Annotated in this window: 37 protein-coding genes and 1 tRNA gene; all 38 read left to right on the forward strand. The window is 51.9% G+C overall.

The window, feature by feature from the left end; all coding sequences use genetic code 11:
- The coding region (locus JW814_05285; protein MBN2070852.1) for a V-type ATP synthase subunit A at positions 1-549 on the forward strand (549 nt) is incomplete at its 5' end.
- Between the two features lie 52 nt (positions 550-601).
- Positions 602-2,068 (forward strand): V-type ATP synthase subunit B, encoded by a 1,467-nt coding sequence (locus JW814_05290; GenBank protein MBN2070853.1) that lies wholly within the window; start codon positions 602-604, stop codon positions 2,066-2,068.
- Positions 2,065-2,697 (forward strand): V-type ATP synthase subunit D, encoded by a 633-nt coding sequence (locus tag JW814_05295; GenBank protein MBN2070854.1) that lies wholly within the window; start codon positions 2,065-2,067, stop codon positions 2,695-2,697. Before JW814_05290 ends, JW814_05295 begins: the two co-directional genes overlap by 4 nt.
- Before the next feature lie 344 nt (positions 2,698-3,041).
- Positions 3,042-6,152: a carboxypeptidase regulatory-like domain-containing protein gene (locus JW814_05300; protein MBN2070855.1), complete on the forward strand. Its 3,111-nt coding sequence runs from the start codon at positions 3,042-3,044 to the stop codon at positions 6,150-6,152.
- A gap of 33 nt (positions 6,153-6,185) precedes the next feature.
- Positions 6,186-8,675, forward strand: coding sequence for a hypothetical protein (locus tag JW814_05305; GenBank protein MBN2070856.1), 2,490 nt, complete (start codon positions 6,186-6,188; stop codon positions 8,673-8,675).
- A gap of 32 nt (positions 8,676-8,707) precedes the next feature.
- Entirely contained in the window at positions 8,708-9,649 is a 942-nt protein-coding gene (locus JW814_05310; GenBank protein ID MBN2070857.1) for a PorV/PorQ family protein, read from the forward strand.
- A gap of 38 nt (positions 9,650-9,687) precedes the next feature.
- Complete coding sequence (locus tag JW814_05315; GenBank protein ID MBN2070858.1) at positions 9,688-11,202, forward strand: GWxTD domain-containing protein; 1,515 nt, start codon at positions 9,688-9,690, stop codon at positions 11,200-11,202.
- 171 nt (positions 11,203-11,373) lie between these two features.
- Positions 11,374-12,240, forward strand: a complete 867-nt coding sequence (locus JW814_05320) for a MotA/TolQ/ExbB proton channel family protein (GenBank protein MBN2070859.1) — start codon at positions 11,374-11,376, stop codon at positions 12,238-12,240.
- 18 nt (positions 12,241-12,258) lie between these two features.
- Positions 12,259-12,669, forward strand: a complete 411-nt coding sequence (locus JW814_05325; protein ID MBN2070860.1) for a biopolymer transporter ExbD — start codon at positions 12,259-12,261, stop codon at positions 12,667-12,669.
- A gap of 12 nt (positions 12,670-12,681) precedes the next feature.
- The gene (locus JW814_05330; GenBank protein ID MBN2070861.1) at positions 12,682-13,086 is read left to right on the forward strand and encodes a biopolymer transporter ExbD; all 405 of its coding nucleotides are present in this window, start codon (positions 12,682-12,684) and stop codon (positions 13,084-13,086) included.
- Positions 13,087-13,110: 24 nt separating this feature from the next.
- Positions 13,111-13,743: an energy transducer TonB gene (locus tag JW814_05335; GenBank protein ID MBN2070862.1), complete on the forward strand. Its 633-nt coding sequence runs from the start codon at positions 13,111-13,113 to the stop codon at positions 13,741-13,743.
- Between the two features lie 171 nt (positions 13,744-13,914).
- The gene (locus tag JW814_05340) at positions 13,915-15,276 is read left to right on the forward strand and encodes a TolC family protein (protein ID MBN2070863.1); all 1,362 of its coding nucleotides are present in this window, start codon (positions 13,915-13,917) and stop codon (positions 15,274-15,276) included.
- 42 nt (positions 15,277-15,318) lie between these two features.
- Positions 15,319-16,002: an ABC transporter ATP-binding protein gene (locus tag JW814_05345; protein ID MBN2070864.1), complete on the forward strand. Its 684-nt coding sequence runs from the start codon at positions 15,319-15,321 to the stop codon at positions 16,000-16,002.
- Positions 16,003-16,037: 35 nt separating this feature from the next.
- Entirely contained in the window at positions 16,038-17,255 is a 1,218-nt protein-coding gene (locus JW814_05350; protein MBN2070865.1) for an efflux RND transporter periplasmic adaptor subunit, read from the forward strand.
- 47 nt (positions 17,256-17,302) lie between these two features.
- Positions 17,303-18,532 carry an ABC transporter permease gene (locus JW814_05355; GenBank protein MBN2070866.1) on the forward strand — a complete coding sequence of 410 codons (1,230 nt, stop codon included), beginning with the start codon at positions 17,303-17,305 and terminating at the stop codon, positions 18,530-18,532.
- 25 nt (positions 18,533-18,557) lie between these two features.
- Complete coding sequence (locus JW814_05360) at positions 18,558-19,835, forward strand: ABC transporter permease (protein ID MBN2070867.1); 1,278 nt, start codon at positions 18,558-18,560, stop codon at positions 19,833-19,835.
- 151 nt (positions 19,836-19,986) lie between these two features.
- The gene (locus tag JW814_05365; GenBank protein ID MBN2070868.1) at positions 19,987-21,336 is read left to right on the forward strand and encodes a GWxTD domain-containing protein; all 1,350 of its coding nucleotides are present in this window, start codon (positions 19,987-19,989) and stop codon (positions 21,334-21,336) included.
- The gene (locus JW814_05370; GenBank protein MBN2070869.1) at positions 21,317-22,894 is read left to right on the forward strand and encodes an ABC transporter substrate-binding protein; all 1,578 of its coding nucleotides are present in this window, start codon (positions 21,317-21,319) and stop codon (positions 22,892-22,894) included. The genes JW814_05365 and JW814_05370 overlap by 20 nt, the downstream gene beginning before the upstream one ends.
- A 9-nt stretch (positions 22,895-22,903) precedes the next feature.
- Positions 22,904-23,839, forward strand: a complete 936-nt coding sequence (locus JW814_05375; protein MBN2070870.1) for an ABC transporter permease — start codon at positions 22,904-22,906, stop codon at positions 23,837-23,839.
- On the forward strand, positions 23,839-24,741 hold the full coding sequence (locus JW814_05380; protein ID MBN2070871.1) for an ABC transporter permease: 903 nt from the start codon (positions 23,839-23,841) through the stop codon (positions 24,739-24,741). The genes JW814_05375 and JW814_05380 overlap by 1 nt, the downstream gene beginning before the upstream one ends.
- A complete protein-coding gene (locus tag JW814_05385) occupies positions 24,713-25,840 on the forward strand; it encodes a C40 family peptidase (protein MBN2070872.1) in 1,128 nt (375 codons plus the stop codon). The genes JW814_05380 and JW814_05385 overlap by 29 nt, the downstream gene beginning before the upstream one ends.
- Before the next feature lie 426 nt (positions 25,841-26,266).
- Positions 26,267-27,550 (forward strand): hypothetical protein, encoded by a 1,284-nt coding sequence (locus JW814_05390; GenBank protein MBN2070873.1) that lies wholly within the window; start codon positions 26,267-26,269, stop codon positions 27,548-27,550.
- A 153-nt stretch (positions 27,551-27,703) separates the two neighbouring features.
- Positions 27,704-28,960, forward strand: coding sequence for a rhomboid family intramembrane serine protease (locus JW814_05395; protein ID MBN2070874.1), 1,257 nt, complete (start codon positions 27,704-27,706; stop codon positions 28,958-28,960).
- 89 nt (positions 28,961-29,049) lie between these two features.
- Positions 29,050-29,730: a DNA repair protein RadC gene (gene radC, locus JW814_05400; GenBank protein ID MBN2070875.1), complete on the forward strand. Its 681-nt coding sequence runs from the start codon at positions 29,050-29,052 to the stop codon at positions 29,728-29,730.
- A 9-nt stretch (positions 29,731-29,739) separates the two neighbouring features.
- Positions 29,740-30,780: a rod shape-determining protein gene (locus tag JW814_05405; GenBank protein ID MBN2070876.1), complete on the forward strand. Its 1,041-nt coding sequence runs from the start codon at positions 29,740-29,742 to the stop codon at positions 30,778-30,780.
- A gap of 1 nt (position 30,781) precedes the next feature.
- Positions 30,782-31,636 carry a rod shape-determining protein MreC gene (mreC, locus tag JW814_05410; GenBank protein MBN2070877.1) on the forward strand — a complete coding sequence of 285 codons (855 nt, stop codon included), beginning with the start codon at positions 30,782-30,784 and terminating at the stop codon, positions 31,634-31,636.
- Between the two features lie 3 nt (positions 31,637-31,639).
- Positions 31,640-32,137, forward strand: coding sequence for a rod shape-determining protein MreD (gene mreD, locus JW814_05415; protein MBN2070878.1), 498 nt, complete (start codon positions 31,640-31,642; stop codon positions 32,135-32,137).
- Positions 32,124-34,052, forward strand: a complete 1,929-nt coding sequence (gene mrdA / locus JW814_05420; protein ID MBN2070879.1) for a penicillin-binding protein 2 — start codon at positions 32,124-32,126, stop codon at positions 34,050-34,052. Before mreD ends, mrdA begins: the two co-directional genes overlap by 14 nt.
- A gap of 3 nt (positions 34,053-34,055) precedes the next feature.
- Entirely contained in the window at positions 34,056-35,324 is a 1,269-nt protein-coding gene (rodA, locus tag JW814_05425) for a rod shape-determining protein RodA (protein MBN2070880.1), read from the forward strand.
- A 31-nt stretch (positions 35,325-35,355) separates the two neighbouring features.
- Positions 35,356-36,684: a TldD/PmbA family protein gene (locus tag JW814_05430; protein MBN2070881.1), complete on the forward strand. Its 1,329-nt coding sequence runs from the start codon at positions 35,356-35,358 to the stop codon at positions 36,682-36,684.
- 52 nt (positions 36,685-36,736) lie between these two features.
- On the forward strand, positions 36,737-37,516 hold the full coding sequence (gene lgt / locus JW814_05435; protein MBN2070882.1) for a prolipoprotein diacylglyceryl transferase: 780 nt from the start codon (positions 36,737-36,739) through the stop codon (positions 37,514-37,516).
- A 163-nt stretch (positions 37,517-37,679) separates the two neighbouring features.
- Complete coding sequence (locus JW814_05440; GenBank protein MBN2070883.1) at positions 37,680-38,423, forward strand: ComF family protein; 744 nt, start codon at positions 37,680-37,682, stop codon at positions 38,421-38,423.
- Between the two features lie 113 nt (positions 38,424-38,536).
- On the forward strand, positions 38,537-39,436 hold the full coding sequence (gene fba / locus JW814_05445) for a class II fructose-1,6-bisphosphate aldolase (GenBank protein ID MBN2070884.1): 900 nt from the start codon (positions 38,537-38,539) through the stop codon (positions 39,434-39,436).
- A gap of 37 nt (positions 39,437-39,473) precedes the next feature.
- Positions 39,474-40,478, forward strand: a complete 1,005-nt coding sequence (gap, locus tag JW814_05450) for a type I glyceraldehyde-3-phosphate dehydrogenase (protein MBN2070885.1) — start codon at positions 39,474-39,476, stop codon at positions 40,476-40,478.
- A 34-nt stretch (positions 40,479-40,512) separates the two neighbouring features.
- Positions 40,513-41,760 (forward strand): phosphoglycerate kinase, encoded by a 1,248-nt coding sequence (locus JW814_05455; protein ID MBN2070886.1) that lies wholly within the window; start codon positions 40,513-40,515, stop codon positions 41,758-41,760.
- Positions 41,753-42,505, forward strand: coding sequence for a triose-phosphate isomerase (locus JW814_05460; protein ID MBN2070887.1), 753 nt, complete (start codon positions 41,753-41,755; stop codon positions 42,503-42,505). The genes JW814_05455 and JW814_05460 overlap by 8 nt, the downstream gene beginning before the upstream one ends.
- Positions 42,506-42,693: 188 nt before the next feature.
- Positions 42,694-43,107 carry a preprotein translocase subunit SecG gene (gene secG / locus JW814_05465; protein MBN2070888.1) on the forward strand — a complete coding sequence of 138 codons (414 nt, stop codon included), beginning with the start codon at positions 42,694-42,696 and terminating at the stop codon, positions 43,105-43,107.
- A 16-nt stretch (positions 43,108-43,123) separates the two neighbouring features.
- Positions 43,124-43,207 (forward strand) — tRNA-Leu (locus JW814_05470).

Genomic DNA, 43,207 nt, shown 5'->3' on the forward strand with positions numbered 1-43,207 from the left:
AAGGTCTTCTGGGCGCTCGAGGACCAGCTTGCTTTCGAAAGGCATTTCCCTGCCATCGGCTGGTTGACCAGCTATTCATTATATCATGACAATCTTGCCGATTACATGAGGAACGAGGTCTCGCACCAGTGGGCCGAGACGAGGGTCGCCGCGATGGGGATCCTCCAGAAAGAGGAAGAACTCAAGGAACTTGTGCGCCTGGTAGGACTCGATTCGCTCTCGGACAATGACAGGGTCGTCCTCGAGACGGCGAAGCATATAAGGGAGGATTTCCTGCACCAGTCAGCGTTCGACGCGGTCGACGCGTATACGAGGATGGGCAAGCAGTTCAGGATGCTCGATACGATAATAAGGCTTCACGGGGCTTGCGAGAGAGCGATCGAGAAGAAGGTCCCCCTGAGAAGGCTTCTTGAACTCAACGTCAGGGAGAGCATAGCAAGAATGAGGAGTATCCCGGAGGACGATATCGGGGGATTTGACGCGATACAGGAAGAGATAGAAAAACAGATTGCCGAATCTTCGGCTGAAAGCAGGCATATCGAAGCGTGACAGGGCGCGCTGCCCCTGGAATGTTTACAGGAAGATGAAAGAAGGGATCTGAATGGTAACCGAATATACTACAATAGGAGAGATAGCCGGGCCGCTCGTGCTTTTGACTGATGTCGAACATGCCTCTTATGAAGAACTTGTGGAAGTCGAACTGCCGTCCGGGGAACAGAGGAGGGGCAAGGTCCTCGAGGTGAACCGCGACAGGGTCCTCGTACAGATCTTTGAAGGGACCAGGGGCGTGGATATAGCGAAGACAAAAGTCCGTTTTCTCGGTAAGAGCCTGGAACTGGCCGTATCTCCCGATATTCTTGGAAGGATCTTCAACGGGCTCGGACGCCCGATAGACGATGGTCCGAAGATAATCCCCGAGATGATGCTCGATATCAACGGAAACCCGATCAATCCGTATGCCCGGATCTATCCGCAGGAATTCATTCAGACGGGGATATCCTCGATCGACGGCCTGAACACCCTGGTAAGAGGGCAAAAACTCCCGATATTCTCGGGATTCGGTCTTCCGCATTCAGAACTGGCCGCCCAGATCGCCAGGCAGGCATCGGTTCCAGGTTCCGAATCGCCGTTTGCCATAGTCTTCGCCGCGATGGGCATCACCTTCGAGGAAGCTAATTATTTCATTCGCGATTTCCAGGAGACCGGAGCGATGGAGAGGGTCGTTCTCTTCATTAACCTGGCGAACGACCCGACGATCGAACGGATCGCCACGCCGAGAGCGGCTCTTACCGCCGCGGAATATCTCGCCTTTGAACGGGGCATGCATGTGCTGGTGATCCTGACAGACTTGACGAATTATTGCGAGGCGCTGCGGGAAGTATCCGTCGCTAGAAAGGAGATCCCTGGACGCCGCGGATATCCGGGATATCTATACACAGATCTTTCGACCATCTATGAACGCGCAGGCCTGCTGAAGGGAGACAAGGAAGGAGAGGTAAGGGAAGGTTCGATAACTCAGATCCCCGTACTGTCGATGCCGGACGACGACAAGACCCATCCGATCCCCGATCTCACCGGGTATATCACGGAAGGACAGATAATCCTGGACAGGTCGCTTCACAGGAAAGGTATCTATCCACCGGTCAATGTATTGCCAAGCCTGTCGCGACTTCGCGACAAGGGTATCGGCAAGGGAAGGACGAGGGAGGATCACTCCAACCTGGCCAACCAGCTCTTCTCTTCCTACGCCAAGAGCAAGGAAGTCGAGGAACTTGCCGTCGTTCTGGGCGAGGCGGCGCTGACAGATACCGACAGGGCGTATATGGCTTTCGGTCAAGAGTTCGAGGATAGATTTGTCCGCCAGGCTCTCGACGAGAACAGGACTATCACCGAGACGCTTTCGATAGGATGGGATCTGCTGGCAAAGATACCCCGATCGGAGATCAAACGGATCAGCGATGAATATATCGACAGGTATCTGCCGGTGAAAAAGAACGATGATGCTGAGGATGAAAAAGGCGAAGAGGGCGCGGCGCTTCAAGGCGCCGGCGCGGAGGATGAGAATTGAAGCGGAAGGTAAATCCGAACAGGATGATGTTGCTGCGCCTGAAAAGGCGGCTTGAACTGGCGCAGAGAGGGCACAAGCTCCTGAAGAACAAGCAGGAGAAACTGATGCAGAATTTCTTCTCCCTCGTGCGCGAGACGACAGCGATGAGGAAGGATGTCGAAAGGACCTTCATTGATATCGGGATGGATTATCTTTCAGGAAGAGCCGGCACCGGTCCGCAGGCTCTCGAGGACGCCCTCTCCCTCACTACCACTTCAGGCGAGTTGAAGATCAAAAGCCGCTACGAGATGAGCATAGAGATACCGGAATTCGAATTCGTGATTCCCGAAAGAGAACCGGCCTACAGGCTCGATTCCACTTCGGTCGAGCTTGACGCGGCCTTTGAAAAACTTTTTGAACATTTCCCCGCCCTTATGAAGCTGGCCGGGATGGAAAACGCTCTCTTCAAGATGGCCGAGGAACTTGAAAAGACAAGACGACGCGTAAACGCGCTCGAATATGTCCTGATCCCCGATCTCTCGGAAGCGATTAAAAATATCGAGAGCAAGCTCAGCGAGGCTGAAAGAGGAACGCAGACCAGGTTGATGAAGATCAAGGATATGGTCCAGGCGAGAGAGGCGGGGGTCTGATCCGGCAACTTCATCGGATTCAGGTATTTTCCCTCTCTCCTGCTTGACAAACCCCTCGGGGATATATATATTTTTATTGAGCCCGCTTCAAAGGCTCGACTGGAGACCCCACCAGGTTTTTTACCCAGGTTTAAATTCAGAGAGAATCGCGTCTTTGTCATTTTTTGCCGCCTGGCGGGCAAATTGTTTGACACGAAAAGAGATGGTAATTATATTTACGGCGAGGAGTAACGGAGAGTCTATAAGATACGAAAATTTGAATTTATCTACTGATGCGTTGTCGGTATCGACCGAAAAGCAGATTGCTGTATTTGACTTACATGGATCTGGCAAGGAGTGGTGAGATGAAAAGCCTTTCGGGAAAAGTTTTGCTTTTGTTGGTTCTGGTGCCGGTCCTTATCCTGATGACGGGTGTTTCCGATCTCTATGCCCAATCGGGAAGAGTCCAGGGCAAAGTCACTGTCGCCAAGACCGGTGTGCCCCTGCCTTATGCCAATGTCATCCTCGTAGGCACGGTCATGGGCGGAATGACGATGACCGATGGTTCTTTTCTGATCACCGGCGTCCCTGTCGGCACTTATACGGTCAAGGTGATGATGATGGGGTATAAGGTAATGGAGAAACCGAATGTAAGGGTCGATGCGGGCCAGACATCGATGGTCGAATTCCAGCTTACCGAAGAGATCGTAGGGCAGACGCAGGAGATCGTCGTCGAAGCCGAGATGAAAATGGTCGAAGTCAAAGACAGCGACGTAAAGCATACCGTGACGAGTGACGAACTTGAAGACCTGCCGGTCGACGATGTCGTGGAAGCTCTCGCTCTTAAGGGCGGTATTATCAAGACCGGAGACGACCTTCACGTAAGAGGCGGACGTTCAGGCGAGGTCCAGTTCCAGATAGACGGAGTGCCGGTGGATGATCCCCTCAGCGGAGGCCAGATCTCGGTAGGTCTGCTCGGAACTGCTGACAGCGAAGTGATCACCGGCGGTATGGATGCCGAATATGGAAACGCCCAGTCGGCGGTAGTACAGCTCAGGACCCGCGAAGGCGGCAAGACTTTCGAGGGCCAGATAAGGTATATGACTGATGATTTTGGACGCAAGGACAAGACATACACGAACTATGACAGGTTGAGCGCCGGATTCGGCGGACCGACGCCGCTCAACGGGCTGACCTTCTATCTTTCGGGAGAAGTATCGTTCACAGACGGTGAAAACTGGATGATTAACGACAGGCAGGAACATTCCTTCCTCAACGACTTCTTCAAATTCTCCGATCGCGCGAACCACAGCTATAACCTTCAGGGAAAACTCGCCTACACGCTCAAACCGGGAATGAAACTGATAGGAGAGGCGATCTATGGACATACGATAAACAGGGGGTATTCGCACAACTGGAATCTCCAGGGATATGTACAGAAGATCTATCGCTTCATGACTCTCAGGGCAAGCCGCGAATCGCTCGCTCCAGACGCGAGAGCTTTCGGACAGTACGTAAGTTTCTATCACGGCGACTGGATCAACAACGAACTCCCAAGGGTCTCTTACTACCCCGGCACGCTCGCCGGAAGACGCAAGGTGATCTATCCGATCGTCATCTTCTCGAAGGTCAGGGATCCGAACAGGCCTGAAGCGGGAGCATTCGTGATTCGTTACGACGAGTTCTACGCGAGGCTCGCGACCAATATCTACGGTCAGGAAGTAGAGATCATCTGGGATGAAGCTATCAAGAATGAATCTGGCGATGTAGAGAGGTATGAATCGAAGCTCCTCTTCGAGGGCTTCCAGAATCCCGACAGCAAATTCAGCCACTTCAGGGACGATACGATGTATGTTCCATTCAACTCGGCGAACAATATCACGACGAATGAATCGGACAACCTGCAGATGAAAATTGCCCTTAATCACAATATTACCGAAGATGTCCTCTATTCGATAAATTTCAGCCGGATCCAGTTCAGTTCCTTTACCTCTGTTGACGGAAAGGACCCGGATGAATACAACACCGCAGGCCAGCCTGTCATCCTTCCCAGCGGAGGATACCAGTTTACCGGCGTGAGCAACCAGGTCTACTATACCGACCCCGAATATCCTTACTTCCTCACCTGCTACGATATGCCTTTTTATGGAGACAGGGTCAGCACGACTTATATTATGAAGAGCGATATCACCTCGCAGCAGTGGAAGAACCACAGGTTCAAGACAGGTGTCCAGTTCGTGTACAACGATCTGGACAATGAGACTATCAACTCTCCGGGAAACCTCAGGAGGCTGGAAGACGGAATCACGTTCAAACAGGGCACCAGTGATAATATCTTCCACAACTACAATCCTGAAGCTTCATTCTATGTCCAGGACAAGTGGGAATATGAAGGGATGGTCGTAAACGGCGGGGTCAGGGTCGATTATTTCTCTCCCGGTAACAATAATACTATAGAGATCCAGAGTACCGAGATCAATCCCAACGTCGAACAGCACAAGTTCCAGATCAGTCCCCGACTCGGGTTCGCTTTCCCGATCACCGACAAGGACAAGTTCCATTTCCATTACGGACGATTCACCCAGTGGCCGGCGAGGACCTTCCTCTTCCAGTCCCAGGAACTTATCGGTGGGGCAGGGATACTTGGCAACCCCGATCTCGACGAGGAGCTGACAGTCTCTTACCAGGCGGGTATCTCCCATCAGTTCACGGAGAATGTCGCCGGCAACTTTGTCGTGTTCAACAAGGATATTTACGGACTGATCTCATCGACGCGTGTTACCGACGAGGATCTTGGCGTGACAGGGTTCCGCTATATCAACAGGACGTACGCCAGTTCCCGTGGTTTCGAGCTCTCCCTGAGCAAGCGGCTGAGCCACTATATAGGAGGAGAGATCTCGTATACTCTTTCATACGCCGACGGTGTGGCGTCCAACGCCAACTTCGGCATTTCGGCGGAAGGGTTGACCCATCTTCCGACTCAGGAGATGCCTCTTGACTGGGATCAGCGCCATACGCTCAACGTGACTCTCAGGCTGCAGGATCAAAACGACTGGGGAGCGACTATCGTATACAGTTACGGCAGCGGGCTTCCATGGACTCCATGGGACCGTTTCGCGCGCCGTCAGGATCCGCTCGATGAGAACTCGCTTCGTCTTGAGCAGACGCATATAATCAATCTTCAGGGCAGAAAGAAATTCAATATATACGGACAGGAACTTACACTGTTCTTCGAGGGAAGGAACCTTCTTGATGAAGACGTTCTTCTTCCCGGTGGTACTGCTCCAGGGGTATTCCCCAACATGAGAAACGCGCGGATGGACAACGGATCGTATCTTACCGAGACGGGGCAGTTCGGAGGCGCGTATCTTCAGGACCTGGACGAGGATGGACTTGACGATTTTACACCTGTAAATGATCCGACGATCTGGTCAGGCCACAGGCAGTGGAGGATCGGGTTTGGATTTGAATTCTAGGCACAAGGGACGAACGGAGTGGAGGTTCTTGATATGATAAAAAAAGGCAGTCTGTTGTTGCTGATCATCCCACTTGCTGTTTCCCTGTTCTGTTCTCCGGCCCGGGCAAGGGATGATCTCGGAGAATGGTCAGATAAACTCAAGAATATGGATCAGATATGGGTCTTCGATGGATCGGGCATCCACAATGTGGGGAACCTGCAGATGCATGTCTGTAACTGGGGATGTTTCGGATCTTATCCCGCCTCGAACTGGCCGACCGCCGAATATCCTTCGGCCCAGTGGCCGGCAAACTCCAGTACGGAATATCTCTATATCGCCGGTCTCTGGATAGGGGCGAAAAAGGGAGGTATTCCCGTAGTATCCACCGCGGCATACGATATCGAGTTCCGTCCTCCCGGGACGGAAAATCCCGACGCGAAGATATACAGGGCGTTCGAGGGGGTCCCCGGCGGATCGAGGCTGCCGAGCCCGCCCGATGACGACAAGGACGGAAGAGCCGATGAGGACTGGCTCAATGGCGTCGATGACGACGGGGACGGAAAGATCGACGAGGATTTCGGCGCTATCGGGAAACAGATGTTTACCTGCTGGTTCACCGACGACCACCCGCAGTCGGTTATCTCGAACCCCGAGCATACTCCCCTGCACCTTTTTGTCGAGCAGGAGAGCTACCAGTGGGAAGAAGAGCAGTTTTACGATTTTGTCGGTGTCGAATACAATGTCAAGAATTACGGTACTGATATTATCGAAGATATATATGTAGGGTTCTTTGCCGATGGCGATGCCGGCAAGAGAGACCGCGAGCAGTACTGGACAGATGACTGTACCGGACTCTGGAAGGGGATCAGGTGCGCCAGGAGAGGCGACAACGAAGTCCCGATAAGATTGAGTGTCGCGTATTTCTATGACAAGGATGGCGATGAGGGGGAATGTCTCGGTTATTTCGGGATCATTTTCCTCGGCCATGACACCGATCCCCTTGGGGAAGATGCTCCCCAGAAGGTCGGTCTGACTTCATATCAGAACTTTTCAGGCGATCAGCCTTATGAGAACGGTGGAGACCCCACCAACGATTTCCAGCGCTATGAATTGATGAGCAAGGGCCTGGAAGACAAGAACGCGGAAGTGCCGAGGGATTACCGTATGATGATGGCGACGGGGCCGTTCAGGGAACTTCTTCCCGACAGCTCGATGGTCCTTCAGGTAGCATTCGTCTGCGGCCTCGGGCTTGAAGGCATGCTCAAGGCGGCGGCGAGCGCGGCGATGGCTTTCCAGGGTAACTGGTTCGATATCGACGGTAACCCGCAGACTGGTATCGACGGCCGTGAGACTCCCGTATACGGACCGGCGAGCGGTGTAGTCGCCGATTCCTGCGCGGTCGACATGGAGATCCTTTCCGCCGTCAGGGGCGAGATCATCTGGATAAATAATGACTGCCGTGAGGAACTCGAGCTCTGGGAAGACACGAGATGTTCCAAGGGAGACGCGACATTTGCCGATTATCAGACAGGCGTGGGGGGCAAGGAAAGACAGATCAACTGGCTTGTCGGGTCCGCGCCGCCACCTCCGACGATGAGGAGCATCCCCGGCAACAACAAGGTCGTCCTCCTCTGGGATAACTTCAGCGAGGTCACCCCGGACGTCAGTACTCTCGCTCTCGATTTTGAGGGTTACAGGATATGGAGAGCCGACGGATGGGAAAGGCCACTTGGAACATCGATCCTCAGTGGCCCTTCGAGAGAGCTCTGGCAGCTTCTCGTTGAAAGAGACCTGATCAACGGAGTCAGCCCCGATCTCGGTTTCAAGACGCCGGTGGAAGAGGGAGGATGGCAGTATGAGCCTCTTTCCGAACTTTCCAGCGCCGATAAAGACGCGATCATGGGCCTGTTCGAGGAAAGCGTCTGGTATTTTCCCCTCGATACGGTCCCATGTCCTCCGGGTCTGACCGATCTCCAGTGCGACACCCTGGAGGCGCTGGCCCGGTACAACCTCGGTTTCGAAGGCGGACTGCAGTATTATAAATTTATTGATACCAGCGTGCATAACGGAATGCACTATTTCTACAGCGTGACGGCCTTCGATCACCTGATAAGCGGAGGAGTGCCGATCAGGCCGAACAAGTATGGAGATCCTTCGTCGAACTTCCTTTATACGAGGCCTGTGTCGAATGAGCAGGAAGAGGATGAGTATAAAAGCGAGAAAGTCTATGTTGTTCCCAACCCGGCGACTGCCGAGACGATGGCTCCATGGCAGCTCGAACCTAACATGGATGATCCTACCGGCATAAAGGTCGAATTCAGAAATCTCCCCGAGGGAGAGTGTACGGTAAGGATATTCACCCTTTCAGGAGACCTGGTGGAGGAACTTTATCATAACAGCGGTGACAGTGGTGGTACTCTCGTCTGGGATCTTGTTTCCAGGAACGGGCAGAACGTGACGAGCGGCGTATACCTGTTCGCCGTTGAAAGCAGAAACAGCAGTATTGACAGGACAATAGGAAAATTTGTAATAATCAGGTAATTTTATCGCGTTTACTCCCAGGAGGTCTGGTGATGAAGAGTAAGGTTTTGATCGGGTTTATGGTCTTGATGGTCGTGCCTGTAATGCTTTTGGGGTCGACTAAACCGTTCGAAAAGGTAGGGACATACGCAGCTCCATTTCTCAAGATCGGTCCTTCGGCGAGAGCTGCCGGTATGGGAAACGCCTTCACGGCTATAGCCGACGACGCGACAGCGATCTACTGGAACCCGGCGGGAATGGTTGAGATCAACCGTACTCAGGTAACCTTGAACTCTACTCTTTGGCCGGCTGATATCGATGTCTATTTCGTGGGGGCGGTCTTTACCACTCCCTACCTTCCCGGAACGTTCGGGATAAGCGCGAGGGCGCTGGTCATGGATCCCCAGGTCGAGAGAACGATATATATGCCGGAAGGGACAAAACGTTTCTTCGATGCCGGTGATATGTCATTCGGACTCTCGTACGCGACCTATTTTACCGACAAGTTCTCTGCCGGTTTTACCGGGCATTTCATTCATATGGGACTTGCCGACAAGAGCGTGGAGACGATGGCGTTCGATTTCGGGCTTATCTACAGGATAGGGATACAGGGGATGAGACTTGGTATGATGATCCAGTCTCTTGGCGGTGAAGTCGATTTCGACGACCGCTCGTCGAAGATGCCGACACTGTTCAAAGTCGGTTTGAGCATGGATGCCTACAGAAGGGGTATGCATGCTGTCCTCGCGGCCGGTGAGTTTTCCCATCCTTCCGATAACAAGGAACGGATGAATGTCGGTATGGAGTATGTCTTCAACCAGTTCTTCTATCTGAGATCGGGATATAATATCAATTATGATACTTCGAAACTGGGCTGGGGTGTCGGATTCAGAGTCGATACAAGTCAGACCTCCGATCTTGGATTCGATTATGCCTGGGAGGATCTTGATTACCTTGGATCGACCCACCGTGTGACACTGAACTTCAGTTACTAGGGGGGTGGATACGGGGGGTATGAAGACCTCCTGTCGATATGAGAAGAAATATTGCTCTTGCTGTGGTCCTACTGTTGATCCTGGGGTTGAACTCCGGTCTTTCCAATGGAGGATCACTGAGAGGCGAAGGTGATTTCGAGTTCTATCTCGATGCCGGTTCGCTTCCTCTCAAGGGCGAGAAGGTACTTGAGATATTTCAGATAGCAGTTCCTACGAAAGAAATAAAATATGAGAAGAAAGACGACGGCTTTGAGGCTGTCGTCTCTGTTTATCTGGCGATCGGTCGCGACGGCGAAAAGATCTATGAAAAACAACTGATGATCCGCGATTCCAGGGTTGTGGAGCCTTCATCTGCCGACCTGGCGGGATTTCTTTATATTTCCGATTCATGCAGCGTTGATCCGGGTATATATCACCTGACCGTTCGGTTGGAGGACCGGAGCAGGAGAAAGAAGACCCTGCTCGGTGCTTTGCGGAACAAACACTTTTATTCGCTTATAGAGAACGAATTGCTCGATATAAGATCGTTTGATCATACCAGGATCGTCATGAGTGATCCATTCCTTCTCTGGGGCCGCGACAGTGATGGCAGATTCATTCCCAATCCGATGAGTGTCTACGGCCTGAAGAACGATACCCTTACCGTCTTTACGCAGGCCAGGTTGCCGGACGGCGTCGACAGGCCTGAAATCGAGATATATATGACGATTCTCAACGACAGGGGAATGGTAGTCGACTCCCTTGGTTTTAACGCTCGGGTCAGAGGCGGGAGAGCGGCGATCCTTGGACGTTTCGATGTCAATAAATGGGAGGCTGGCGGGTACAGGGTGAATATATCGGCATCGTCCCGGCCGAGCCTCTTTGCGATGACAGGGAAGGATTTCAATATCGCGTGGGAACTTCTAAACTGGCAGAGGCCGCGAAGGGATGTCCTCGGTGAAGCAAGGATCATATTCAACGATTTCGAATTTGATGAATTCAAAAGCGTCGGTATTGGACAGCAGGAATCGATCCTTAACGAATTCTGGAAGAAGCTCGATCCTACTCCCCATACGGCGGTCAACGAGAATTACGAGATATTCACCGACAGGGTAAGGTACGCCGATTCCCACTTCAGCGATCATCGGAAAGGATCGCTGACGGACAGGGGGCAGATATACGTAAGGTTCGGTCCACCCGAAGATATACTGGAGGAAAGCGTTCCGTTCAACAGGACCGATCTCGATGAAGTCATCGACAAGCTCGATGACCAGTACAAGGTAGTGATCCATAATACGTACAAAGGCTTCGGGACGGAAGCAGTGAACATATATGACATGACGACAGATCGCGCGAAGTTGTACCGGGGCGGTGGCATGGATACCGGTGCTTACCAGCTCTGGCTCTATTCCCTGAAGGGGCGTCCGCTTTTCGAGAGGGACGACCTGATGTCGATAAACTCCGGATTGAGGTTTCTCTTTATCGACAAGGATGGCGTCGGCGCCTATGTCCTGGTCGGGACTTCCGATGATTTCAAGGATGAATCGCGTGGTTCAAGTTCGATCATGGAATAGATTCGGGCGGTTTGAAGAGGCAGGGAATTTTTGGTTGACAATGATAATAGTATCAAGTATTTTACAGCCGTTAAGAGAGATTGGATTTACTTGTTTGTAATCAATTGAGGTCCGTATTCCAACGGATGTTGTTATCATTCTAATCCGTTTTCCGTAGAAGGAGCGCGTCGTATGGTAGAGAGAAGGTACACGGTAAGGGCTGTTATTGTTGGTTTCATTCTTTGTCTAGTCGCTGCCTCACCCGTAGTTCTTCTGGCTCAGGAAGCTATAGAAGAAGCGTCAGCCCCTGAAATGACATTGCAGTCGGCTCAGGATTCAATTGGAACAGCCAGGAATGATTCGATGGTTGTCGCTAATGATGTCGCTGATATGGCCGAGAGAAAGAGACTCGGTGTAGTGCTCTACAACCTTAAGCACAGCGGGATCGGCGAGAAGTATGTAGATGGTGGAAACTTCATGCATGCTCTCCTTTTAGCGTCGATCGTCGGAGTCGTCTTTATCATAGAAAGACTTGTTACTCTCGCCCGTGCGCGCGTCAACGTGAGAAAGCTCATGGGGGAAGTCCTCGGAGCTATCAAATCTGAGGGAATCGACGGAGCGATGCGCGTATGTGAACGCACAAGAGGTCCGATCGCGGCCGTTCTTCACTCGGGGCTTCTAAGGTCGGGGCGTGGTCCGGAGGCGGTAAAGGAAGCTATCGAGACCGCCGGATCGATCGAGACTTCGTTTCTCGAGCGCGGCCTCGTGGCGATCGCCACAGTGGCGCAGGTAGCCCCGCTTCTCGGGTTCCTTGGTACGGTATCGGGTATGATCAGCGCGTTTGCCGCTATCGCTTCGGCGGAGCAGGTAAGCGCCAAGGTAGTAGCCTCCGGTATCGAGGAAGCTCTTATCACGACGGCTACAGGTCTTATAATCGCTATTCCGGCAAGCATAGGGCACTCGTTCTTCGTGTCCCAGATCGACCGTTTCGTCCTCGAGATGGAGGAAGCATCGGCCGAACTGGTAAATGAGCTTATCGAACTGAATATTTCCAAGTAGCGGTATGGAGCTGAACAAATGATCAAGAAAAGCTCAAAAGTCTCATCTGAATTCAGTACTTCATCGATGTCGGATATCAACTTCCTGCTGCTCATCTTCTTTCTGGTGACGACGATGTTCGCTGTTGAAAAGGGGCTGCCGATGGCGTTGCCGGGGCAGGAGTCGAAATCCGTGAAGTTGAAGAAGGACAACGTCGTCGTTCTTCAGGCGTACGCGAACGGATCGATCGTCGTCAGGGGATCGGGGCCGGTAAGGCTGGAAGATCTCAAACTTTTCGTCGAGAACAAACTGATTCAGAACAGCAAAGCTGTTATCGTAATCGAGACGCATCCTGACGCCGATTATGGTCTTATGATAGATATTCTCGATGAGCTGCGCCTGGCAAATGCCGAGCGCATATCGTTGAGGACTATGAAATCAGGCGCGTAGAGGAGAATAGTTTTGAAGATAAGCAAGACTCAGGGTGTCGCAAGCAGTATTCCCACAGGATCGATGGCTGACATCATCTTTCTTCTGCTGATCTTTTTTATGGTGACTACGATTTTCAAGATGGAAGAAGGATTGCCGATTACCCTGCCGAGAGCCGAGACAGGCAGCGAACTGGAAAGAGAAAGGCTCGTTCATGTATGGGCCGACCGGTATAACAGGGTCAGCATCAATGACAAACTCGTACCTGTCGATTATATAGACGCGGTAATTAAATCAAGGTTTGAAGAGAACCCTGCTCTGATCGTAGCTTTCAATATAGATCACAGAACGAAATACAATCTTGTCTCCGATATCATAGAGCAGTTGAAAGAAGCCAACGCCGTAAACGTGACATTCGTCTCGGTCGGCGATGATTGATCCTATCGACACAAGGGGTAAAGGGTGGCTACAGTAGCTATTGCAAATCAGGAGTTTAAGGGAGGATACAACAGGTATCTGAGGAATTCTCTCTATGCTGCCATGGTGATACATTTCGTCACGATCTATTTCTCTCCTCCCTTTGAGTTCAAACCATACGTGTTGAAGGAGCAGGAGTTTATCGTCGTAGAGACTGCCGACGATTTCGAATTGCCTCCTCCGCCCCAGGAGATCGATCAGCCGGTAATCCCGATGGAAGCGGCAGAAGGGGAGGAAGTGGATGAGGATACCGAGATAGCTCCGACGAGTTTCGACAGGATCGACAATCTTCCGCCTCCACCTCCGCCTCCGACGGAAAACGCGCAGGAGTTCTACGCCTTCGATGAACCTCCTCAACTTGTCAAATACGTATCTCCGAAATATCCGAACCTCGCACAGTCGGCGGGTATCGAAGGCACGGTAACTATCAGGGTCGTCGTTGGGATCGACGGAAAGGTCGAGAGCGCGAGCGTGCTTCAATCGGACGTCACGCCGGCAATGGAACGGGCTGCCATTACGGCCGCGAAGCAGTTTGTCTTCAAACCTGCCAAACAGAGGACAGTTCCGGTTAGAGCCTCGATGGCTGTCCCGATCAGGTTCAAACTGCACGGCAGATAATGCCGGTATCAGAATCATCGAATTCAAAGCCCGGTCCTTCCGGGCTTTTTTAATGTACTAACCGTTATCATTTGATATAGAATGAATCTTGTTTGAAACCTCGGAGCCTGTTCAATCGTACAATTAAATAGTTGTCGTTGAACAAACTGGATTTCTGACCGGGAGAAAGGTATGAGTATGAGATCTGTAGCGATATTATTACTGGCAGTCTTTCTGACCTTCGCCTCTACGGGGTTGCCCGGAGGTGCTGTTTTTTCTTCGGCCGCGTCGGCGCAGGAGGTCTTTTCGCTCGACGAATGTATCGACCTGGCTTTGAAAAACAATCCGGATGTCCATCTGGCCCGGGAGAACCTGAAAAAGTATGAAAGTTCCGTGAAATACAGCTACGGAAATCTGCTGCCGAATCTCTCCGCCGCCGTTTCGTCAGGGCATGTCTATTACGGACCTTCATCGGTCCAGTTCGATTCCCAGGGTCGCCCCGTACAGACGAGCGGATTCGATTATAATAACTACGGGTTCAGAATGACTTCGGACATGGTCTTCTTCGACGGAGGAGGAAACTACAGCCGAATCAATAACGCGAGGCACACGAGGGACGGGGCGAGGGAACAGTTTCAGTACAGTAAGGATCTTTTGACAGCGGACGTGATCAGGGCGTATTACAATCTGGTCAGAAGCAAGATGCTTTATATTGTAACTGAAGAGTCGATGGAACAGGCGGGCAAGAACCTGTCAAGATCGGAAGCCCTTCTTGAGGTCGGTTCGGCAACAAGGGCCGATGTCCTGAAAGCGAAAGTGCGTTATTCAAATACTCGTCTTTCAATGATCAGCGCCCGCAACCGGATCGAACTGGCCAGGGAAGAACTCGCGGCGCTTCTGAACACGCGCTCCGATCAGCTGATAGATGTCGATACGACATTGATCATAGATATCGTCGATCCCGATCCTGAAGAGGAGATCACTTTCGCGATCGAACACAGATCGGACCTTAAAAGTCTCGATTGTTTCAAAAAAGCGGCGAAATCGGGTATCACCAGGGCGAGAAGCGGATGGTTTCCCGTCATCGGGGCGAACTTCGGATATTACTGGAACGATCGCGCGATGGCTGAAAATTTCAATTTCTTCAAGGAAGAATATCAATGGAATATTACCGGTTACATAAGCCTGAATATTTTCGACAGGTTTATGACCAGCACTAATATCGCTTCAGCCAAAGCTGATTACAGGATCGCCGAATACAATCTTGAAAAAAGCAGGTTGTCGGCGGTCAAGGAGATCAAATCTCTTCTTTTCGGTATACGCGAAGCAAGTGAGAGAATAGACGTGGCGACGGAGACTGTGGAACAGGCGACAGAGGATGTAAGGCTGGCCGAAGAGAGATACAGGGTCGGCGCTGGAACGATGCTTGAGACTATCGACGCCCAGGTCGCCTTGACGCAGGCGAAAGCCGATGTCATAGAGGCAAGGTGCGATTATCTCGTCGCGGTAGCCGATCTGGCCCGTGCCACGGGGCGAAGGACAGGCATTAAATAAGGAATCTGCCGCAGATAGCAGGAACATGGGAGAGTCAGGATGTTGATCAGTGTCAAAGAATTGACGAAGGTATACGAAGTCGGGGCGGAGAAGATAAGGGCTGTGGCCGGTGTCGACCTGCAGGTCTCAAAGAACGAATACCTGTCGGTGATGGGTCCGTCAGGTTCGGGTAAATCGACTCTGATGAATATACTCGGGTGTCTCGACACGCCGACTTCAGGATTTTATTCATTGAATGGCCAGGAAGTAAGTGGACTGAGTGATGATGAACTTGCCTATATCAGGAACAAGGAGATAGGCTTTGTCTTTCAGACTTTTAACCTCCTTCCGCGGGCTACCGCTCTTCAGAATGTGGAACTGCCCCTTATATACGGTGGAATACCCGCTGACGAAAGGAATGAGAGGGCGAAAAAAGCGCTCGAGGCAGTCGGCCTTACCGCGAGGGCTGCCCATAAACCGAGCGAGCTTTCCGGCGGGCAGAGGCAGAGGGTAGCCATCGCCAGAGCCCTGGTCAACAATCCATCGATTATTCTTGCCGACGAACCTACCGGCAATCTCGACAGCAGCACCGGCAATGAGATCATGAGTATTTTCAAAACGATACATTCCGCGGGGAATACGATAATCATGGTCACTCATGAAGAATATATTGCCGAACATTCCAAACGTGTTGTCAGATTGCTCGATGGTTTGATATCATCAGATAAAATGATCGCGAAAAATTGATTTCTGATTTTTTAGGAGCCAGTCAGGGGGGTTCAATGAAAAAGAAATTCTGGATTATTCTGGGCGCTGTCGTAATCATCTCATTTTTCATAATAGTCAATATCAAGGCTAAAAAAGGAAAATCGCTCCCTGTTCAGACGGAGAAGAGCGAGCAGAGGGATCTCTCTATGATCATATCGGCTTCGGGGAGCATCCGTCCTAAAAGGCAGGTCGACATCAGCGCCAGTACTATCGGGAAGGTGACTGAAGTAGCCGTCAAGGAAGGCGACATAGTCAGGGAGGGACAGTTCCTCATCCAGATCGATCCTATACAGCTCGAATCGACCGTAGCGCAGCTGAGGGCTTCCCTCGAGGCTCTCGTTGCGGAGGAAAAGAGCGCGCTTGTCCAGTTCAACAAATCGAAGAGTGATCTCGACAGGATCACAAGGCTTTTCAAACAGGGATTTCTGACCGACCAGGAAGTCGAAAGAGCACAGACTGATTATGACGTGGCATCCTCGGCCCTTCAGTCGGCCAGGCACAGGATCGATCAGCAGAAAGCGGTATTACAGAGCGCCACGCACAATTTGAAAGAGGTAACGATCACGGCGGGTATGGATGGAGTGGTTACAAGACTGAATGTCGAGGAAGGAGAGATCGCCATTATGGGGACCCTGAATAATCCCGGCACCATCCTGATGACGATCGCCGACCTGTCCACCATAGAGGCCGAAGTCGAGGTCGATGAGACCGAAGTCGTCGATATAAATATCGGTGATAAAGCGAAGATCACTCTCGATGCCTTTCCTGACACATCATACGCCGGAGAAGTGACGGAGATCGGCAACAGCCCAATACTGTCCTCCGGGCAGCAGGGTGTCGATTTCAAGGTCGTCATAACAGTGACAGATACTATTCCGATAGTCAGGCCGGGTCTTTCTGCCGACGCGGAGATCACGGTCGCCGAAAGGACGGGAGTCGTCTCGATCCCGATCCAGAGCCTTACCGTGCGAAGAGCGAAAGACATAAAGGGTTTTGAAAAGACCGATTCGACGAAAACGGAAGAAGCTGAGAAAGAGATAGAAGGTGTCTTCATAGTGGATGGCGGATCAGCCCTTTTCAAGCCGGTCAAGGTGGGAATATCGAGCCAGAAATATTTTGAGGTCATTTCGGGCCTCGAGGGCGATCAGGATGTAGTAAGCGGCAACTTCAAGGCTATAAGAGACCTGAAAGACGGGCAGAGAGTCAAAATCACCAAAAGCAGGAAGAATTAAAAAGATATCAGCCCCTCCGGGTTTTAAAATTTGCCGGGACGATAACTATGCTTATATTTCAGGGAATCAGGATCGCCATCAACGCCCTGCGCGAAAACAAACTGCGTACCTTTCTTACCCTGCTGGGAAATATTGTCGGTACTATGTCGGTAATAGCGGTGGTCTCTCTAATCGGCGGAGTCGATAACTATGTCAAGGAAGAGGTGGCGGGCGAGGGGAGTAATGTCTTTTCGATCGAGAGAGTGAATTTTTTTGAAGCGATAACCGACCTCGACGCTTTTCTCGAAGCTCTTTCGAGAAACAAGGTCATCAGGCTGAAAGATATCGATTATCTCAAGGAAAGGATCCCATCGGCCCAATATGTCGGCGCGGCGGCTGACGCGAATGAAACGGTATTCGCTCGCGAGAACGAGGTGGATAATGTCGAGATAAGAGGGCGATCGGTCGAATATTCAGTGATCGAGAAAGTCGATCTCTATCTCGGCAGGCATATATCGCACGTGGAGGATGAGACAAGCGCGGCGGTGGCGGTGCTTGGCTGGGATATAAACATTCATCTTTTCAAGGGCCTTAATCCGATCGGCAGGAAGATCAAGATCGGAAACAAGCATTTCAGGGTGATCGGAGTGCTTCAGGACCGTGGAACGATGTTCGGCGAATCAAGGAACAGGTTCGTTTACATACCTATCAGGACTTTCCTGAAAAAATATGGCGCGAGAAATTCGATAAGTGTCAAGGTCAAGGCGGCCGACATAGGTCTGCTTACCCAGGCAGTGGATGAAGCGACGATGGCGATGAGGATCAGGCATGGCCTAAGGCCGTTGGAAGAGAACGACTTCAGCGTTATAACATCACAGAATCTCATCTCTCTCTGGGAGAAGATATCATCTTCGATCTTCAAAGCCCTTATTTTTATTGTATCTATCGCCCTTGTCATCGGAGGAGTAGTCCTTATGAACGTCATGCTCGTTTCGGTGACGGAAAGGACCAGGGAGATCGGATTGAGGAAAGCCCTGGGGGCGAGAAAATCCAATATTGTCTGGCAGTTCATAGTTGAATCGATAACGCTTTCCCTTGTCGGTGGAATATTCGGGATACTTATCGGGTTCACGATAGCTGCGATAATATCTATAGTTTCTCCCCTTCCTTACATTATAGCTCCATGGTCGATCGTCGCCGGACTGGTCGTCACATTCCTGATCGGCCTGGTATTCGGGACTTATCCGGCGAACAAGGCTGCCAAGCTTGATCCGGTCGTCGCGCTCCACCATGAATAGCGCTCGATCAGAGAAAGAGGATTCGATGAGTGAAAAAACATCATCTTTCGCCCCCTCAAAGCAGAAACGCAAACAGGTCTGGCTTGAGAATTTTCATCAGGCGATAAGGGTGATACGTAATCACAAGATGCGGTCAAGCCTGCTTATCGTCGGAGTAGCGATCGGAGTCACTACGGTGCTCGCGATGGTGACGGTCATGTCGGGTCTGGGAGAGAGAGTGCGGGAGGATATCGTCTCGGCGAACAGGCCATATCTTTTCGTATCGAGGTTCGATCCGTTCGGAGATTCCCAGGACCGGCGCGATATGTACCGCAGAAAGCAGTTTACAGCCGATGATGCCGAAGCGATCGAGGAAAACTGCCAGAGCGTCGACAAGGTCGACCTTGAGATAGACCCCAGTGGAAGGATGTGGGTCCTGCGATTCGAGGGAGAGAGGACCAATCTGATCCAGGTGATGGGAAGCTCGGAGAACTTCGGGAGCATGTTCAGTATCCAGGTGGCTGACGGAAGGTTTTTTACCGAATTCGAGCTTGAAAAAAGCAGAAGGGTCGTAGTCCTCGGGTACGGGCCGGCAAAGGATCTTTTCCCGAACCGCGACCCGGTGGGAAAACAGATAAAGATAGGGAACCATGAATATACCGTGGTAGGTTCGATGAGATCGAGGGAACATATCCTGGGGAGCATCGGGGACAACTTCGCCGTTATACCATATACTACCTTCAGTAAGGACCTCTCCGGCAGGTTTGACGATTACCAGCTCGGTATTACTATCAAGGAAGGGTATACCCTTGAGGAGGGGGACGAGGAGGTCACCGCTCTTCTAAGAGCGAGAAGGAAAGTGCCGGTGGGGGAGAAAAGTGATTTTCACGTGACGACTTCCGAGACCTTCAAGGAGATGCTCAATAACGTGACCGGAAGCATAGGACTGATCCTTGTCGTCATATCATCGATCGGCCTTATGGTAGGGGGGATCGGCGTGATGAATATCATGCTGATCTCGGTGACGGAGAGGACCAGGGAAGTGGGGATAAGGATGGCGATGGGAGCGCGAAGAAACGATATAATGCAGCAATTTCTCATAGAAGCCGCTACTCTTACCGGCACCGGAGGTTTGATCGGGATCTTTCTCGGGTTGTTAACGGCCAGGGGTGTATCTAATCTGATCAAGTTCCCATATTCGGTACCTTTCATATGGATTGTGATCGCTTTTGTATTTTCCGCCTCGATAGGGATAATATTCGGCATCTATCCGGCAAACCGGGCTGCCAGGATGGACCCGATCAAAGCTCTTCATTACGACTAGGTCTTCGCCCGCGGACCGTGTCATCCCGGCCAAGCGTAGGACCTGTTGCCCCTTTTCCTCTCGGCAAGCGCGTGTACCTGGATTGATACTCCTCCTTATATCTTGCCACTGAAGAAGTTGAAGTCTATACTTTATCGGAGGGAGGTCGGTCATGATGTATTACGGTAAGGATAACGAACGGTCCACGGCACCGCGGCACGCGGGGTTGATACTGCTCGCTTTATCTGTCTTTTTTCACCCGGGAGACCTGGCTGGGCAGATGAGGATGAATTCTCCCGATGCTCCCTTTGAACTGTCGATCAGCCAGAGGAATGACAGGGAAAAAGGGATCCTGATAAGAGTAAACGCAGCGGTCGACTATCGTTCACTGATATTTTTCAGAAAAACAGGTTTTTACCAGGCCGATTTAAGGGTCTATCTTAACATCGAGGACAGGGAAAACGGGGAGGTCCGGGGAGAGGTCTGGGAGGAATCGGTCGCCGCTTCTTCATATATGGATACCAGGTCGATCAGCCTCAAAGCGTCGGTCAAAAGGGATTTCCCGATAGAACCGGGAAGGTACAGGGTCGGAGTGATCATAGAGATGCTTGGCAGTTCGAGGAAGATCAGCAGGGAAGTCGATATCAGGATAACCGGGGCCGATGATGATGCGGTCCGGATCGAGAATCCGGTCTTCAGTATGCCCGGAAGGAGAGGTTCCGATGATTCTCCTCCGGCTGGAGAACTGCGTGTGTCGCGCTGCGACACCCTGAGCGACAACTTTATCCATCTCCAGGATCAGTCATTCCTGGAATTCGATTCATGGATCAGGGTATATCTCGAGCTCCTTGCCCCGACAAGCCTTGATCGCGGGGCAGATTGCGACATTTCGATCAAGATCTCGGACAGGGGTGGAAGGGTGAAGTTCTATAACACTTTTCCAGTAGATATCGAAGCGCGGTCCCTGGTCGGTCTCTGCACTGATATAAATGCAGATGAACTGGAGATCGGAAGTTACGATCTCTCGATCTCGGCGGTAATACGAGAGACGGGAATAAAGACTGAAAGAAACGACAGCTTTGACATACTGCTGAACAGAAGACTCCTCGGGAAGGATTTCCCCAGATTGCTGGAGCTGCTTTCTCTTGTGGCCGATGACGAGGATCTCGAATCCCTTCGGGGTGCCCCGGCCTCGGAGCGTCTCGAACAATGGAACCAGTTCTGGAGGAGGCGTGACACAAGTCCGGGGACGGTAGTGAATGAGCAGCTGAGCGAATTTCTCGTCAGGTTGAAATTCGCTCTGAATACATTTTCGAAGAGCAGGCCAGGATGGGATACTGATATGGGAAGGGTATATATACGCCACGGAAGACCCGACAGGATGCTCGATCGTTCAGGCACTTCCTTCAATTACGGGAGCGAATACCAGTTGTGGTATTATGACCGGATGAGTATCGTCTATATTTTCAGAAACACGATGCATGGAGGAGAATATCGTCTCGTTGAAACAAGGTATTACTAGGATATCTCGAAAAGCGGCATGGCCCGCCTCGGCGATCGTATTGTCATTTTTGATTCTCGCGGCCTGCGCGGACCGGACCCGGCTGCCTGTCATAAGGCTGGCTCTGCAGACTGAGCCGACGACTCTTGATCCCGTCCTCGCCGTCGATTATTCCTCGGGGACCCTGACCTCCATGATACACTCCAATCTCGTCCGGTTCGACGACCGGGGAAAGATCATTCCGGCGCTCTCAAAAAGCTGGACTATTTCGGAAGACGGTCTCGTCTACACCTTTATCCTCGGTCGGAGCGGGTTTTCCAACGGAAGGCGCGTCACATCGAGCGATGTACTATTCTCCTTCAAAAGACTCCTCGATCCCGCGACGGCATCGCCGAGATGGTGGGTCCTGAACCCGCTGGCCGGCGCCGGGGATTATCACCGTGGAGGAGTATTCGACGGGAGTTCCATCCTCGCTCCAGACGATTCAACGGTCGTGCTGATCCTGGATCACCCCGTCGCTCATTTCCTCAGCCTCCTTTCGATGCCGCCGGCCGGTATCGTCTGTGAGGAACAGGTCCGAGGCGCCGGGGTCGATTACGGCAGGGATCCCTGCGGTTCGGGGCCATGGAAGCTTTCCGCGTGGCGTGAAGGAGACGAGCTTGTTCTCGATCGAAATCTTCATTCATCTGAATATAACAGGGATGTCGAGGGAGTATCGTTTCGAATCATCCCCGAATCGATGACAAGGATCGCCGAATTCGAGACGGGCAGCCTCGATATCCTCGAAGTCCCCCGGGCTGAACTCGATATCTGGAGATCGGCCGGTATGAGGCTTCTCGAGAAAGAGGAACTGAGAGTCGTATATATCGGGTTGAACAATTGCATGTATCCCTTCAACGATGTAAGGGTGCGCCAGGCTCTCAACCACGCGATCGATGTGGAGACGATCATTGCCAGGGTCCTTTTCGGCGCGGCGAAGAGATCGTGCGGACCGGTGCCTCCAGGCTTAAAGGGAAATCCGCGAGATGAAGAGAGATACGCTTATGATCCTGACAAAGCAAGAGATCTGCTTTCCAGCGCCGGCCTTGAGGATGGATTCACGATGGAGATATGGCAGAGGGAGAACCCTGAAAGCGGGAGGATACTCGAATCTGTCCAGGGATACCTCTCAAGGGTGGGGATAGATGTGAAAATAGTGACCCGTGAATGGGGAGCTTTCAAGGAAGCAGTGGACAAGGGGACTCCTGACGCTTTCTATCTCGACTGGTTCGCCGATTACCCCGACAGGGAGAATTTTCTGACTCCTCTTTTCCATTCGGCGAACCGTGGCGGGGGAGGTAACAGGTCGGGATACGCGTCAATGGCGGTCGATTCACTCCTCTCCCTTGCCGTTCTGTGCGGGGATTACAGAGCGAGAAACGATATCTATCGGAGGGCGGAAAAAATGATATACGATGATGCCCCATGGATATTTCTCTGGTTCCCGGTAAGATACGAGGTCGTCTCATACAGGCTGGATCGCTACGAGATCCCGCTGATATTCACAAGCAGGCTTTTTCTCGAGACAAGGTTCAGGTAGGAGCTGGTCTTGACGTCATTTATTGTCAAAAGATTGATAATGCTTGTCCCGATACTCTTCGGAGTCGTTACCGTGACATTTTTCCTGATGTACGTGATCCCGGGCGATCCCGTACTTTCGCTGGCCGGCGAGAGGTACGATCAGCAGACGCTCGACAATATCAGGAAAGACCTCGGTCTTGACCGGCCTGTAGTAGTCCAGTATTTCAGCTACCTTGGCAGGCTCGCCAGGTTTGATCTGGGCAGATCGTTTTCCACCGGGAGGCCGGTGCGCGAGAGCATAGGGGAGCGTTTCCCCAGGACTGCCGTACTTGCCGTCAGCGCGATGCTCCTGGCCGTGACCGGAGGCGTGCTTGCCGGGGGGCTTGCCGCGTGGGGAAGATTTCCCTGGCTGGGCAGGCCGCTGATGGCGCTTTCTCTGGCTGGAGTCTCGATCCCCGTCTTCTGGCTCGGGCTTATTCTGATCTATTTCTTTTCCATCAAGCTCTCCCTTTTACCTCCCTCGGGGTATGGCGGGGGATCGCTCAGGTATCTGATCCTTCCCGCTCTTACCCTTTCATTCGCCTCGATGGCGACTATCGCGAGAGTGACAAGATCGGGATTTCTCGACGCGGGAAATGAGGATTTTGTGCGGACGGCGAGGGCGAAAGGGCTGGGTGAATCGACCGTCGTCGGAAAACATATCTTCCGCAACGCCCTTATACCTGTTGTGACGATCGTGGGGACTGATTTCGGCAGCTATCTCAGCGGCGCCGTCCTTACCGAATCTATTTTTGGCTGGCCGGGGCTTGGCAGATATGTCGTCCAGGCTGTGCTGAAAAGGGATTTTCCGGTGATCCAGGGATCGATCCTTTTTATGGCGGTGATATTTATCCTTGTAAACCTTATGGTAGACATAAGTTATGGATTTATTGATCCGAGGATCAGGCAGGGGGGAAAAGACTGATGAAGATCCGGAACAGATTCTTCAGAGAGTTCCTGCGCAACAGGATGGCGGTTGCCGGGCTCGTCTTCCTCTTCGTGATAATAACGATGGCTCTTTTCGCCGACCTGATCTTTCCTTCCGGGTCGGATATGATAGACCTTGACAATTCGCTTCGCTCTCCTTCGCCGGGCCACCCATTCGGCACCGATTCATTCGGTCGCGATCTGCTGGCAAGGGTCGTTTTCGGAGCGCGGATATCGCTTGGAGTGGGATTTCTCGCGAGGACGATCTCTCTGCTGCTGGGGCTTCTTCTGGGAACGCTGGCGGGGTACTTCGGTGGCAGGACAGATTCGGTGATCATGAGGATGGCTGACATCACATTCGCCTTTCCAGCCCTTCTTCTTCTGATAGCGATCATGGCGGTAGTCTCCCCGGGGATGATCTCCCTTTTCACAGCGCTTGGAGCGATAGGCTGGGCATCGGTCGCCAGGCTTGTAAGGGCCCAGGTGATGAGCGTCAAGGACCGGGAATACGTCCAGGCGGCGAAAGCGGCCGGGGCGGGAGATCTGAAGCTGGTCTGGTCATATATCCTCCCCCAGTGCATTTCCCCGGTGATAGTGATATATACCCTGGGACTCGGTATTACGGTGATGGCGGAGGCGAGCCTCAGTTTCCTCGGCCTGGGAGTCCAGCCTCCGGCTCCGAGCTGGGGAAGGATGATCTCCACGGGAATCGTTTTCATGCGCAGCGCTCCCTGGCTTACACTTTTTCCGGGCCTTGTATTGACAGCCACTATCTGTTCACTTAACCTTGTCGGCGATGGTATAAGGGACGCGCTCGATCCGAGGTCTTCGGCGGTCGTCTTTAAGCCGGCCGCGGCCGCGGTTATATTCAATGATGGTTTTCAGCCTGGCCTCGATTAGCCTGGACGAGCCGGGGAAGAATCGATCGATGATGAACGAGTCGATAAAATACCTGCTTCGCCTTATCTCCCTCAAGGAGAAGGAACTCGGTCTCGACTGGCGCTCCAGCTGGTCGAGAGTCGCTCTTTCACCGGCCGGCGGGGTGACTGCCAGGTTGAGCACGATCGAACTGGCCCGGGCTGTCACCGCCTCCATCGAGGATCTCCCGGCGGTGGAAGAGGCCGGATTCCCGCTGATCACCAGGTCGGCTGATGGAATGGTTATCGAGATATCGGTCCCTGGTAGTGAGGATGAGAATATCCTCTGGGCGACATCGAGCGTAGTCGATCTGAGGAGAGGCCCGGAGCACTCGGCGGAACTGATCACGCAGGCGATCATGGGCGAGACGATGATTCCTCTCGAAAGCAGGGGGGACTGGTATTTTGTGAAGCTCGAGGACGGCTATCACGGATGGGTAAGGTCCTGGTCGGTGGCGAGCGCGCGGAGAGCAGATATCGAAAAACATGTCGGGAGCGCCGGAGCGAGAGTCGAGATCAATGTCGGATATCTTCTTTCGACTGTCGATCCGAACAGCATACCGGTGACCGATCTCGTCTCCGGGACGCTCGTTGAGATACTCGGTACTGATGGAAGGTTCTCGCTGATCGGTGTTCCCGGAGGTAAAACCGGATATTTTCCCACTGATTTCCTTGGACCTGTAGTCAAGGGGCCTCCTCGAAGGGACGCGATCATAGGGCGCGCGGAAAAATTCCTTGGCATCCCGTATATATGGGGGGGGACTTCGGCGAAGGGATTCGACTGTTCCGGACTGGTAAAGAGGGTCTACCTGATGGAGGGAATGCGGCTGCCCAGGGACGCCGACCAGCAGTCGGCTGTGGGGATGATTATCCCAAAAGCCGATATCGATTCCGCCCTCCCCGCCGACCTTCTCTTTTTCGCCGACGGCGACAAGATCACCCATGTCGCCATGGCGATGGGAGATGGTAGATTCATCCATTCATTCGGAGACGTAAGGATAAACAGCTACAGAGAGAGCGATATTTTATATGAAGAAAAACTGGCGAAAAAACTTGTTTTCGGTCGATCTGTCATCTCCTGAAGCGTCTTGTTTTAATGGTGATTTTTTCTCCCGTCCGGAAGATCTCGAAATAGCATGTTAAAAAAAAGTTAAGATTTTCATAAAAAAGTTATTGACATGATATTAGCTCTGTTCTAACCTTGCGCCCGAAAAATGAATACGAATATCCGGGTTTTCTGAAAGGAGGATTTCCCGGTTATTACAGGCTGGAACTCGAAAGAGTACTGCTTAGATCGAAATTCGACGGGACTGTGGGAAAGCCGCAGATTCCAGGTTTTTGACCTTATCGACGGAAAGGGGGGGCGAATAGAAACATCCGGGTAGCGCGAGAAAAGCGCATGTGAAAGACAGAAAACAGAATGGGAACATATCCACGTATCTGCGTGGTAATATAGAAAAAGTTCCTGATACTTCTTCCCGACAGGGAAGATCTTGCAGGAGGTAGAAATGAAGAAGTTATTTACGGTTTTGACAATGGTCGCCCTGATGGCCATTTCGGGCTCGGCGCTTGCCACAGATGCCAGGATAATGGCTCTTGGTGGGGACGTAGCTCCCTATATCTGTGATGATGCCAATATCCGCACCTGGTACGCGACTCTTCCGTCGTATTCCAACCTGATGCTGATCACGATGTACAACGACTGGGAATACGATGAATGGGATTATATCACCGCTGCCTACGGCCTGACCTACGCCCTCGGCGAAGATGGTGCGTGGGGAACCCTGGCGATCGGCCTCGTCGAACACACGCCTGGCGTCAATCAGGACGAGTGGATGGCTGTCGATATCTGGGGCGACGACTGGGATGATTCCGACATCTTCGACTGGCCGCTGTACAACAGATATATGATGATGTACGGCTACCAGATGGAAGGTATGTCGTTCGGCCTTTATTTCAGCCGCGCGAGCGAAGCCGACAAGTACGAGTCAGATTACGGCACAGCATACGAATCGGAATGGAAAGAGTCGTACACGACGATCGGTCTCGGTTTCCGCATGGAGATCGGTGAGGATATGGTCGCCGACGTCGCCTTCGACTATACCAAGGCGAGCTATCTCTATACCTATACCGACATAGAAGATGATCGTACGGCCGATCCAGGCAAAATGATGGCTTTCAGGGGCCGCCTCTTCTATGACTGGAGAGAAGATCTGACATTCGTGCCATACATCGACTTCTCGACCAAAGATCTCGCCTACAGCCCCGTTGAGGATTTCTATAACAACGAAGGTTACGGGTTCAAGACGATGGCATTCAAATTCGGTATCGGCGCCAATATGAACGTCAACGAGGACAACATGATCCTCTTCGCCGTCGAGCCTTTCGCTTACTGGAAAGGCGAGCCCTCGGGATATACCGAAGACTATGAGGATACATGGGAAGTCACCTACAAGACGATGCCGAAGTTCATCCTCGCCCTCGAGAGCGATCTTACCGACTGGCTGACCTTCAGGACCGGCTGCTCGAAGTCCCTGTCGAAGTGGGGATACAGCTGGAGCGACGCTGATGATTCAGAGGAGTACTGGCAGACATACGAGGATGACGGGTACAACTGGAACCAGTTCGCCTGGAACCTCGGTCTCGGATTCCACTTCGGTGATTTCGACATCGACTGCGTGCTGAACAAGGACGTTCCTTTCAGCATGGGTTACTGGCTGACCGGTTTCCAGAACAACTATGACAACGAAATGACACCGATCGGCATGATCAGCGCTGTCTATCACTTCTAAAGTCGATAGGGCAAGGACTGATTCTTGCGGGAGGCCCCTGGGCCTCCCGTTTTTTTTGTTCCTGCTGCTTATCTCACATTTTCCCCCTTTATCGGCATTTGACCCTTTTATGGTCTGCTATTTGCAGGAAACCGGGAGGAGATTCATCTAAAGGTGGCAAATGTGTATTTTTTCTACTATTTTCCGGTCGGACTTGATATCAACACCCGCAAGGCTCCGGTCATAACCGTCTTTCTCGTCCTGACTTCAGTAATCACTTTTCTTTTTTACAGATATCTTCCCTTCCAGTACTCATGGAAACTGGTATCGCTGATATTCTACCCGACAAATCCCTCCCTTGCCACATCGCTGACCCACGTTTTCATGCATGCCGGGTACATCCATCTTATTGGAAACATCGTTTACCTCTATGTATTCGGTAAGGTCATAGAGGACAGGTTCGGTCCCGGGAAGTTTTTCCTGATATTTTCCCTTTCGGCGGCGTCTGGAGTATGGTTTCACACGATACTGACGGGAATCTTGTCCCCTCAGTATCTCGGCTACGGCATACTGGGGGCATCAGGGGCGACTTCCGGCCTTCTCGGCGCCTTCATCGCGAGATTCTATTTCAGCAGGATCCGGGTGGCTTACTGGATATTCATGCCGCTTCAGGGGATCAACAGGGCTGGAAGAAGATTCGTTCCCGGGTGGATGGCGATAGCCTTCTGGGTGCTGTTTCAGAGCGTCAATTCGATAATGCAGTTTGGCGTGGAAGGAGTACAGGTCGCCTACAGCGTGCATATCGGCGGATTTGTCTGCGGATATCTGATCGCCGCAGCTCTTGGAGCGAGAAAAAGCGCGGCGGCTGAATCGTTGCTGACAAAGGCGCGGAGACATTTCGAAAGATCCGAGTGGTTTGCGGCGCAGGGGGAATATTTCAATTATCTTGATAAATGTCCTTGTGATTTCGCTGTTCACGCTGAAGCTGCCAGGGCTTTTCTCTGCACGATGGAGAAAGGACAGGCGAGATATCACTATACAGAAGCGATAACGGGGTATTTGGGCTCTTCTGAGAGAGGACTGGCAGAGGAGGTCTTTACCGAGGCCATGCGCTCTATTCCCGGTTTTACGCTTCAGGAACCGGTACATCTCGATCTTGCGTTCGGCCTGGAGAGATCCCTGAAATACAATACATCGGTGGCCGCGTACAGGAATTTTATCGAAAGATATTCCCTTTCGCCGGAGATACCCTTTATACTGCTCAGAATGGCCGGAATACACGAAAGAAGGTTCAACAGGTATGCGGAGGCGTATTCCTGCTACAGGAGGCTGGTAAAGGAACACCCAGGCGACAGCTGGGCCGATTATGCTGTTTCCGAGATCGAAAGGTTGAGCGGCATGGGTGTGTTGTCGACGCCACTTGCCGACTGATTCCGGCAGTATTCGATGAGCCATTAAAAAACTTGAATAAAAGATATTCTTCTGATAGCTTTCAGCAAGGATGCGGGGTGGTGGATGTTGTGAGAAAGAAATCAGGTTTATCGCTGGAGACCCTCAGATCCAAAGGGTATTTCCGCGGTTTCGACAGGATCGGAGACAGCGAGCTTATCGCTCTTGTGCTCGGTCCGGTAGCTTTCGGTTCAAGCTGTTCGATCGCCCAGGAGCTGGTGGACAGGTACGGCAGCCTTGAAGAGGTGGGCAGCGCCGGGCTGGAAGAACTGATGGATATAAGAGGGATCGGAAGAGCCGGTGCAATAAGGATCAAGGCTTCGTTTGAAATAGGGAAACGCAGCATCGTATCGAGCCGGAAAAAAGAGCTGAGAAAAGTCCGGGGACCGGAGGATGTCGCCTGGCTGATGATTCCGGAGATGAAAGGCCTCGACCGCGAGCATTTCAAGGCTCTGCTGCTTGATACGAGAAACGGGATACTGAAGATAGTGACGGTCGCGATAGGCTCTCTGAACGCGGCGCTTGTGCATCCGAGAGAGATATTCAAGGCGGCGGTCCTGGCCAGCGCGGCGGGAATAATAATCGTACACAACCACCCGACCGGTAACCCCGAACCGAGCCGGGAAGACAAGGAACTGACGAAACGTTTCAACCAGTGCGGCGACCTGATGGGTATTGACCTGGTCGATCATATAATAGTCGGTGATGACAGCTTTGTAAGTTTAAGGGAACGGGGATTGTTCGATATCTGAAAGGAAGGGATGACTTTGTTAAGTCGCATTGCCAATTATTTTTCAAATGATATAGCTATAGATCTCGGGACCGCCAATACTCTTGTATATCTCAAGGGAAGCGGGATCGTACTCAATGAACCGTCTGTCGTGGCAGTCGACCAGAAAAGTAAAAAGGTTTATGCCGTCGGTATCGAGGCCAAGGCGATGCTTGGAAAGACTCCCGATCATATCGTGGCAATCAGGCCGATGAAAGATGGCGTGATCGCCGATTTCGAGATTACAGAAGTACTCCTGAGGGAATTCATCAGAAAGTCGCAGAAGAAGAAATTCTTTATACGCCCAAGGATCGTCATCAGCGTTCCATCGGGTATCACTGAAGTCGAGCGCAGGGCGGTCATCGATTCAGCGCAGAACGCGGGGGCAAGAGAGGTATATCTTGTCGCCGAGCCTATTGCGGCAGCGATCGGCGTGGGACTTCCCGTCGATAAACCGTCCGGTAATATGGTGATAGATATCGGCGGCGGGACGACTGAGATAGCAGTGATCGCGCTCAACGGTATAGTGACTGATATCTCGATCCGTGTCGGCGGAGACAAGATGGACGAGGTCATCGTCCAGCATATCAAAAAAGCTTATAACCTCCTGATCGGAGACCAGACTGCCGAACATGTCAAGATGGTCATAGGTTCGGCTACCAATCTGGGACAGGAAGAAGAGATGGAGATAAAGGGACGCGATCTTGTCTCCGGTATTCCAAAGACTCTCAGAATATCAAGCGTCGAGATCAGGGAAGCGCTTGCCGAACCGATGAGCCAGATAGTCGCAGCTCTCAAGACAGCCCTGGAGCAGACTCCACCGGAACTGGCAGCCGATATCGTTGATAGAGGTATCGTAATGACCGGCGGTGGTTCTCTTCTCGGGGGCATCGACGTGCTTCTGAAGGAAGAGACCAATCTGCCTATTAATATCGTGGAGGACCCGCTCACTTGCGTCGTTCTGGGTACCGGTAAGATACTTGGCAATCTTCACACTTACGAGCGGATAATCATGAAGAGCAGCCGGTTGTAAAATGCAGATCATTTCTTTCCTCTTTGATAAGCATCTGGAAAAGTCGGTCCTGGCCGCTGCTGTCGCGTTGTCGATCTTCATGCTGACTCGCGGCGAGACAGACCAGATCAACTCGGCAAGAGCGATAAGTTCGGTGCTCCTTTATCCAGTAGAGAGGGTGGAGGATTATTTCTCTGATATCGACAGGTTGAGAGAGGAAAACCTCGAACTGAGAAAGATTGCCGCTTCACTCGCTCATGAACGCGAGAGGTTTATCCAGTTCAGGGATGAGAGAAACAGGCTTCGAGAGATGCTCGGGTTTCGGGAGGATTCTTTTTTCAGATTTCTTCCATGCGAAGTGATCGCGCGCAGCTCCAATCTTTTTCATCATTCCTTGACGGTGGACAAGGGAAGCGAAGACGGGGTCGCGGCGGGGATGACCGTCGTCGGTTACAAGGGACTGGCGGGAAAAGTCGTACAGGTTTTTCCCGCCTCTTCAAGGGTACTCCTTATCAATAACAAGGCGATCTCGGTCAGCTGCATAGACAAGAGGAGCAGGACCGTCGGAATCCTGAACTGGGAAAGAGGTGACCTTTTCAGACTTGACTATATCGGGAGTGAAGAGGATGTGCTAAAGGGAGACACCCTTCTCACGAGTGGTCTCGGCCTGGTCATGCCGAAAGGATTTCCCGTGGGGACGGTATTCCAGGTCGCCGAGGAAAAGGCGGGCCTCTCGAGAAAAGTCAGCGTGGTCAGCATGACTGATCTCAACACTCTTGAAGAATTGTTCATAGTCACGGGAGGGCGGAACTGGGACAGCGGAGAGATCCTTGAGCAACTGGAGAATATAATCAATGCCGAAAAGAACAAGGAGTGACCTTTGAATATAATCCGAATGGTGCTCGCGGCCGCCATCGTCTTCATCCTTCAGGTGACTGTCGCCCACACCGTCTCCCTCGGGGAGGCTTCTCCCGATTTCGTCCTTATCCTCCTGATTGTCATGGTAATGGATCGCAGGCCGGTATTGGCGGTGATCATCGGGTTTCTACTCGGGTTTCTCCAGGACCTGGGAAACGCTTCATATCTGGGGATGAACGCGCTGGTAAAATCACTCACCGGATATATCATCGCCAGGTACGCCTCCGACCTGCTTCCCGATAATTCACTCTTCAAGGGGCTTCTGATATTCCTCTCCGCGCTGGCAGGGGACGTCATCCTTCTGAATATAACCCTGTCGTTCGACGCGCTCAGCGTATTTGTGACTTTTTTCCGGTATTCTATCCTTTCGGCTCTTTATACTGCCGTGGCAGGGATAATAGTGATCAAAGCAATCGATATTCTGCCCGGGAGGACGGTGCGATCAGGTGGCGGATTTTGACAGGCAGAGCGAGTTCTATTTCAACCACAGAAAAAGGATCCTGCTGATCCTGGTGATCGGTGTGACATCGATCCTGCTTTCAAGGCTTTTCTACCTCCAAGTGATCCGCAAGGATTATTACAGCAAGCTCGCGATATCCAACCGCATTCAACGTGAACGGATCGTCGCGCCGCGAGGAGTGATAAAATCTTCCGATGGATCGAAGCTTGTAGTGAATGTCCCCGTCTATCAGATCAGTGTCGTTCCGGGAAAGCTCGCGGGGAAAGAGGAAAGGCTCCGCCTTGCCTGCGACTGGCTCGATATCGATGAGGAAAAGATGTTTCTTAACCTGGTAGAATGGACAGAACGCTACCCGGACGGAAGGGAGATGACTGTCGTCCAGGCAGCCCAGAAATCACAGATATCGATACTAATGGAAAACAGGGCTTTCTTTCCCTTTTTCAAACTGGTGATGAAGCACCGAAGGCAGTACCCGGAAGGTGATCTGGCCTCGCATCTGCTCGGCTACGTCGGAGAAGTGACTGACGAGGAACTGAAGGGGGAAGAGAGATTTTCGGTCGGAGATATAACAGGCAGGACAGGAATAGAATTCATGTACGAAGAATATCTCAGGGGAGAGGATGGAGTCAGAATAGTCGAGATCAGCGCAGAAGGGATACGTGTCGGAGAATATGACATGATCGAAGAAGACGAGGTGTTCGAGGGATTCGTTCAGTCCAGGCCGCCGGTCCCGGGCTGTGATCTTATCCTGACGATAGACCTCGATCTGCAGAAGGCGATAGAGGAGGCCTTCGACTGGGATAAAGGGTGTGTCATGGCGATGGATCCCGAGACGGGCGCGGTGCTTGCCGCCGTCAGTCGTCCGGGATACGATCCGAATATCTTTATGGGCGGAATAAGCGCTGATGACTGGAACGAGCTGTTTGCAGACCCTGATAAACCACTGTTTAACAGGATAGTTCAGGCGACTTATCCTCCCGCCTCGACTTTTAAACTGATCTCCGCGTACGCCGGGCTTAATTTCGAAAGGGTATCAAGGACCGAGAGATTCGAACCGTGTTATGGAGGATACCAGTTCGGGAACAGGTATTTCCGATGCTGGAAACCGGAGGGGCATGGTTCGTCGGCCCTTTTTGACGCGATCGTCAATTCATGCGATGTCTATTTTTACCAGCTCGGTGAAAGGACGGAAGCTGATGAATTCGCTTACGCGGGAAGGCTTTTCGGCCTTGGAAGAAAGACGGGGATCGATCTGCCCAGCGAAGCAAGAGGGACTCTTCCCGACCATTCATATTTCGACCGTAGGTTTGGAAAACGCAAGTGGACAAAGGGCCACCTTCTCAACCTTTCGATCGGCCAGGGAGAAGTCCTCGCGACTCCGGTCCAGCTCTGTCAGATGGTGGCAATGATCGCCAATAATGGAGAAAGGATCCAACCGCATGTCGTAGACAGGGTGGTCGACTCCGAGGGAGCGACAGTCTTCGGCAACGACAGATCGTCCATCACGATTCCGCAGATCGATCAGAAGATCCTGGATTTTATTCAGAACGCGATGGAAGATGTCGTTACCGGCGAGAGTGGAACCGGAAGAGCCTGCGCGATCTCGGGGATCAGGATAGCGGGAAAGACTGGGACTGCTCAGAATTCGGGCAATGACCATGCTCTTTTCGTGGCATATGCTCCCGTGGAGAATCCAGAGATTGCGATCGCGATCGTGATGGAAAACGCCGGACACGGAGGGGCTGTGGCTGCTCCGATGGCCCGGAAAATATTTTCAGCCTACTTCAATCCCCATATTTCGTCGAGGGGCGATGCCAGGCAGGATGACGTTCGTCCGGCGTCCGGGAAGCCGGATGGAGAAGGGCGAAGAATGGCAAGGACAGACACAGACAGGCTGGACAGAGCGGGAAGGTGAGAATTGGTCGAGAGGATCTTTCGAAACATCGAGTGGATGATAGTCATACCGGTCATTATCCTCATAACGATAGGGCTTTTCAACCTCTATTCCGTTGGCCATATCCCTGTCGAGCTGAGGGAGACCTTCGGTTCGGGAGGAAGCGGATATTTTCACCGGCAGCTCATATGGAGCGCCGCGGGACTGGCAGTGATGATCGCCGCGTTCAGGATCCCCTTCAGGTATTTCGAAGGCACGGCCATCATCTTTTATTTCGTAGCTTTGATCCTTCTTATAGTCGTACTTCTGCTCGAGCCGCTCAAAGGATCGAGTAGATGGATAAACATGGGCGGATTCCGGTTTCAACCTTCCGAGGTGATGAAAGTAGCGGTTGTATTTATCATGGCGAGGTTCCTCGCTGAAAAAAGGCACGATCCGAACAGGCTTCGTTTTCTTCTTCTGTCGATGATCATAGTCGGCGTCCCTTTTCTCTTCATTCTCAAGCAGCCTGATCTCGGGACTGCCCTGGTATTTCCGGCCATACTACTTTCGGTCCTTTACTGGCGCGGATTGAATGAAGGATTGATCATTCTCTTCATAACCCCCGCTATCAGCGCCTTTCTGACGATATACAGCCAGAGCGCGCTGGCCGCCGGCGACTATCCTTTTCCGCTTCTCGTATTCTTCCTGGTGATCCTTGTCATCGCATATACCAGAAGGAAGCACCTTTTTCAGAGTATAATGCTTGTTGTGATAAATCTTTCCGTCATGCTGGCCGTTCCGGACCTTATCGGATCCCTGAAACCTTATCAGCAGAGAAGGATACTGGCGTTTTTACGGCCTGAATCGGATATACTTGGCATGGGGTGGCAGGTCTACCAGTCGAAGGTAGCGGTAGGATCGGGAGGTTTCGCCGGAAAAGGATTTCTTAAGGGGACCCAGAAACTTTTTGCTTTCCTGCCGGAACGCCACAGTGATTTTGCCTTCTCGGTACTCTCTGAGGAAAGAGGATTCATTGGCAGTCTGATAGTCCTTATTCTTTTCAGTATAATCATAGCCAGGGGTTTCACGCTGGCCACAAAAGTCAAAAACCGGTTCGCCTCCATCGCGCTGATCGGGATATCATCGTATTTCGCCTTTCACGTGATAATAAACATCGGTATGACGATCGGTCTCGCTCCCGTGACAGGGTTGCCGCTTCCTTTTATAAGTTACGGGGGAAGCTCCATGATGGTCAGTTGTTTTTTTATAGGCGTGCTGCTGAATTTCGGTTCCAAGTTCTATGAATATTAGGCCTGGCCTGGTGGTGGCTGGAGGGTTCCTGTTGGAAAACAAGATCGAAATGATCCTCGATATCGCTTCTTCCGGAGGGTATCAATGTGAAGTATACGGAGAAGTAATGAACGAGCTCCAGGTAGAAATCTACAGGGGAGAACTCGAATCGATCGACAGGTCGAGGGACGAGGGGGTAGGGATACGATTGTTTAAAGAAGGAAGAGCCGGTTTCACGTCGACAAACGATCTCAGTCCGGACGGGATCAGAGCTGCCGTCGAAGAAGCAAAGGACAACGCCAGGTGTTCGATGCCTGTCGAGGAAGATATTCTTGCTCCGGCCCTGCCGTTCATCGATAAAGTTTCCTGTGGCCCATATTCCTTTGACAAGGATCAGACCGGGATAAAAATCGATGGAGTCCGTGAAATGGAGAAGGCGGCTCTGGAGTTCGACAACTCGATTGATAATACCGAGGGAGCGGGTTACTCGGAAGTACATGGCGAGATCTTTGTCGCCAGCACGAAAGGTTTTCAGCGAAGAGAGCAAAGGGGGTTCTGTTCCTGCTCTCTCTCTGCCGTAGCGATGAAAGGCAGCGAAGTCCGGTCAGGCTGGTTTCACGACCAGTCAACCGATATAGAGGGACTTGATTTTATCTCTACGGGAAAGGAGGCGGCAAGAAGGGCTTCAATACTTCTTGACGCGAGGAAAATACCTTCAAAACGATACCCGGCGATTATGGACGCGGCAGCTTTTACAGATATCGTCTATCTTCTTCAACAGGGATTATCCGCGGAGATGGTTCTGAAGGGTACTACGGTATTCGCGGGGAAAAAGGGGATCAAGGCAGCACCATCGATATTTACGCTGGTAGATGACCCGTGCATGGAGGGCGCCTGTTATAATGCTTCGTTCGACGATGAAGGAGTCCCCAGGGAAAAATATACCCTGATTGAGTCAGGCGTCATCATGGGATTCCTGCACAATACGTGGACTTCAAGCAAGATGGGTATCATGCCGACGGGGAACGCCGTCAGGGGTTCTTACAAGGAGCAGCCTGTCCCTGGTCCGGCTAACCTCTATCTTCTTCCGGGAGAGAAGAGCCTGGACAAGATGATAGCGGAGATAGATGAAGGAGTGTATATTCTCAACATCATGGGAATGCATACTGCTGATCCCATATCGGGCGATTTTTCAGTTGGAATCAACGGTCTGTTCATTAAAAACGGAAAGACACTGTTCGCGGTGAACGAGATGACGGTCAGTGGTAATATTATCGACCTGCTTGCCGGAGTGATGGAGATAGGGTCCGAACTTACATTTGTTGGCCAATACGGAGCTCCCCCGGTGATCATTGAAGGGTTGAGTATCAGCGGGATATGACGGGGAGCGGCGCGGCAGCCGCGGAGGCAGTCAATATTCAACAGGAGGAATGATGCATCCGATTCTTATCGAGCTTGGAAGGTTCAAGATATATTCATATGGATTCATGCTGGCGATGAGTTTCTTTGTCGGTATTCTGCTCGCCTCCAGAAGAGCTCGGAAACAGGGGCTTGATCCCGATATCATTTATGATCTAAGCATAATACTTATTCTCGGAGCAGTCATCGGTTCGCGCGGCCTGTATATTCTGACCCACCTGGACCATTTTCACGGGATAATCGATGTCATTGCCCTCTGGCAGGGTGGGGCCACTTATTACGGTGGATTGATCCTTGCCGTGGCGGGAGCCATCGTATTTCTCAGGGTCAAAAAGATATCATTTCTCAAAATCGCCGATATCTGCTCTCTTTCGATAGCTTCCGGTGTCTTTCTGACAAGGATAGGCTGTTTTCTCAGTGGATGTTGTTTTGGAAGCCCGACAGAATGCTCCATGGGTATGGTGTATCCACCCGATTCTCCCGCCGGTTATACCTATCCCGGTATACATATCCATCCCACTCAACTCTATTCATCTTTCTACGGGCTCCTTATATTCGTAGCCCTTCTTCTTCTCGAGAAGAAAAAATGGTTCGACGGCTATACATTCGGATTCATGATGATCCTCTACGGCACTGCCCGGTTTATCGTGGATTATTTCCGGTTCTATGAAGAATCCGCTATCGTCTGGAGAGGATTCGTGGACAATCAGCTTATCAGCATAGTGCTTGTCATCAGCGGTATTGTCCTTCTTGTAGTAAGAGGCTGGCAGGTAAGGACCGGCGGGCAGAGATAGGGACTCTTCCGATGCCGCGGCTGCCGGGAGGCTGGCCAGTGAGATATAAAACCGCTATTACCGGACCGCGATGAGGGCGGTCTGTGAGGTGTGGATGCGGGGTTTCCTTTCTTTTTTTTCACAGATGGTATTGCCTTCCAGATGCCTCGGATGCTCTTCCCTGATGGTAGGCCGCTACAGCTCTGTCCCGTCAGTATTCCCGGAAAATTGGTCGGTGGAATCGCCGGCCTTTTTCCATGAGGATCTTGATATCGATTGCCGGGGCCGGTTTCCGGCATCTCTCCTTTGCCACGAATGCTGGCTGAGACTGATCCCATCTGCCGGAATATCCTTTCCCGCCCGCTGGGGAGGGGTCCCGGCCGTGACTCCTTTCATGACCAATGACACTCTGCTGAAGGTCATCAGATTCCTTAAATTCGATAGAGGCAAGTCGGCGGTTGTACCGCTGGCGTGGTGGATCGCATCGGCGATCGCGAGGTTCGGCAGCTGTATATCCGCCTCCCCGCCGGTTATCGTTCCGGTGCCTCTCCACGCGGACCGGAGATCCGAGAGAGGTTTCAACCAGGCGGAGCTGCTCGCAGCGGAAGTGGCGCGGATACTCGGGACCGTCGAGAAAAACGATCTTCTCTATCGGAAAAAGAAGACCAGGCCGCAGTCGAAACTTGACGCGGGCGCGAGGATCCTCAATGTAAGCGGCGCTTTCGTCGCCACGAACGAAGCTTTCATTTCCGGCAGGGATATTATTCTGATAGATGACCTCGTTACGACGGGAGAAACGGTGAAGGAATGCATAAAGGCTTTACAGAAAGTGTCATTATCTCCGATAATGGTCGCGGCAGCGGGAAGAAGCGCCACGGATGATGACCCTCCGGTGGCCGGGGAAAAGAGCTCCCCGCGGCCCGTTTGACATATTTGTAATATTGGTTGATTCCTGGAGCCTTACATGATTAGATATACAATCTGTCGGTTTGCGGGATCGTAACCAGGGAGGGTTTCGTGCTTGTAACAAACAAGGAACTTATGGATGCCGCGAAAAGTGGCGGTTATGCTGTCGGCGCGTTCAATATCAATAATATGGAATTCGTCCAGGCGATAACCGACGCGGCGGAAGAACTTAACAGCCCGGCCATACTGGCTGTTTCGCAGGGAGCGATAAAGTATGCCGGATTTGAAAATATCGTTTCACTTGTCCGCACAGCATCCGAAACAAAGAAGATAAAGATTTCGCTGCATCTTGATCATGGAAAGGATATGAAGATAATCGAACGTTGCGTCAATGACGGATTCACATCTGTAATGATCGATGGTTCGGATCTTCCTTTCGACGAGAATGTGGCGCTGACAAGGAAAGTCGTTGATATGGCAAGACCGAAAGGGGTCTCCGTCGAGGGGGAACTTGGCAGGCTTGCCGGGATCGAGGATCATGTCTCCGTCTCGAAAAAAGATGCTACCTACACCGATCCGGATGAAGCAGCGACTTTTGTCGAACAGACAGGAGTCGATTCGCTCGCCGTGGCGATAGGGACATCCCATGGAGCGTACAAGTTCAAGGGCGAAGCGAAACTTGCGATGGACAGGTTGACCGAGATCGCTGGAAAAGTCGCTATTCCCCTTGTGCTGCACGGCGCTTCGGGAGTGAATCAGGATCACGTCAGGATCGGTAACGAGAATGGGGCAAAGCTGATGGATGCCAGGGGAGTCCCCGATGAAGCGATTACCGAAGCAGTCGGAAGGGGGATATGCAAGGTCAATATAGACACGGATATGAGGATCGCTTTCACAGTCTTCATAAGAAAGGCTATGAACGAGAAACCGGAGGCGTTCGATCCAAGGAAATATCTCGGTGCTGGCAGGGACGCTATCGTCGAGGTCGTAAAATACAAGATGAGGCTTTTTGGAAGTGATGGAAAGGCATTTTAGTCCGCTATTGAAATGGTTATGTAAAGGAGGGTATTAAATGGCGATCAACGTGGCGATAAACGGATTTGGGAGGATCGGAAGACTGGTGTTTCGCGGTATCACAGGTGACAAGCGTTTCAACGTCGTAGCGATCAATGACCTTACCGACGCGAAGACTCTCGGACATCTTTTGAAATATGATTCTGTTCATGGCAAGTTCGCCGGTAAAGCCAGCGTTCTGAAATCAGGGGATCTTTCGGTAAATGGCAAACGTATCAAGGTGCTGGCGGAAAGGGATCCCGGTTCTCTTCCATGGGAAAAATACGGTGTCGATGTCGTTATAGAATCGACAGGTTTCTTCAGGAAACGCAAGGACGCGGCGCTTCACATCAAGGCTGGCGCGAAAAAAGTAATAATCTCGGCCCCGTCTCCAGACGCCGACATCATGATAGTGATGGGAGTGAATGATAATCTGTACAAAAAGAACAAGCATCATGTCATATCCACTGCTTCATGCACGACTAACTGCCTGGCTCCCGTTGCCAAGGTCCTGCATGACAGGTTCGGCATTGCCAACGGATTGATGACCACCGTCCATGCCTATACCAACGATCAGACAATCCTTGATTCACCTCACAAGGACCTTCGGAGGGCAAGAGCGTGCGCCATGTCAATGATTCCCACGACTACCGGCGCCGCAGCTGCCGTGGGAGTCGTTATGCCCGCTCTGAAAGGAAGACTCAACGGGCTGGCGGTCCGTGTACCGACGCCGGACGCGTCCCTCGTCGATCTGACGGTGACTCTTAAAAAATCAGCGACAGTGGAGATCCTGAACGATGCGATCAGAAAGGCCGCTGAAACAAAGATGAAAGGGATACTTGAGTATTGTGAGGATCCGATCGTCTCGTGCGACATTATCGGAAATCCCCATTCATCAGTCTTTGACAGCCTGGCGACGATGGGGATCTCATCAAAAGTCTTCAAGGTCCTGTCATGGTATGACAATGAATTTGGATACGCCATGCGGATGGTAGATATGATGAGGCTTCTTGTAAAGAAGTGAGATTATTAAATGCGGAGTACAGGGAGGATCTGGTTTGCTTAAGAAGACTCTGAGGGATGTCGATCTCGGCGGACGGCGCGTTTTGATGAGGGTTGATTTTAACGTACCGCTCTCAGCCGATGGTGATGTCAGCGATGATACAAGGATAAGGGCCGCCTTGCCCAGTATTGAATATGCCGCGGCCAGGGGTGCTTCGATCGTTCTGATGTCGCACCTGGGGAGGCCTAAAGGTGTAAAAAAATCCTCCCTGAGCCTGAAGATCATCGCCTATCACCTGGGAGAGATGACGAAATACCCTGTCAAGTTTGTAGGTGACTGTATCGGGGAAGAAGTGGATGAGAAGGTGAAGTCTCTTAAAGCAGGGGAGATTCTGCTGCTTGAGAATATCCGTTTCTATGAAGAAGAGACGAAGAATGACCCGGATTTTGCCTTTAAGTTATCAAAATACGGAGATATCTACGTCAATGACGCTTTCGGTACCGCGCACAGGGCTCACGCTTCGACTGAAGGGGTCACGCATTATTTTAAAGATAAAGTCGCCGGATTCCTTATGGAAAAGGAATTGACAACCCTCGACAGGCTGATCGCTGATCCGGCAAGGCCTTTCGTTGCGATTCTCGGCGGGGCGAAGGTATCGAGCAAGATAGGCCTGATAAGGAATCTGCTCGATAAGGTCGACAGGATCATTATTGGAGGAGGGATGGCTTTTACCTTTTTCAAAGCCGCGGGACTGGAGATCGGCGATTCGCTTCTCGATGAGGATTACGTCGATATGTGTCGTGAGATAATGGAAAAATCAGGTAAGGGAGCGTCAAAGCAGATTTTCCTGCCTGTCGATTGTGTCGTCGCCGACCATGTCAGCAATAATGCCGATCACAAGACCGTTTCCACCGGTGGGATTCCCGAGGGATGGACGGGGGTCGATATCGGAGACAGCACGATATCGATCTTTACTGAAGAGATCCTGGGCGCGGGCACAGTCTTCTGGAACGGACCGATGGGGGTCTTCGAAATACCTGACTTTTCCAACGGGACGAGGATGATAGCCCGGGCGATAGTCGAAGCGACTGCAAAGGGCGTTGTCAGCGTAATCGGAGGAGGGGACAGCGCCGCGGCGCTTAACCAGCTCGGACTTGCCGGCAAGGTATCGCATCTATCGACCGGTGGCGGTGCTTCTCTTGAATTCCTTGAAGGAAAGATCCTCCCCGGGGTAGTGCCTCTTGATGACAAGACCGGGGAAATAGGATCGGGAAAGATGGAGAAGAGGGGCGAACATGCGTAAGAGGATCATCGCGGGCAACTGGAAAATGAATATGGATCATATAGAGGGAAGATCTCTGGCTTCAAGTATCCTCGAAGGGATCGATGGCAGGGAGCTTCCCTGCCAGATCGTCCTGATACCTCCTTTTACCACTCTGCAGGCTGTCTCCGGCGTCGTGGCCGGCTCTGTAATAGAGACAGGTGCCCAGGACCTCTGGTACGAGGATGATGGCGCGTTTACCGGGGAGATATCGGGATCGATGATCTCCTCTCTCGGTTGCCGATATGTGCTGGTCGGTCACTCGGAAAGAAGGCATATTCTCGGGGAAAAACCACGGTTACTTTCCCTTAAACTCATGGCGGCCCTCAGAGCGGGGCTTATCCCGATCTATTGCGTCGGGGAAGTAGAAAAGGAACGAGAGGACGGAAGAGAAGAAGAGGTGGTCGATAAACAGATAAGGGAGGTCCTCGGAGACCTCGGTCCAGAGGATATCTCGAGAGTCATCATCGCCTACGAGCCTGTCTGGGCGATCGGTACTGGAAAGACGGCGACTCCCGATGACGCGTCTCGGATGCACGCCTTTATCCGCCGCGTGATCGGCGGGATATTCGATGATGAGACGGCCAGTCGGATGATGATCCTCTACGGGGGGAGCGTAAAATCCGCCAACGCGGCCGCTCTGCTCGGATGTGATGATATCGACGGGGCTCTGGTAGGAGGAGCATCTCTCGAGGTTGAGAATTTTCTCGGCATAGTCTTTCCGTGAAGGCCCCAGGCGACCCCCGAATCAAGATCCGAGGAGACCGGTTGTCCTGTTTTGCCCTCAAAACGCTCCCCGGATCGCGGCGAGACCGTTTTTATATATCCTGTATGATATTTTTGTTTGACTGGGACCGGTTTTTTAATTAAACTTCTCTTTTGAAGGTCAACAGGTTAAAGGCTGGTGTAACGATGTTGTTCAATATATTTGTGATTGTTCACGCGATCTCCTGTTTTTTTCTCATCCTCGTTGTACTGATGCAATCGAGTAAGGGAGGCGGCCTTTCGGGCGCTTTCGGAGGCGGTGGCGGACAGGCTATCATGGGTGGACGCGAGACTGCCACGTTCCTCAGTAAAGCAACGACTTATCTTGCTGTAATATTTATGGTTACGTCGTTGTCCCTGGCCTTTTTGTCGGCTGGCAGGGGTGGACCGGAGACTCAGAGCGTACTGAGAAGGGCTGCTGAACGAAACAAATGGGGAAGTATCGTCCCCGAAGAACAGAAAGATATAGATGAGGTACTTCAGAAGATAGATGAGCCTCCGGCAGAAGGCGAAGAGGGGAGCGGAGAGAAGGAAGTACCGGCAGATAAAGATAATCAAGGTTAAATAAGAATTACCGTATGCCGAGGTGGTGGAACTGGTAGACACGCTACTTTGAGGGGGTAGTGGGAGAGATCTCGTGCGGGTTCAAGTCCCGCCCTCGGCA

This window comes from Candidatus Krumholzibacteriota bacterium, assembly GCA_016932415.1.
Taxonomy (GTDB): Bacteria; Krumholzibacteriota; Krumholzibacteriia; order Krumholzibacteriales; family Krumholzibacteriaceae; genus Krumholzibacterium.

Excerpts from the sequence above, each read along its gene's own strand:
- gap (MBN2070885.1), top strand. The coding sequence starts at position 39,474 with ATGGCGATCAACGTGGCGATAAACGGATTTGGGAGGATCGGAAGACTG.
- JW814_05460 (MBN2070887.1), top strand. The coding sequence starts at position 41,753 with ATGCGTAAGAGGATCATCGCGGGCAACTGGAAAATGAATATGGATCAT.
- JW814_05290 (MBN2070853.1), top strand. The coding sequence starts at position 602 with ATGGTAACCGAATATACTACAATAGGAGAGATAGCCGGGCCGCTCGTG.
- JW814_05440 (MBN2070883.1), top strand. The coding sequence starts at position 37,680 with ATGGTAGGCCGCTACAGCTCTGTCCCGTCAGTATTCCCGGAAAATTGG.
- JW814_05380 (MBN2070871.1), top strand. The coding sequence starts at position 23,839 with ATGAAGATCCGGAACAGATTCTTCAGAGAGTTCCTGCGCAACAGGATG.
- JW814_05405 (MBN2070876.1), top strand. The coding sequence starts at position 29,740 with ATGACTTTGTTAAGTCGCATTGCCAATTATTTTTCAAATGATATAGCT.
- JW814_05390 (MBN2070873.1), top strand. The coding sequence starts at position 26,267 with ATGAAGAAGTTATTTACGGTTTTGACAATGGTCGCCCTGATGGCCATT.
- JW814_05350 (MBN2070865.1), top strand. The coding sequence starts at position 16,038 with ATGAAAAAGAAATTCTGGATTATTCTGGGCGCTGTCGTAATCATCTCA.
- JW814_05325 (MBN2070860.1), top strand. The coding sequence starts at position 12,259 with ATGATCAAGAAAAGCTCAAAAGTCTCATCTGAATTCAGTACTTCATCG.
- fba (MBN2070884.1), top strand. The coding sequence starts at position 38,537 with ATGGATGCCGCGAAAAGTGGCGGTTATGCTGTCGGCGCGTTCAATATC.
- JW814_05310 (MBN2070857.1), top strand. The coding sequence starts at position 8,708 with ATGAAGAGTAAGGTTTTGATCGGGTTTATGGTCTTGATGGTCGTGCCT.
- JW814_05300 (MBN2070855.1), top strand. The coding sequence starts at position 3,042 with ATGAAAAGCCTTTCGGGAAAAGTTTTGCTTTTGTTGGTTCTGGTGCCG.
- JW814_05365 (MBN2070868.1), top strand. The coding sequence starts at position 19,987 with ATGATGTATTACGGTAAGGATAACGAACGGTCCACGGCACCGCGGCAC.
- JW814_05305 (MBN2070856.1), top strand. The coding sequence starts at position 6,186 with ATGATAAAAAAAGGCAGTCTGTTGTTGCTGATCATCCCACTTGCTGTT.
- mreC (MBN2070877.1), top strand. The coding sequence starts at position 30,782 with ATGCAGATCATTTCTTTCCTCTTTGATAAGCATCTGGAAAAGTCGGTC.
- JW814_05315 (MBN2070858.1), top strand. The coding sequence starts at position 9,688 with ATGAGAAGAAATATTGCTCTTGCTGTGGTCCTACTGTTGATCCTGGGG.
- lgt (MBN2070882.1), top strand. The coding sequence starts at position 36,737 with ATGCATCCGATTCTTATCGAGCTTGGAAGGTTCAAGATATATTCATAT.
- JW814_05355 (MBN2070866.1), top strand. The coding sequence starts at position 17,303 with ATGCTTATATTTCAGGGAATCAGGATCGCCATCAACGCCCTGCGCGAA.
- JW814_05320 (MBN2070859.1), top strand. The coding sequence starts at position 11,374 with ATGGTAGAGAGAAGGTACACGGTAAGGGCTGTTATTGTTGGTTTCATT.
- JW814_05340 (MBN2070863.1), top strand. The coding sequence starts at position 13,915 with ATGAGTATGAGATCTGTAGCGATATTATTACTGGCAGTCTTTCTGACC.
- JW814_05360 (MBN2070867.1), top strand. The coding sequence starts at position 18,558 with ATGAGTGAAAAAACATCATCTTTCGCCCCCTCAAAGCAGAAACGCAAA.
- JW814_05385 (MBN2070872.1), top strand. The coding sequence starts at position 24,713 with ATGATGGTTTTCAGCCTGGCCTCGATTAGCCTGGACGAGCCGGGGAAG.